Source organism: Streptomyces sp. ISL-1 (assembly GCF_018614585.1).
Classification (GTDB): domain Bacteria; phylum Actinomycetota; class Actinomycetes; order Streptomycetales; family Streptomycetaceae; genus Streptomyces; species Streptomyces maoxianensis.
The window spans coordinates 1-57,671 of the sequence record NZ_JAGGOI010000007.1; the positions used below are offsets into that span (position 1 = coordinate 1).

General features: G+C 69.2%; 47 protein-coding genes (1 of these 47 running past the window's edge). 31 read left to right on the forward strand and 16 right to left on the reverse strand.

The window, feature by feature from the left end; genetic code table 11:
• Window positions 1-127: 127 nt before the first annotated feature.
• The 4 genes from J7E87_RS05485 to J7E87_RS05500 form a co-directional block, all read right to left on the reverse strand.
• Window positions 128-1,048, reverse strand: a complete 921-nt coding sequence (locus tag J7E87_RS05485) for an amino acid ABC transporter permease (protein ID WP_215090495.1) — start codon at window positions 1,046-1,048, stop codon at window positions 128-130.
• Window positions 1,045-1,692 (reverse strand): amino acid ABC transporter permease, encoded by a 648-nt coding sequence (locus J7E87_RS05490; protein WP_215090497.1) that lies wholly within the window; start codon window positions 1,690-1,692, stop codon window positions 1,045-1,047. Before J7E87_RS05490 ends, J7E87_RS05485 begins: the two co-directional genes overlap by 4 nt.
• A gap of 113 nt (window positions 1,693-1,805) precedes the next feature.
• Window positions 1,806-2,723 carry a glutamate ABC transporter substrate-binding protein gene (locus J7E87_RS05495; protein ID WP_215090499.1) on the reverse strand — a complete coding sequence of 306 codons (918 nt, stop codon included), beginning with the start codon at window positions 2,721-2,723 and terminating at the stop codon, window positions 1,806-1,808.
• A gap of 34 nt (window positions 2,724-2,757) precedes the next feature.
• Complete coding sequence (locus tag J7E87_RS05500; RefSeq protein ID WP_215090501.1) at window positions 2,758-3,543, reverse strand: amino acid ABC transporter ATP-binding protein; 786 nt, start codon at window positions 3,541-3,543, stop codon at window positions 2,758-2,760.
• A 306-nt stretch (window positions 3,544-3,849) separates the two neighbouring features.
• Between J7E87_RS05500 and J7E87_RS05505 the strand changes: the two genes are divergently transcribed.
• Together J7E87_RS05505 and J7E87_RS05510 are read left to right on the forward strand one after the other, a co-directional pair.
• The gene (locus J7E87_RS05505) at window positions 3,850-4,557 is read left to right on the forward strand and encodes a response regulator transcription factor (protein WP_215090503.1); all 708 of its coding nucleotides are present in this window, start codon (window positions 3,850-3,852) and stop codon (window positions 4,555-4,557) included.
• A gap of 14 nt (window positions 4,558-4,571) precedes the next feature.
• On the forward strand, window positions 4,572-5,963 hold the full coding sequence (locus tag J7E87_RS05510; protein WP_215090505.1) for a HAMP domain-containing sensor histidine kinase: 1,392 nt from the start codon (window positions 4,572-4,574) through the stop codon (window positions 5,961-5,963).
• On the opposite strand, the gene J7E87_RS05515 is transcribed toward J7E87_RS05510, so the two are convergent.
• On the reverse strand, window positions 5,953-6,951 hold the full coding sequence (locus tag J7E87_RS05515) for a TAXI family TRAP transporter solute-binding subunit (protein WP_215090508.1): 999 nt from the start codon (window positions 6,949-6,951) through the stop codon (window positions 5,953-5,955). The two genes, J7E87_RS05510 and J7E87_RS05515, sit on opposite strands and share 11 nt — an antisense overlap.
• A gap of 130 nt (window positions 6,952-7,081) precedes the next feature.
• On the opposite strand from J7E87_RS05515, the gene miaB reads away from it, so the two are divergent.
• Window positions 7,082-8,572 (forward strand): tRNA (N6-isopentenyl adenosine(37)-C2)-methylthiotransferase MiaB, encoded by a 1,491-nt coding sequence (miaB, locus tag J7E87_RS05520; RefSeq protein ID WP_215090510.1) that lies wholly within the window; start codon window positions 7,082-7,084, stop codon window positions 8,570-8,572.
• A 90-nt stretch (window positions 8,573-8,662) separates the two neighbouring features.
• A complete protein-coding gene (locus tag J7E87_RS05525; RefSeq protein WP_215090512.1) occupies window positions 8,663-9,370 on the forward strand; it encodes a class III extradiol dioxygenase subunit B-like domain-containing protein in 708 nt (235 codons plus the stop codon).
• 123 nt (window positions 9,371-9,493) lie between these two features.
• Here the strand turns inward: J7E87_RS05525 and J7E87_RS05530 are convergent, their stop codons facing one another.
• Window positions 9,494-9,730 carry an antitoxin gene (locus tag J7E87_RS05530; protein WP_215090514.1) on the reverse strand — a complete coding sequence of 79 codons (237 nt, stop codon included), beginning with the start codon at window positions 9,728-9,730 and terminating at the stop codon, window positions 9,494-9,496.
• 20 nt (window positions 9,731-9,750) lie between these two features.
• Entirely contained in the window at window positions 9,751-10,017 is a 267-nt protein-coding gene (locus J7E87_RS05535) for a hypothetical protein (protein ID WP_215090516.1), read from the reverse strand.
• A gap of 182 nt (window positions 10,018-10,199) precedes the next feature.
• On the opposite strand from J7E87_RS05535, the gene miaA reads away from it, so the two are divergent.
• The 6 genes from miaA to hflX all read left to right on the forward strand — a co-directional run bounded on the left by miaA (window position 10,200) and on the right by hflX (window position 18,159).
• Window positions 10,200-11,138, forward strand: coding sequence for a tRNA (adenosine(37)-N6)-dimethylallyltransferase MiaA (miaA, locus tag J7E87_RS05540; protein ID WP_215090518.1), 939 nt, complete (start codon window positions 10,200-10,202; stop codon window positions 11,136-11,138).
• A 105-nt stretch (window positions 11,139-11,243) separates the two neighbouring features.
• On the forward strand, window positions 11,244-11,684 hold the full coding sequence (locus J7E87_RS05545) for a hypothetical protein (protein WP_215091243.1): 441 nt from the start codon (window positions 11,244-11,246) through the stop codon (window positions 11,682-11,684).
• A gap of 105 nt (window positions 11,685-11,789) precedes the next feature.
• Window positions 11,790-12,704: a diaminopimelate epimerase gene (gene dapF, locus J7E87_RS05550; protein ID WP_215090520.1), complete on the forward strand. Its 915-nt coding sequence runs from the start codon at window positions 11,790-11,792 to the stop codon at window positions 12,702-12,704.
• Window positions 12,705-12,844: 140 nt separating this feature from the next.
• On the forward strand, window positions 12,845-14,941 hold the full coding sequence (locus J7E87_RS05555; protein WP_215090521.1) for a bifunctional (p)ppGpp synthetase/guanosine-3',5'-bis(diphosphate) 3'-pyrophosphohydrolase: 2,097 nt from the start codon (window positions 12,845-12,847) through the stop codon (window positions 14,939-14,941).
• A gap of 66 nt (window positions 14,942-15,007) precedes the next feature.
• Window positions 15,008-16,468, forward strand: coding sequence for a M1 family metallopeptidase (locus J7E87_RS05560; protein ID WP_215090523.1), 1,461 nt, complete (start codon window positions 15,008-15,010; stop codon window positions 16,466-16,468).
• Between the two features lie 197 nt (window positions 16,469-16,665).
• A complete protein-coding gene (hflX, locus tag J7E87_RS05565) occupies window positions 16,666-18,159 on the forward strand; it encodes a GTPase HflX (RefSeq protein ID WP_215090525.1) in 1,494 nt (497 codons plus the stop codon).
• A gap of 101 nt (window positions 18,160-18,260) precedes the next feature.
• Here the strand turns inward: hflX and J7E87_RS05570 are convergent, their stop codons facing one another.
• The gene (locus J7E87_RS05570; protein WP_215090527.1) at window positions 18,261-19,430 is read right to left on the reverse strand and encodes a serine protease; all 1,170 of its coding nucleotides are present in this window, start codon (window positions 19,428-19,430) and stop codon (window positions 18,261-18,263) included.
• A gap of 226 nt (window positions 19,431-19,656) precedes the next feature.
• Window positions 19,657-20,832 (reverse strand): serine protease, encoded by a 1,176-nt coding sequence (locus tag J7E87_RS05575; RefSeq protein ID WP_215090529.1) that lies wholly within the window; start codon window positions 20,830-20,832, stop codon window positions 19,657-19,659.
• A 330-nt stretch (window positions 20,833-21,162) separates the two neighbouring features.
• Here J7E87_RS05575 and J7E87_RS05580 point away from each other — a divergent pair, with 330 nt between their 5' ends.
• Genes J7E87_RS05580 through J7E87_RS05600 form a run of 5 tightly spaced genes read left to right on the forward strand, consistent with a single transcriptional unit; the run spans window position 21,163 to window position 29,254 of the window.
• The gene (locus J7E87_RS05580; protein ID WP_215090531.1) at window positions 21,163-22,536 is read left to right on the forward strand and encodes a diaminobutyrate--2-oxoglutarate transaminase family protein; all 1,374 of its coding nucleotides are present in this window, start codon (window positions 21,163-21,165) and stop codon (window positions 22,534-22,536) included.
• Window positions 22,537-22,561: 25 nt separating this feature from the next.
• Window positions 22,562-24,463: an IucA/IucC family siderophore biosynthesis protein gene (locus J7E87_RS05585; RefSeq protein WP_215090533.1), complete on the forward strand. Its 1,902-nt coding sequence runs from the start codon at window positions 22,562-22,564 to the stop codon at window positions 24,461-24,463.
• Between the two features lie 41 nt (window positions 24,464-24,504).
• On the forward strand, window positions 24,505-25,242 hold the full coding sequence (locus J7E87_RS05590; RefSeq protein WP_215090535.1) for a GNAT family N-acetyltransferase: 738 nt from the start codon (window positions 24,505-24,507) through the stop codon (window positions 25,240-25,242).
• Between the two features lie 51 nt (window positions 25,243-25,293).
• On the forward strand, window positions 25,294-27,231 hold the full coding sequence (locus J7E87_RS05595; RefSeq protein WP_308312861.1) for an IucA/IucC family siderophore biosynthesis protein: 1,938 nt from the start codon (window positions 25,294-25,296) through the stop codon (window positions 27,229-27,231).
• Window positions 27,232-27,283: 52 nt separating this feature from the next.
• Window positions 27,284-29,254 carry an ATP-dependent DNA helicase gene (locus J7E87_RS05600; protein WP_215090537.1) on the forward strand — a complete coding sequence of 657 codons (1,971 nt, stop codon included), beginning with the start codon at window positions 27,284-27,286 and terminating at the stop codon, window positions 29,252-29,254.
• A 101-nt stretch (window positions 29,255-29,355) separates the two neighbouring features.
• On the opposite strand, the gene lexA is transcribed toward J7E87_RS05600, so the two are convergent.
• On the reverse strand, window positions 29,356-30,141 hold the full coding sequence (gene lexA, locus J7E87_RS05605; protein WP_215090539.1) for a transcriptional repressor LexA: 786 nt from the start codon (window positions 30,139-30,141) through the stop codon (window positions 29,356-29,358).
• Between the two features lie 559 nt (window positions 30,142-30,700).
• Between lexA and nrdR the strand changes: the two genes are divergently transcribed.
• Window positions 30,701-31,213 (forward strand): transcriptional regulator NrdR, encoded by a 513-nt coding sequence (gene nrdR / locus J7E87_RS05610; protein ID WP_215090541.1) that lies wholly within the window; start codon window positions 30,701-30,703, stop codon window positions 31,211-31,213.
• 171 nt (window positions 31,214-31,384) lie between these two features.
• Window positions 31,385-34,276, forward strand: coding sequence for a vitamin B12-dependent ribonucleotide reductase (locus tag J7E87_RS05615; RefSeq protein WP_215090543.1), 2,892 nt, complete (start codon window positions 31,385-31,387; stop codon window positions 34,274-34,276).
• A gap of 80 nt (window positions 34,277-34,356) precedes the next feature.
• Here the strand turns inward: J7E87_RS05615 and J7E87_RS05620 are convergent, their stop codons facing one another.
• Window positions 34,357-34,887 (reverse strand): TerD family protein, encoded by a 531-nt coding sequence (locus J7E87_RS05620; protein WP_215090545.1) that lies wholly within the window; start codon window positions 34,885-34,887, stop codon window positions 34,357-34,359.
• Between the two features lie 289 nt (window positions 34,888-35,176).
• Between J7E87_RS05620 and J7E87_RS05625 the strand changes: the two genes are divergently transcribed.
• From J7E87_RS05625 to J7E87_RS05645, 5 genes are all read left to right on the forward strand, one after another.
• The gene (locus J7E87_RS05625) at window positions 35,177-35,782 is read left to right on the forward strand and encodes a YdbC family protein (protein WP_215090548.1); all 606 of its coding nucleotides are present in this window, start codon (window positions 35,177-35,179) and stop codon (window positions 35,780-35,782) included.
• Window positions 35,783-36,032: 250 nt separating this feature from the next.
• Window positions 36,033-36,692, forward strand: a complete 660-nt coding sequence (locus tag J7E87_RS05630; protein ID WP_215090550.1) for a histidine phosphatase family protein — start codon at window positions 36,033-36,035, stop codon at window positions 36,690-36,692.
• A 12-nt stretch (window positions 36,693-36,704) separates the two neighbouring features.
• Window positions 36,705-37,613 carry an ADP-ribosylglycohydrolase family protein gene (locus J7E87_RS05635; protein WP_215090552.1) on the forward strand — a complete coding sequence of 303 codons (909 nt, stop codon included), beginning with the start codon at window positions 36,705-36,707 and terminating at the stop codon, window positions 37,611-37,613.
• Between the two features lie 171 nt (window positions 37,614-37,784).
• On the forward strand, window positions 37,785-38,486 hold the full coding sequence (locus J7E87_RS05640; RefSeq protein WP_215090554.1) for a ribonuclease HII: 702 nt from the start codon (window positions 37,785-37,787) through the stop codon (window positions 38,484-38,486).
• Between the two features lie 82 nt (window positions 38,487-38,568).
• On the forward strand, window positions 38,569-39,189 hold the full coding sequence (locus J7E87_RS05645) for a hypothetical protein (RefSeq protein ID WP_215090556.1): 621 nt from the start codon (window positions 38,569-38,571) through the stop codon (window positions 39,187-39,189).
• A 63-nt stretch (window positions 39,190-39,252) separates the two neighbouring features.
• Here J7E87_RS05645 and J7E87_RS05650 read toward each other — a convergent pair whose 3' ends face one another.
• Both J7E87_RS05650 and J7E87_RS05655 read right to left on the reverse strand, forming a co-directional pair.
• Complete coding sequence (locus J7E87_RS05650) at window positions 39,253-39,882, reverse strand: hypothetical protein (protein ID WP_215090558.1); 630 nt, start codon at window positions 39,880-39,882, stop codon at window positions 39,253-39,255.
• Window positions 39,883-40,109: 227 nt separating this feature from the next.
• Entirely contained in the window at window positions 40,110-42,290 is a 2,181-nt protein-coding gene (locus J7E87_RS05655) for a RecQ family ATP-dependent DNA helicase (protein WP_215090560.1), read from the reverse strand.
• 111 nt (window positions 42,291-42,401) lie between these two features.
• On the opposite strand from J7E87_RS05655, the gene J7E87_RS05660 reads away from it, so the two are divergent.
• The 6 genes from J7E87_RS05660 to J7E87_RS05685 all read left to right on the forward strand — a co-directional run bounded on the left by J7E87_RS05660 (window position 42,402) and on the right by J7E87_RS05685 (window position 51,188).
• Window positions 42,402-43,712 carry a DUF4192 domain-containing protein gene (locus J7E87_RS05660; protein ID WP_215090562.1) on the forward strand — a complete coding sequence of 437 codons (1,311 nt, stop codon included), beginning with the start codon at window positions 42,402-42,404 and terminating at the stop codon, window positions 43,710-43,712.
• A gap of 727 nt (window positions 43,713-44,439) precedes the next feature.
• A complete protein-coding gene (locus J7E87_RS05665; RefSeq protein WP_215090564.1) occupies window positions 44,440-45,204 on the forward strand; it encodes an NUDIX domain-containing protein in 765 nt (254 codons plus the stop codon).
• Window positions 45,205-45,421: 217 nt separating this feature from the next.
• Entirely contained in the window at window positions 45,422-47,236 is a 1,815-nt protein-coding gene (locus J7E87_RS05670; RefSeq protein WP_215090566.1) for an ATP-binding cassette domain-containing protein, read from the forward strand.
• Between the two features lie 159 nt (window positions 47,237-47,395).
• Window positions 47,396-48,283 carry a FadR/GntR family transcriptional regulator gene (locus J7E87_RS05675; protein WP_215090568.1) on the forward strand — a complete coding sequence of 296 codons (888 nt, stop codon included), beginning with the start codon at window positions 47,396-47,398 and terminating at the stop codon, window positions 48,281-48,283.
• Between the two features lie 338 nt (window positions 48,284-48,621).
• The gene (locus J7E87_RS05680) at window positions 48,622-50,178 is read left to right on the forward strand and encodes an RNA polymerase sigma factor (protein WP_215090570.1); all 1,557 of its coding nucleotides are present in this window, start codon (window positions 48,622-48,624) and stop codon (window positions 50,176-50,178) included.
• A gap of 188 nt (window positions 50,179-50,366) precedes the next feature.
• Window positions 50,367-51,188 carry a serine protease gene (locus J7E87_RS05685; RefSeq protein ID WP_215090572.1) on the forward strand — a complete coding sequence of 274 codons (822 nt, stop codon included), beginning with the start codon at window positions 50,367-50,369 and terminating at the stop codon, window positions 51,186-51,188.
• A 157-nt stretch (window positions 51,189-51,345) separates the two neighbouring features.
• Here the strand turns inward: J7E87_RS05685 and J7E87_RS05690 are convergent, their stop codons facing one another.
• A complete protein-coding gene (locus tag J7E87_RS05690) occupies window positions 51,346-51,576 on the reverse strand; it encodes a hypothetical protein (protein WP_215090574.1) in 231 nt (76 codons plus the stop codon).
• A 433-nt stretch (window positions 51,577-52,009) separates the two neighbouring features.
• On the opposite strand from J7E87_RS05690, the gene J7E87_RS05695 reads away from it, so the two are divergent.
• The 3 genes from J7E87_RS05695 (at window position 52,010) to J7E87_RS05705 (ending at window position 56,528) form a co-directional block, all read left to right on the forward strand.
• Entirely contained in the window at window positions 52,010-54,127 is a 2,118-nt protein-coding gene (locus tag J7E87_RS05695) for a type IIA DNA topoisomerase subunit B (protein ID WP_215090577.1), read from the forward strand.
• 260 nt (window positions 54,128-54,387) lie between these two features.
• Window positions 54,388-54,939: a DUF485 domain-containing protein gene (locus J7E87_RS05700; RefSeq protein ID WP_215090579.1), complete on the forward strand. Its 552-nt coding sequence runs from the start codon at window positions 54,388-54,390 to the stop codon at window positions 54,937-54,939.
• The gene (locus tag J7E87_RS05705; protein WP_215090581.1) at window positions 54,936-56,528 is read left to right on the forward strand and encodes a cation acetate symporter; all 1,593 of its coding nucleotides are present in this window, start codon (window positions 54,936-54,938) and stop codon (window positions 56,526-56,528) included. Before J7E87_RS05700 ends, J7E87_RS05705 begins: the two co-directional genes overlap by 4 nt.
• Before the next feature lie 61 nt (window positions 56,529-56,589).
• Here J7E87_RS05705 and J7E87_RS05710 read toward each other — a convergent pair whose 3' ends face one another.
• Together J7E87_RS05710 and J7E87_RS05715 are read right to left on the reverse strand one after the other, a co-directional pair.
• Window positions 56,590-57,270, reverse strand: coding sequence for a response regulator (locus J7E87_RS05710; protein ID WP_215090583.1), 681 nt, complete (start codon window positions 57,268-57,270; stop codon window positions 56,590-56,592).
• Window positions 57,267-57,671, reverse strand: the 3' portion of a protein-coding gene (locus J7E87_RS05715) for a sensor histidine kinase (protein WP_215090585.1). The gene runs 1,239 nt beyond the window's last position; 405 of the gene's 1,644 nt are visible here — the last part of the coding sequence; the start codon falls outside the window, past its right edge — the gene reads right to left on this strand; it ends in the stop codon at window positions 57,267-57,269. The genes J7E87_RS05710 and J7E87_RS05715 overlap by 4 nt, the downstream gene beginning before the upstream one ends.

Below are 57,671 nucleotides of genomic sequence, written 5' to 3' on the forward strand. Positions count from 1 at the left end.
ATGAAGAAGTCCGGCTGGAGTATTAGGAGCCCTGACCGGCGGGCCGGGATTTAGTTGCGGGTGACAGAAAGGAACGGCAGTGGATCAATGCCACTGCCGTTCCTTTCACTGCCGGAGGACGATGCTTTCAGGCTTTGTCTGGCCCCCCCGGCGCATCTTCCTGGCGCGGTCCGGCAGCCCCGCCCGGCGGAGCGAGCACGCCGGGTGCCTCCGCGGGCTCGGCCGCCGGCGCAACCACGATGCCGGTCTTGGCTCGGCGCCCCCGCTTCTCGATCCAGGTTGCGAGTGAGGAGAGCGCCAGACACATCAGCACGTAGATCGCACCGATCACGACGATCGTCGAGACGTAGGGGTACTGGCCGTTGACCAGGGTATTGCCGGCGATCAGGCGTGCCGTCTGCAGCAACTCCGGATAGAGGATGATGAAGCCGAGCGAGGTGTCCTTGAGGGTCACTACGAGTTGGCTGATGATGGTCGGCAGCATGGCTCGCACCGCCTGCGGCATCAGCACACTGGTCATCACCTGCGTCTTGCTCATACCCAGGGCGTACGCGGCCTCGCTCTGCCCCTTGGGTACGGAGTTGATACCGGCGCGTAGTACTTCGGCCTGGACGCAGCCGTTGTAGACAGAGAGTCCCAGAGCCAGAGCCCACATCGAGTAGTCGGAGAGGAAGCCGACCCAGATCGCGTAGATGGTGATGAGCAGCGGGATCGACCGAAAGAGTTCGATGAAGCCGGTGGCGAGCCAGCTGATCGGCTTGTGATTGGAGAGTCGGCCGACGGCCAGGATCACGCCGAGTACGATCGAACCCACTGCCGCGAGGCCAAATGCCTTAAGCGTGGCAACGATGCCGTCGAGAATGTTCTCGCGAATGCCCGAGTAGTTGAAGATGTCCCACATCTCGGCGGCCAGATGGCCCTTTTCGTTGAGGCGCAGGACGCTTACGAGAATCAATGCGAGGACGGCGAGGGAGCCGACCACGGCGTAGATCCGGTTGCGTAGGACGGCCTTGGGGCCCGGCGCGTCATAGAGAACGCTGGCACTCATCGGGCAACCTCCATGCGGCGCTCCAGCAGTCGGAAGGTGCCGCTGATGGAGAAGGTGATGATCAGGTACGCGCACGCTACCCAGATGAAGATGGGCACGATGTCGTAGCCCTGGTCGCTCAGGAGTTTCTGAACCCCAAAGAGCTCGGTGACGCTGAACGCGCCTGCGATGGCCGAGTTCTTGGTCAGCGCGATGAAGATGCTGCTCAACGGTGGCAGCACTGTGCGGGTGGCTTGCGGAAGGACGATGATCCGCAGGGTTTGGCTGAAGGTCATCCCGATCGAGCGGGCTGCCTCCGCCTGCCCAAGCGGCACCGTGTTGATGCCCGACCGCACTGCTTCGCAGACGAACGCCGAAGTGTAGAAGCCGAGCGCCAGCGAGCCGAGCACAAAGGGACTCATTCCCGGGAACAGGATCTCCGGGACGATGAACGCGGAGACCAGGAAGAGCAGTGTGAGCGGGGTGTTGCGCAGAAGCGCCACCCACGCCGTTCCGAGGAATCGCAGCGGCGGCACGGGCGAAACCCGGAAGCCGGCGATCAGAATGCCGAGAACCAAGGCGATGGCTGCGCTCACCGCGGTGAGCGAAACGGTTCCTACGAAGCCAGCGCGGAACTCCGGCAGGTGGTCGAGCAGTACGTTCATGAGGTCTCCGCGTCGGCGGTGAGCGGCAGGCGGGCAAGGGGGACTGGGCCCCGTACGCAGGCATCGAATATGGTGCGCACGGGGCGTGTCAGGCACCAGCGGTGCCGGGCAGATCAGTAGCGGTTGATCGCCGGCGGCTCGACGTAGGCGGAGCCGGAGAGGCCCAGAGTCGCCTCGTAGATCTTCTTGTACGTGCCGTCCTTGATGTGCGTCTCCAGCGACTTGTTGATCGCCTCACGCAGTACCTTGTCGTCCTTGTTCATGCCGACGCCGTAAGGCTCCTCGGTGAACGGCTTGCCGACCACCTTCAGCTTGCCCGGGTTCTGCGCGGCGTAGCCCTTGAGGATCGAGTCGTCCGTGGTTACGGCATCGACCTGCTTGTTGAGCAACTGCTGCACGCAGTCGGAGTACTTGGCGAGCTCGACGACCTGGGCGCCGTACTCAGGCTTCTTGATCTCCTGCAGCGGTGTGGAGCCGACGATTGAGCAGACCTTCTTGCCCTTCACCGACTCCTTGCCGGTGATTGCGCTCTCGTCCTTCCGGACCAAGAGGTCGGCGCCGGCCTTGTAGTAGGGCCCGGCGAAGCCCACAAGCTGCTTGCGCTTGTCGTTGATCGTGTACGTGCCGACGTAGTAGTCGACCTGGCCCTTGGAGATCGCGGTCTCGCGGACTCCCGAGTCGACCGTCTTGAACTCAATCTGGTTCTCCGAGAAGCCCAGATCGGCGGCGATCATCTTGGCGATCTCGATGTCGAAACCGGACCGCTTCTTGGTCGCCTGGTCCTCGAAGCCCAGGTACGGCTGGTCGGCCTTCGAACCAATGATGATTTTGCCGCGGGACTGGGCCTTCTTGAAGGTAGGCGAATCCAGGCTCACGTCCTTGGCTACGGTGTAGGTAGGAAGCTTGGGCGCGTTCGACTGGCCGGGCTGGGCGGACTGGTCGTCACCGGCCGAGCCCTCCTTGCCGCCACAGGCGGTTGCGGTCAGTGCGAGGACAGCGATGGCCACGGCGGCCGTCTTGCGGAGCTTCATGGAGAACATCCCTTGTGTCGTCAGTCGTCAGTCGTCAGTGGTGCAGGATCTTCGAAAGGAAGTCCTTGGCACGATCGCTGCGCGGGTTGTTGAAGAACTCGTCCGGCGTGGCTTCCTCGACGATCTTGCCGTCCGCCATGAAGACGACGCGGTTCGCGGCGGAGCGGGCGAAGCCCATCTCGTGGGTGACCACAACCATCGTCATCCCGTCGCGCGCCAACTGCTGCATGACCTCGAGGACCTCGTTGATCATCTCGGGGTCGAGCGCCGATGTGGGCTCGTCGAAGAGCATGACCTTCGGATCCATCGCCAACGCCCGCGCGATCGCTACGCGCTGCTGCTGGCCGCCGGAGAGCTGCGCCGGGTACTTCTCGGCCTGCGAGCCGACGCCGACCCGGTCGAGCAGAGTGCGCGCCTTCTGTTCGGCGGCCTTCTTGTCGGCCCTGCGGACCTTGACCTGGCCCAGCATCACGTTCTCCAGCACGGTCTTGTGTGCGAAGAGGTTGAACGACTGGAAGACCATGCCCACGTCGGCGCGCAGCCGGGCAAGCTCCCTGCCCTCCTGGGGCAGCGCCTTCCCGTCGATCGATATCGCGCCGGAGTCGATCGTCTCCAGGCGGTTGATCGTGCGGCACAGCGTGGACTTTCCGGACCCGGAGGGCCCGATGACGACCACGACCTCGCCACGGGCGATGGTCAGGTCGATGTCCTGGAGCACATGCAGCGCGCCGAAGTGCTTGTTGACGTTGCTCAGCACGACCAGGTCGCCCCCGGTGGGCACAGCGTCCTCGGCGCCCTTGGTCACTGAAACTCCGCTCATCGGCATCTCGCTCCGTCCTCCTCGGTTGGGAGGACCCTAGTCACGGGCTGCGACCAGCGTCATTACATCTGAGGGGAAATTGAGCATAACGATCTGGCCGCAACCGGACACTATGCGTGAACAGGGTGGTGATCGGCGTACCGGGTAGGTAACGGAACAGGCATGTAACGGGAAGCCTCTTGACTGTCCGGGCGGAAATCGGCCTTGATGCCCTGGTACATCGCACGAGGTATGTCTACGAGATTGCCTACGACTGGGGCAGCCCACGACCGGGGCATGCCGACGACCGCACGACCGAGGGGGGCCATGAGACTGCTGCTCGTCGAGGACGACAACCACGTCGCCGCCGCTCTGTCCGCGGTGCTCGCCAAGCACGGTTTCGAGGTGGTGCACGCCCGCAACGGCGAGGAGGCGCTCAAGGCGGTGCTGCCCGCCACGCACCCCGAGAAGCCGCCCTTCGGGGTCGTACTCCTTGACCTGGGGCTGCCCGACCAGGATGGCTACCAGGTGTGCGGCAAGATCCGGAAGCTCACGACGACACCCGTGATCATGGTGACCGCGCGGGCCGACGTACGCTCCCGGATACACGGGCTCAACCTCGGGGCGGACGACTATGTCGTCAAGCCGTACGACACCGGGGAGTTGCTGGCCCGCATCCACGCCGTGAGCCGGCGCAACGCCGGTGGTGACGACGCCGCCGGAGCCGCGTCCGAGCACGCGCTGCGGCTCGGCCCGGTCACCATCGAGCTGCCCACCCGGCGCGTCAGCGTCGACGGGGCTCCGGTCCAGCTGACCCGTAAGGAATTCGACCTGCTGGCGCTGCTCGCGCAGCGGCCGGGCGTCGTCTTCCGCCGGGAGCAGATCATCAGCGAGGTGTGGCGCACCAGTTGGGAAGGTACCGGCCGCACTCTGGAGGTGCATGTGGCGTCGCTGCGCTCCAAGCTGAAGATGCCTGCCCTGATCGAGACTGTGCGCGGCGTCGGCTACCGGCTCGTCGCCCCCGCCGGCACGTAAGGCTCGTCAACCCGGTGCGTGCCCGACTTCTCCCCCTGCTCATCGTCCTCATGGCGGGCGTGCTGCTCGCGCTCGGCTTCCCCCTGGCGGTGAGCGTCGCCGCCGCGCAGCAGCAGAGGGTCGTCGTCGACCGGATCGACGACACGGTTCGCTTCGCGGCACTCGCTCAGTTCGTCACGGAGAGCTCGGGCCTCGACAAGCGGCGCTCCACGCTTCAGGAGCAGCTCGACCGCTACCACGACACGTACGGCATCAGGGCCGGCGTTTACTACCGCGACGGTGACGCCATGGCGCGCGCCCCCGAGAGCTGGACGGTGCCGCAGAGCGGCGGGGGGCGCGAGGCTTTCCGGGAGGCCCTGACCGGGCGGCGCAGTCAGGACCCGCCACAGGTCTGGCCGTGGCAGCAGGGCGGCCGACTGGTCGTCGCCTCACCCGTCGTACGGGACGGGGACGTCGTCGCTGTCGTGTTCACCGATTCGCCCACGAGCCAGCTGCGCTCACGCGTACTGCGGAGCTGGCTGCTGATCGCGGCAGGCGAGTGCGCGGCGATGCTGCTCGCCGTCAGCGCCGCCTTCCGCCTCACGGGCTGGGTGCTGGGGCCCGTACGGATCCTGGACGCCGCCACCCACGACATCGCCACCGGGCAGATGAACTCGCGCGTCGCGGCGGGCGGCGGCCCGCCGGAACTCAGACGCCTGGCCCGCTCGTTCAACGAGATGGCGGACAACGTCGAAGAAGTGCTGGAACAGCAGCGGGCGTTTGTCGCCGACGCTTCCCACCAGCTGCGCAACCCGCTCGCCGCACTGCTGCTGCGTATCGAGCTCCTCGCCCTCGAACTCCCTGTGGGCAACGAGGAGATCGCCTCGGTACGCACCGAGGGCAAGCGCCTGGCCCAGGTCCTTGACGACCTGCTGGACCTGGCGCTGGCCGAGCATGCCGCCGCCGACCTCCGGCTTACCGACATCGGCGAACTGGCGGCCGAGCGCGTCGCCGCCTGGCGTGCACTCGCCGATGAGAAGGGGGTCCGGCTGACCGAGCACAGGGCCGCTGTCACTGCCTGGGCCGACCCGGTCGCGCTCTCCAGCGCCCTGGACGCGGTCATCGACAACGCCCTGAAGTTCACCCCGCAGGGCGAGGAGGTCACGGTCTCGGTCGCCTCGAACGGCGAGAGCTCCACCATCGTGATCACCGACGGTGGCCCGGGTCTGACCGATGAGGAACTGGCCCGTATCGGCGACCGCTTCTGGCGCAGCGGCCGCCACCAGAACGTCAAGGGCTCGGGCCTCGGGCTGTCCATCTCACGCGTCCTGCTGACCGCGGGCGGTGGCTCGATCGCATACGCCCACCACGAACCGCACGGTCTGCGGGTGACTGTCACCGTCCCGCGGACGTCCCCTACGGCTTGACCGAGCGGTAGTAGCGCTTTGCCCCTTCGTGCAGTGGCAGCGGGTCCGTGTAGACAGCGGTCCGCAGATCCACCAGCTGCGCCGGGTGCACGGTGTTGCCGATCCGGTCCCGGCTCTTGATCACCGTACGGGTGAAGCCCTCGGTCATCGCCGGATCCATCCGGTCGGTCGTGACCAGCAGATTCGCCACCGCCACCGTTGGCACGGGTACCCCGTTCTGCGCCTCCAGGTAGGCGTCGGCGGGCATCACGGCGGAGCGGTAGTAGCTGGTCGCGTCGCCGGTGGCGTGCAGCTTTTCGATGAGATCGGCCTCCAGCGGCACAAGCCGGATCTGGAAGCGATCGGACAGTTCCTCGACGGCCGCTGTGGGCAGGCCGCCCGACCAGAAGAACGCGTCGAGCTCGTGCGCCTCCAGCCGCCCCGGCACCGTGTCGATGCCGGCCGCGAGCGGTGTGATGTCCCGTTTCGGGTCGATTCCCGCGGCTTTCAGTAGCCGGTCGGCGATGAGCCGCACACCGGAACCCTCCTGCCCGATGCCCACCCGCTTGCCGCGCAGATCCCGCACCGACTCCACCGAGGAATCCCTGGGGACGACCAGTTGCACATAGTCGTCGTACAGCCGCGCGCATCCACGCAGCCGGTCGGCGCCGGGTTTCTTGTCCCGCTTGTACTTGGCGACCGCGTCGGCCGTGGCGAGGGTGAAGTCGGCTTCGCCGGCCGCCACCCGCGCGAGATTCTGCTGCGAGCCCTCGCTGGTCTTGAGATCTATGGTCACGTCCGGCAGATCGCGGGCGAGCGCCCCTTCCAGCAGTACGCCGTACCGCTGATAGACGCCGTTCTGCGATCCCGTGCTGAAGATCAGCGAACCGCTCGGCGACGAACTCCCGATCGGCAGCACCCACCACATCAGCAGCCCGAACAGGGCCAGTGCGACCGCCGAGCCCTGAAGGGCGCGGCGGCGGCTGACGCGGGATTGGGCCGGGAGCATGGCGCGATCCTGCCAGCTCACTCGTTGTAATGGCCAGGCCTTGCCGCACGAAAGGGCCACGAAGGGGCACGGAAGGGGCACAGAAGGGAGGGGCGGGGCGTCAGTGCGACCCCGTACCCTGGTTGGCGCGATGAGTGCGAAAACTTACGAGGTGCGCACCTACGGGTGCCAGATGAACGTCCACGACTCCGAGCGGCTGTCGGGCCTGCTGGAGGGCGCCGGTTATGTCCGCGCGCCCGAGGGTGCCGACGGTGACGCCGACGTCGTCGTCTTCAACACCTGCGCGGTCCGGGAGAACGCCGACAACAAGCTTTACGGCAATCTCGGCCGGCTCGCGCCGATGAAGACCAAGCGGCCCGGAATGCAGATCGCCGTCGGCGGCTGCCTGGCCCAGAAGGACCGCGACACCATCGTCTCGAGGGCGCCGTGGGTCGACGTCGTCTTCGGCACGCACAACATCGGCAAGCTGCCGGTGCTGCTGGAGCGCGCCCGTATCCAGGAAGAGGCGCAGGTCGAGATCGCGGAGTCGCTCGAGGCATTCCCCTCGACGCTGCCGACCCGCCGTGAGTCCGCGTACGCCGCGTGGGTGTCCATCTCGGTCGGCTGCAACAACACCTGCACCTTCTGTATCGTCCCGGCGCTGCGCGGCAAGGAGAAGGACCGCCGGCCCGGCGACATCCTGGCCGAGGTCGAGGCACTCGTCGCCGAGGGTGTCTGCGAGATCACGCTGCTCGGCCAGAACGTCAACGCATACGGCTCCGACATCGGCGACCGCGAGGCATTCAGCAAGCTCCTGCGCGCCTGCGGCAACGTCGAGGGCCTGGAGCGGGTCCGCTTCACCTCGCCGCACCCGCGGGACTTCACGGACGACGTGATCGCCGCGATGGCCCAGACGCCGAACGTCATGCCGCAGCTGCACATGCCGCTCCAGTCGGGCTCGGACCCGATCCTGAAGGCCATGCGCCGCTCCTACCGGCAGGAACGCTTCCTCGGGATCATCGAGAAGGTGCGCGCCGCGATTCCGCACGCCGCCATCTCCACCGACATCATCGTGGGCTTCCCCGGCGAGAGCGAGGAGGACTTCCAGCAGACCTTGCATGCGGTGCGCGAGGCCCGCTTCGCGAACGCGTTCACCTTCCAGTACTCCAAGCGCCCGGGCACCCCGGCGGCGGAGATGGACGGCCAGATCCCCAAGGAGGTCGTCCAGGAGCGCTATGTGCGCCTCGTCGCCCTCCAGGAGGAGATCTCCTGGGAGGAGAACAAGAAGCAGGTCGGCCGGACGCTGGAGGTCATGGTCGCCGAGGGCGAGGGCCGCAAGGACGGCGCCACGCACCGGTTGTCGGGGCGGGCCCCGGACAACCGTCTCGTCCACTTCACGAAGCCGGCAGAGGACGTGCGCCCGGGCGATGTGGTGACCGTCGAGATCACCTACGCCGCCCCGCACCACCTGCTGGCCGAGGGTGCCGCGAAGTCCGTACGACGCACCCGCGCCGGAGACGCGTGGGAGAAGCGCAATGCCGCCCAAGCCGCGAAGCCGGCCGGAGTGATGCTGGGACTGCCCAGAATCGGTGTGCCGGAGCCGCTGCCGGCGGCCGCGGCGCCGGGCTGTGGCTGCGACTGACGGACGGGCACCGCGGGGGGCACACGCACCCTGCCCCGGGCCCGGACCCGACCACTGACGACGGCCTGACCACGCATTAGGCTGGCGATCATGCTTGTCGCCGCCGCCGTGTGCCCCTGCCCGCCGCTGCTCGTGCCCGACGTCGCCGCGGGTGCCGCGCCCGAACTCGACGCGGCGCGCAGCGCTTGCGCCGACGCCCTCGGGGTGCTCGCCGCCGCCCGGCCCGATGTGCTGTTCGTGGTCGGCCCCGCCGAGCAGGACGGCCGCGGCCGTCACCTCGCGGGCGCGACCGGGTCCTTCCACGGCTTCGGTGTGGACGTCGACGTACGGCTCGGAGTGGGCGCGGACCAGGAGCGGTTGCTGCCGCCGTCCCTGGCAGTCGCCGCCTGGCTGCTCGGCCGCGCGCAGTGGGCGGATGCTCCGGTCGAGGGTCTCGGCGTCGGCGATTCTCTCGCCGGTGACCGCTGCCTGGCCGCCGGGCGGGAACTGGGCGCCCGGGCGGAGCGTGTCGCGCTGCTGGTGATGGGCGACGGCAGCGCGTGCCGCACGCTCAAGGCCCCTGGTTATCTGGACGAGCGGGCCGTCGACTTCGACCGGGAGGCGGCCCGGGCCCTGGATGCGGCCGATGTCGGTGCGCTCAAGGCGCTGGACGAGTCACTGGCGTACGAACTCAAGGTGGCGGGCCGGGCGCCCTGGCAGGTGCTCGCGGGAGCCGCCGAGGGGGCGGGCCTGGCCGGGCAACTGCTCTACGAGGACGCCCCGTACGGTGTCGGCTATTTCGTGGCCGCCTGGTCGTAGCCGATCCGGGACCGGCGGAACCGCGACCGTGGATCCTGTGCCGTCGCCGGATCGAGTGCCGGCGGGCCCACGACCGCGGAAAGCCGCGGAACGAGTTGTTCCGCGGCCTTCCGTCGGTGAATCTCAAGAAGCCGGCGGTGCGGTGCCGTCGTCCTTGTGGGCAACGCGGCCCAGGGCATCCTTGGCTTTGCCGGTGCCAGACTCGATCTTGCTGTGGTACTTGCCCTTGGTCTTTGCGTCGACCGTCTTCGCGGCCTTTTCCAGACCGTGCTCGATCTTGCCCTCGTGCTGATGCGCGAAGTCAGAGACCTTGTCCTTGGCCGGGGCGAGCTTGGCCTTCAACGTGTCCATGAAGCCCATGGGGCACCTTCCCTCGGGGACTATTTGCGGGCGCCCTCGCCGGCTTCGTTGTCCGCCGCCTCCTCGGCCGACTGCTGCTTCGGAATCTCCACGCCTTCGGCGGCCGCGGGTTCGGTGGCCTCGGCCTCTGCGGCTTCGGTGACCTCCTCCGCGGCGTTCTTCGACGCCTCGGCCTCGGAAGCGCGCTCAACAGGGGAGTCGGCCGTCAGAGTACTGGCGGCCGCCTCCTCGGTTGACGCCTCGGCAGTCGTCTTGGACTTACGACGAAACCGTGAAAAAACGCCCATATCTGCTCCATAGCCTACTCGTGCGGGCGAAGTTCCGCGTCGCCCGGAGCGTCCCATTGCGCCGTGCGGGGGCACCGGTCGAGAAACCGGCGTTCGGAACCTCGCAACAGGCAACGAACCCGCCCCTGTGTCGTCACTTCGCTCGTTCGGGGACACGTCCGCGAGTTTGCGAGACTGGGGCAGTGAGAAGCGCAGCTCCCGCCCCGCGGGTCATCGCAGTCGTCGGTCCCACCGCGGCCGGAAAGTCCGATCTGGGCGTCTTCCTCGCCCGGCGGTTGGGCGGCGAAGTCGTCAACGCCGACTCCATGCAGCTCTACCGAGGGATGGATATCGGTACCGCCAAGCTGACGACCGACGAGCGTGGAGGCATCCCGCACCAGCTGCTCGACATCTGGGACGTCACCGAGACCGCGAGCGTCGCCGAGTACCAGAAGCTGGCCAGAGCGGAGATCGACCGCCTTCTCGCCGAAGGCCGTACGCCCGTCCTCGTCGGCGGCTCCGGGCTGTACGTACGCGGCGCCATCGACGCACTCGAATTCCCCGGCACCGATCCAGCGATCCGCGCCCGCCTCGAGGAGGAGCTGACGGCGCGCGGCCCCGGCGCCCTGCATGCCCGGCTCGCCGCCGCCGACCCCGGCGCCGGCAAGGCGATCCTGCCCAGCAACGGCCGCCGCATCGTCCGGGCCCTCGAAGTCATCGAGATCACCGGTAAGCCCTTCACTGCCAACCTCCCCGGTCATGACGCCGTCTACGACACCGTTCAGATCGGCGTCGACGTCGGCCGCCCCGAGCTCGACGAACGCATCGCGCTGCGCGTGGACCGGATGTGGGAAGCGGGCCTCGTCGACGAAGTGCGCGCGCTGGAGGCGCAGGGTCTGCGCGAGGGGCGCACGGCATCGCGCGCACTCGGCTACCAGCAGGTCCTCACGGCGCTCGCGGGGGAGTGCACCGAACAGGAGGCGCGCGAGGAGACCGTGCGCGCCACCAAGCGCTTCGCGCGCCGCCAGGACTCATGGTTCCGCCGGGACCCGCGCGTGCACTGGCTGAGCGGCGCGTCCGAGCACCGGAGGGAACTTCCGCACCAAGCGCTGGCGTTGGTCGAACGAGCGGTTACAGCCTGATCACGTGATGGCATCGGGACGCTCCGCCCGCCATTTCGGCCCCCTGGAGCGTGCCATCATCGAGCATCGATCGACGTGGAGTCCGAGTTGGGAGGGCGCGTGGCGATGGAGGCCGGCCCTCGCGACAGAGAGCAGGAGAGGCGGGACGCAGCGGACAGCGCGCCCCGTCTGAGTCCCGACGGGCCCGACGAACAGGACCTGCTCGCGGTCGAGGTCGAGGTCGAACTGCGACCGCAGCGCAGGCTGCGGATCTGGCAGCTCGCCCCCATTGTGGCGCTCGCCGCGGTCGGCTCCCTGATGTTCGCTTTCCCGCTCGCCTTCGGCACCGGCGACGGCGGCGCGGTCGTCGCGATGCTGGGCCTGCTGATCAGCTGCTGCGCCGCGGGCTGGGGTGTCATGGCCGCGCGCCGCGTTGGCCACACCTGGCCGGGACTGCCGCCCCGCGGCTCCGGTGAGCGCGCCGACTGGCGAGTCATCGCCCTGTACGTCGGAGTGGGCGCGGTGCTCGTCGCGCTGGCCGTCTGGCGAGTGGCCCGGCTCCGCTGAGTGCCGGTCCAGTGACCAGGCTTCGCTGACTGTCGGCGAGCGGCCGGGCTCTGCCGAGTGCGGTTGAGCGCCCGGCACCGCCGAGTGTCCGAGGGCCCTCGTACGATGGACGGCGTGAGCACCTCGCAGACCGCACCGATCGCCTTCCTCAAGGGCCACGGGACCGAGAACGACTTCGTGATCGTCCCCGACCCGGACAACGCCGTCGACCTGCCCACCACTGCCGTCGCCAAGCTCTGCGACCGCCGGGCCGGCATCGGCGGCGACGGTCTGCTGCATGTCGTGCGGTCCGCCGACCACCCCGAGGCGCGGGCCATGGCCGACGAGGCCGAGTGGTTCATGGACTACCGCAACGCAGACGGATCGAACGCCGAGATGTGCGGCAATGGCGTGCGCGTCTTCGCCCGCTATCTTCAGCGCGCGGGCCTCGTCGAGGAGGGCGACCTCGCGGTGGCCACCCGCGGCGGCGTCAAGAAGGTGCACCTCGCCAAGGACGGTGACGTCACGGTCTCCATGGGCCGCGCGCGGTTCCCCGAGGAGGGCGTCATGGTCACCGTCGACGGCCGCAGCTGGCCCGCGCTGAACGTGAACATGGGCAATCCCCACGCGGTCGCCTTCGTCGAGGACCTGGATCACGCCGGGAACCTGCTCTCCGTGCCCCCCTTCAGCCCGGCGTCCGCATACCCGGATGGGGTGAACGTCGAGTTCGTCGTCGAACGCGGCGAGCGCCATGTCGCCATGCGCGTGCACGAGCGGGGCTCCGGTGAGACCCGCTCTTGCGGGACGGGAGCGTGCGCCGTGGCCGTCGCGGCGGCCCGCAGGGACGGCGCGGATCCTTCGGTCACCGGCGTCCCCGTCACGTACACCGTGGATCTGCCCGGCGGGCGTCTGGTGATCACGGAGCGGACGGACGGCGAGATCGAGATGACCGGCCCCGCCGTGATCGTCGCCGAGGGACACATCGATCCCGCCCTCCTGACCCAGGTCGTCCCGGTAAGTACCGAAACTGTGATCGCATAGAGCTTCGCTCGAATGGGTGATCCGTTTCACGCTGAGCGAGAGCCGGACTGCGCCACGTGGTGGGCTCGGTAGCATCAAGCACCGGCCCGGAGGGCATGCCTGTCCTTCCTACCGCCGGTCGAAGCTGCCGGAGGTGCCCCATGAGTGCAGAGGCCGCCAACCCTGGTGCCCACAGTCGCAGGCGTGGGCGTCCCAGGATCGACCTCCGCAGGCTGGGCCGTGCCGCGCTCCTCGGGCCCACAACCCGCGACCGGCTGCCCGACGCGATCGGGCACGTGGCCGAGGCGCATCGGGCACACCACCCGGAGGCCGACCTCGCCATCCTGCACAGGGCGTATGTCCTGGCCGAGTCCTCCCACCGCGGACAGTTCCGCAAGAGCGGCGAGGCCTACATCACGCATCCGCTCGCGGTGACGCTCATCCTCGCCGAACTAGGCGCGGAGACCACGACCTTGACGGCCTCACTCCTTCACGACACCGTCGAGGACACCGAGGTGACGCTCGATCAGGTACGGACGGAGTTCGGCGCCGAAGTCTGCTATCTCGTCGACGGCGTCACCAAACTGGAGAAGGTCGACTACGGCGCGGCAGCGGAGCCCGAAACCTTCCGCAAGATGCTCGTCGCCACCGGCAACGACGTCCGCGTGATGTCGATCAAACTCGCCGACCGCCTGCACAACATGCGCACCCTCGGCGTGATGCGCCCCGAGAAGCAGGTCCGCATCGCCAACGTCACCCGCGACGTGCTCATCCCCCTCGCCGAACGACTGGGTGTCCAGGCCCTCAAGACCGAGCTGGAGGACCTCGTCTTTGCGATCCTCCACCCCGAGGAGTACGAACGCACGCGTGCCCTCATCGCGGACAACGCGAGCGCCTGGGACGCCCTGGACGCCATCGCCGAGAAGTTCAGGGCAGTGCTGCGGGACGCCCGCATCGCGGCCGAAGTCCATATCAGGCCGCGCCACTTCGTCTCCGTGCACCGTTCGCGGCTCAAGCGCGGCGAGCTGCGCGGCACCGACTTCGGACGGCTGCTCGTGCTGGTCGGCGAGGACGCCGACTGCTATGGCGTGCTGGGCGAGCTGCACACCTGCTTCACCCCGGTGATCTCGGAGTTCAAGGACTTCATCGCCGCCCCCAAGTTCAACCTGTACCAGTCGCTGCACACCGCCGTCGCGGGGCCGGACGGCGCGGTCGCCGAAGTCCTCATCCGTACGCACCAGATGCACAAGGTCGCCGAAGCCGGAGTGATCGCCCTCGGCAATCCGTATGTGCCCCCGGAAGGTGCAGCGGGGCCAGAGCCGGCCGACGGCGAGCGCGCCGACCCCACAAGGCCTGGCTGGCTCTCCCGTCTCCTGGACTGGCAGCAGTCCACTCCCGACCCCGATACCTTCTGGACCTCCCTGCGCGCGGAACTGGCGCAGGACCGCGAGATCACCGTCTTCCGTGCCGACGGAGGCGCGCTCGGTCTGCCGGCCGGTGCGAGCTGTGTGGACGCCGCCTACGCGCAGTACGGCGAGGAGGCGCACGCCTGCATCGGCGCGCGCGTCAACGGCCGTCTGGCGACGCTCAGTACGGTGCTGAGCGACGGCGACACGGTGCATCTCCTGCTCGCTCAGGACGTCCAGGACACCGCTTCCGGACCGTCGCCCGACTGGCTCGACCATGCCCGCACGCCCGCCGCGCGCATCGCCATCACCACCTGGCTCACAGCACATCCGGAGGGCACGAACGTCGCGGCGGCCGCGCCCCGCAGACCCGCGCCCCTCACCGCCGACCGGCGCGCAGCCGCGAACGCCGTCGTCGACCTGCCGGACGCGACCGTGCGCCTCGCCGGCTGCTGTACGCCGGTGCCGCCCGACTCCGTCACCGGGTTCGCGGTACGCGGCGGCACCGTGACGGTCCACCGCGAGGAGTGCCCCGCCGTCGCCCGTATGAAGTCACTCGACCGCGAGCCCATCCCGGTGCGCTGGGGGGACGCCGCGGAGTGCCGAGTCACCCTGATCGCCGAATCCTTCGGCCGGCCGCGGCTGCTCGCCGACCTCACCGAGGCCATCGCCGTCGAGGGTGCCGCGATCGTGTCGGCGACCGTCGAGCCGCCGAGCCAGCAGCGCGTACGGCACACGTACACCCTTCAACTCCCGGACGCGGCAGGCCTTCCCGCCCTGATGCGCGCCATGCGCGATGTGCCGGGGGTGTACGACGTGAGCCGCGCCCAGCATCCGGCGGCCACCGCCTGACCTCGTTCGGGTGGGAACGGCGCGCGCCGTCACGGTCATCGCCGGGCGCGCTGATAGCCGTAGGGCATGCTGCTCACCTCTCGGCGCCTGCGTGCCGCCCTGCTGGCCGCCGCCTCGGCCACCCTCGTCGCCGCGACCCTGCCACCGGCCGCACCGCTCGGCATCGGCGACTCCCTCTTCCCGCACCTGGGCAATCCCGGCTACGACGTCCTCGCCTACGACATCGCCTTCACCTATCACGGCAGCAACACCAAGCCACTGGACGCCGTCACCAAGATCGAAGCCAGGGCGGCCCGGCGGCTGGAGCGCATCAACCTCGACTTCTCGCACGGCACCGTCCGTACGGTCCAGGTGAATGGCCGTCCCGCCGAGTTCACGACAGCCGGAGAGGATCTGGTCGTGGAGCCGGCCGCCGACGTCGAGCCGGGCTCGCGGATGCACATCACGGTGACCCACACGAGCGACCCGAACGGCCCGGCGAACGCGGGTGGCTGGGTGCGCACCGGCGACGGGCTGGCGATGGCGAACCAGGCCGACGCCGCGCACCGGGTCTTCCCGTGCAACGACCACCCCTCCGACAAGGCGTACTTCACCTTCCGGATCACTGCCCCCTCGGAGCTCACGGCGGTGGCCAACGGCGTCCGGACGGTGAAGGTCTGGACGGGCCCCACCACGACATGGGCGTACCGGACCAAGCACCCCATGGCCACCGAGCTCGCGCAGGTGTCGATCGGCCGCTCGGCCGTCCTCAAGCGCCAGGGGCCGGGCGGACTGGTCGTGCGCGACGTGGTGCCGGCCGCGGACCGCGAGGAGCTGGAACCCTGGCTGATGAAGACGCCCGAGCACCTGGAGTGGATGGAGAAGAAGGTCGGCCGCTACCCCTTCGAGACGTACGGAGTGCTGGTCGCCGACGCCGCCACGGGATTCGAGCTGGAGACGCAGACGCTTTCGCTGTTCGAGCGCTCGCTCTTCACCGGCGGCGAATTTCCCGAGTGGTACGTCGACGCGGTGATGGTGCACGAGCTGGCACATCAGTGGTTCGGTAACAGCGTCTCGCCCGGCACCTGGTCCGATCTGTGGCTGAACGAAGGACATGCCACCTGGTACGAGGCGACGTACGCCGAGGAGAAGTCGCAAAAACCGCTGGAGACGCGGATGCGCGAGGCATACAAGCGGTCCGACCAGTGGCGGGCGGACGCCGGGCCGCCCGCGGCGCCCAAGCCGCCGACGCCGGGGGAGAAGATCAGCCTCTTCCGGCCGGTGGTGTACGACGGCAGCGCGCTGGCCCTGTACGCGCTGCGGCAGACCATCGGGACGGACGCCTTCGCACAGCTCGAGCGGACCTGGGTGAGGGAACACCGCGACGGTACGGCGACGACCGCGGACTTCACCGCGCTGGCCTCGCGGATCGCGGGGCGTGACCTGACGGCGTTCTTCGCGCAGTGGCTGTACGCGGACCGGACGCCGCCGATGCCCGGGCACCCGGACTGGCGGAGCACCGCTCCCACGGCCCGCGAGGAGAGCTGAAGGCCCCGCGCAACCCGCTGAAACTGGGGTGACGGCCTTGGCAGGACCGTGCGACCATCAACGGGTCGGCGGCGCTGGCGGGGCCGGAACCCCTTCGGGGAATCATTCGGGGCCGTTACGCGTTGTGACTGACGTACCGGAGTTCGCTCCGGAACCTTCAGCCGTTTTCAGCGGTTCCCAATCGACGTAAGGATCCAATGACCTCCTCTTCATCCCCTTCCCAGGACGAGCAGAGCTTCGCGGAGACGCGCACCGAGAGCCTCCGGGCCGCCGATGCCCTGATGGAAGAGGACGTCGCCTGGAGCCACGAGATCGACACAGAGCGGGACGGCGATCAGTTCGACCGCTCGGAGCGCGCCGCGCTGCGGCGTGTGGCGGGGCTCTCCACCGAGCTCGAGGACGTCACCGAGGTCGAGTACCGGCAGCTGCGCCTCGAGCGTGTGGTGCTGGTCGGCGTATGGACCTCAGGGACGGTGCAGGACTCGGAGAATTCCCTCGCGGAGCTGGCGGCCCTCGCCGAGACGGCGGGCGCGCTGGTGCTTGACGGCGTCATCCAGCGCCGTGACAAGCCGGACCCGGCCACCTTCATCGGCTCGGGCAAGGCTCGGGAACTGCGCGACATCGTGCTCGAAACCGGCGCCGACACCGTCGTCTGCGACGGTGAGCTCGGCCCCGGCCAGCTCATCGCACTCGAAGACGTCGTCAAGGTGAAGGTGGTCGACCGGACCGCCCTGATCCTCGACATCTTCGCCCAGCACGCCAAGTCCCGAGAGGGCAAGGCACAGGTCGCGCTCGCGCAGATGCAGTACATGCTGCCGCGGCTGCGCGGCTGGGGTCAGTCGCTGTCCCGGCAGATGGGTGGCGGCGGCGGTGGCGGCATGGCCACCCGTGGCCCCGGTGAGACCAAGATCGAGACGGACCGGCGCCGGATCCGCGAGAAGATGGCGAAGATGCGCCGGGAGATCGCGGAGATGAAGACCGGCCGCGAGATCAAGCGTCAGGAGCGCCGGCGCAACAAGGTGCCTTCGGTCGCGATCGCCGGATACACCAACGCGGGAAAGTCGTCGCTGCTCAACCGCCTCACGGGCGCCGGCGTCCTGGTGGAGAACGCGCTGTTCGCCACCCTGGACCCGACCGTCCGCCGGGCCGAGACGCCGAGCGGCAGGCTCTACACCCTCGCCGACACCGTCGGGTTCGTACGGCATCTGCCGCACCACCTCGTCGAGGCGTTCCGCTCCACCATGGAAGAGGTCGGAGAATCCGATCTGATCCTGCATGTGGTGGACGGATCGCACCCGGCGCCGGAGGAGCAGCTGGCCGCCGTGCGCGAGGTGATCCGCGATGTCGGCGCGCTGGACGTGCCCGAGATCGTGGTGATCAACAAGGCGGACGCGGCCGATCCGCTCGTACTGCAGCGGCTGCTGCGCATCGAGCGGCACGCGATCGCGGTATCGGCGCGGACCGGCAAGGGCATCGATGAGCTGCTCGCGCTGATCGACGTCGAACTGCCGCGGCCCGAGGTCGAGATCGAGGTCCTCGTGCCCTACACCCACGGCGGTCTGGTCTCGCGGGTGCATGCCGAGGGCGAGGTTCTCTCCGAGGAGCACACCACCGAGGGCACGCTGCTCAAGGCGCGGGTGCACGAGGAGCTGGCCGCGGCGCTGGCGCCGTATGTACCGGCGACTCGCTGATCGCGCGCAGATCCGGTTCAACTGAACAAGATGGAAGGCCCGTCCCCCTGGAAAGCACCGCGGGGGGTACGGGCCTTTCGCCTTGTGGCTCGGCCCGCTGACTACCGGCCCGCGAACTTGTCGCTCATCGTCGTGTAGATCTGCTGCGCGCCCTCGCCCAGGCGCGGACCCGCCAGCCAGCCCGAAGTGACGGGGCCGATCGAGGTGTTGGAGACCAGCGCCAGCTTGCCGCCAGGCTGCTCGGCGAACCAGCCGCCACCGGATGAACCACCGGTCATGGTGCAGCCGATGCGCCACATCGTCGGCGTACCGGGTGCGATCGAGAGACGGCCGGGACGGTCGACGCACTTGTGCATGATCGCGCCGTTGTACGGCGGAGCGGCCGGGTAGCCCCAGGCGCCCATCGCGCTGATGCTCTTGGCCTCGGGCGCGTCGAAGTTGACGTCGAGGGCGACGCCCACCATCTCCTCCAGCGACTTGGTGCCCTTCTCCGGCTTCACATGCATCACGGCGTAGTCGTACGGAGCACCCGTGCCGCCGGTCGGGCCGCCCTGGGTGATCCACTCACCGGCGGTCGAGACCCAGTCGGCCCAGTACACGCCGTACGGGGCGATCTCCTGCGGCTGCGCGTTCTCCAGCGCGGCCGGGGACTTGCCCTTGTCGTTGTAGGCAGGGACGAAGGCGATGTTGCGGTACCAGCCGCCCGCCCGGCCCGAGTGGACGCAGTGGCCCGCGGTCCACACCATGTTGGACTTGCCCGGGTTCTTCGGGTCCTTGACGACCGTGGCCGAGCAGACCATCGAGCCCTCGGGGGAGTCGAAGAAGACCTTGCCGACCGGAGCGGCGTTCTGGTGGTACGGCTTCTTCTCCTCCTGGGCCCGGACCGGACGCGGCTCCGGGTCGGTGACGTTCTGGTCGCCTGAGATGTCGCCGGCCGCGAGCGTCTTCGTCGGCGCCTTGGCCGTCGTCATCCGCTCGGGCTTCCACAGGCCCTCGATCACCGGGTTGACGAAGTCCTTGGCCTCACGAAGCCACTTGTCCTTCTCCCAGTTCTTCCATTCGCCGTTCTTCCACTTGTCGAGGTCCACACCGTGCTTCTCGAGCTTGTCGGCCACGTCCGCGGGAATGCCGGCGCCCCCATCGCCCGCGGCAGGGCTGGAAGAAGCGGGCTTGTCGGCGGCCTTGTCCTCGCTCGGACCGCAGGCGGTGGCCGTCAGGGCGAGGGCCGCGGCCAGGCAGGTGGCAGGCAGCAATGGGCGTATGGATCGCATGAAACGATTCCCCCTGAAGTGCAACGACTTATGTCATGAACGCGTCACGCGGAACTCGGCCTTCCGGGGCCGCTCCTACTACGGCGTGAACCTATGTCCGTGCGTGGTCACCGAGTTGAGACAGGGCTTCACATGCACGGAGTCTCCACGAGGGGGGAAGGTGTGGGGCCTGCGGCCGACCGGCCTCAGGCCCCACCTTTCGTAAGCCACGTGGACTTGCCGGTGACTACCGGCCCGCGAACTTCTTGCTGACCGCGTCGTAGATGCCCTTGGCCTCGTCGCCCAGGCGCGGACCCGCCAGCCAGCCGGCTGTGACCGGGCCGATGGAGGTGTTCGACACCAGCGCCGGCTTGCCGTCCTGGCCCTTGGCGACCCAGCCGCCGCCGGAGGAACCGCCGGTCATGGTGCAGCCGATCCGGTACATCGTCGGCTCGTTGGCCTTGATGGACAGCCGGCCCGGCTTGTCCGAGCACTGGAAGAGCTTCTGGCCGTCGAACGGCGGCGCCGCCGGGTAGCCGGTGGCGGTCATGTTGTCGATCTTCGGAACGGCCGGCGCTTTGAAGTCCACAGGGAGCGCCGAACCGACCGTCTCCTCCAGCGACTTGCCCGTGCTGCCCTTCTCCGGGGTGACGTGGATCACGGCGAAGTCGAACGGAGCGCCCTGGCCGCCCGTCGCGGCGCCCTGGGAGATCCACTGCTCGGAGGTCTGGGCCCAGTCGCCCCACCACACGCCGTAAGGAGCGATTTCCTCCTTCGGCGCCTTCTCGAGCTCGGAGGTGGGCTTGGCACTGTCGTTGTACGACGGGACGAAGGCGATGTTGCGGTACCAGCCGCCGTTCTTGCCCGCGTGCACACAGTGGCCCGCCGTCCACACCATGTTGGACTTGCCGGGGTGGGCCGGGTCCTTCACGACGGTCGCGGAGCACACCATCGACCCCTCCGGGCCGTCGAAGAGGACCTTCCCCGCCTCGGCGGCGTTGGAGTGGTACGGAGCGTTCACGGCCTGCGCCTTGACCCGCGCGGGAGTCGGGTCCGTGACACCTTCGTCGCCCGAGATGTCGTTGTCGACGGGCTTCTCCGGCGGCTTCTTGGCATCGCGCATCCGGTCCGGGTCCCAGAGGTCCTCGATGATCGGGTTGACGAAGTCCTGGGCCTCACGCAGCCACGTGTCCCTGTCCCAGTTCTTCCACTCGCCGTTCTTCCACTTGTCCAGGTCGATCCCGTGCTCCTTGAGCCGGTCCTTGAGATCGTCCGGGATGGTGATTTTCTCGTCGGCGGACTGGCTGGCGGTCGCGCTCGGCTTGTCGCCCGCGTTGTCCTCGCTCGGACCGCAGGCGGTGGCAGCCAGCGCGAGCACGGCGGCGATGGAAGCCGCGGCCAGCGTCGGGCGAATGGGTCGCATGTCGTGATCCCCCTGGGACTTCGGTACTTCTGCGCTGTCTGATCTTGTTCGAACTGCCGGAACTGCCGGAACTCTACAGAGGCGTTGCTCGCCAAAATGCCGCTGTGCCCGGGCCGGAGTTCGGCCCCCACTATGCCGGTGCCGATGGGGACGGCGCGCACCAGGTCCGCGGTTCCCTCGCCGCAAGGATCTTCCGATTGCCCGTGATCCCCGGCTTCCGGCGTCGTTGGTACGTACGGGGTACACACGGTCAGCGTTCAGCCGCGCCCGGCGGCGCACGAACGTGCCACCGATGTGCAACGCAACTGTGACGCGGGAGGACCAACAGCCGTGGCCGTGACCGAACCTGCTCCGGCGCTGCCCGCCGCGCACGAGGGGATTCTGCGCCGCCAGTCGCTCCGCGAGTCCGCGGCCCGTACCTATGCGCGCTCGCTGCCCATCGTTCCCGTACGGGCCAGGGGGCTGACGATCGAGGGTGCGGACGGCAGGCGCTATCTCGACTGCCTCTCCGGGGCGGGGACCCTGGCGCTCGGGCACAACCACCCCGTAGTGCTGGAAGCGATCAAGAAGGTCATCGACTCGGGGGCGCCGCTGCACGTCCTCGACCTCGCGACCCCGGTCAAGGACGCTTTCACCACAGAGCTGTTCGCCACGCTGCCGCAGGAGTTCGCCGACGACGCACGGATCCAGTTCTGCGGGCCCGCCGGCACCGACGCGGTCGAGGCGGCCCTCAAACTCGTCCGCACGGCCACCGGCCGAAGCGGCCTGCTTTCGTTCACCGGTGCGTACCACGGGATGACGGCCGGCGCTCTCGACGCCTCGGGCGGCGCCGGCGATGTACGCGTGACCCGGCTGCCCTTCCCGCAGAACTACCGCTGCCCCTTCGGGATCGGCGGCGAGCGCGGCGCCGAACTCGGCGCCCGCTGGACCGAGAACCTTCTCGACGACCCCAAGGGCGGGGTGCCGACGCCGGCCGGGATGATCCTGGAACCGGTGCAGGGGGAGGGCGGAGTGATCCCCGCTCCCGACGCATGGTTGCGCAGGATGCGAGAGATCACCGCGGCCCGCTCCATCCCGCTGATCGCCGACGAGGTCCAGACCGGAGTCGGGCGGACCGGCACCTTCTGGGCGGTCGAGCACAGCGGAATCGTGCCCGATGTGATGGTGCTCTCCAAGGCGATCGGCGGCTCCCTTCCGCTTGCCGTGGTCGTCTACCGGTCCGAACTCGACGCTTGGCAGCCCGGTGCCCATGCGGGCACCTTCCGCGGCAACCAGCTCGCCATGGCAGCGGGCGCGGCCACCCTCGCGTTCGTAAGGGAGAACCGGCTCGCCGACCGCGCCGCGACCCTCGGCGCGCGCATGATGGGCCGCCTCCAGGCGCTGGCCGCTGCCCATTCCTGCATTGGGGACGTCCGCGGCCGTGGCCTGATGATCGGGATCGAACTCGTCGACGAGGAAGCCGCATCCCCCGACGCCCTCGTCCCGCCGCCCGCCCCCGCCCTCGCCGCTGCGGTACAGCAGGAGTGTCTGGACCGCGGGCTCATTGTCGAACTCGGCGGACGCCACTCCGGCGTAGTGCGGCTGCTCCCTCCTCTCACGCTCACCGACGAACAGGCTGTGGCAGTGCTCGACCGCTTTGCCGATGCGCTGGCCGCCGCCGAGCGTTCCCCGCAACGCCGTACCGACAGCGGGCAGTCCTACTGACCCGTACAAATCACAAGGAAGCTCCGTGAACCCCAACCCCGCACCCGATGCGCCCGAGGCCGACGGCCGTCCCACCGCCCAGCACCAAGCAAAGGGCCAAGTGCGCGGCCCCCTCACGATCGAGCCGGCGACAGTGCCGCGCCAGCAGGCGGGGGACCACGGTGAACAGCACACCCTCACCGTGGGTCCGCCCGCAGGCGCGAGGGCCGACGAGCTCCTCGACCACCCGGATCCATATCGCGCCGCGGACGCGGCGGCCGTCGAGAATCTGCTCCGCTGCTGGGTGCGGGAGAACAACCTCGACAAGCCCGAGGGACACACTCTGCGCATCCCGCTGCACGCCAGCGGCAGCGCGCTGCTCATCCCCGTCCGCTACTGGTCGGCCAGTGGATGGCACCGCTTCGGCCTCCCCGCCCTTGAAGGAGGGCTGCGCGATTCGCCTGGCGCCGACGCCGTCACCGTCGCGGCCCTCCTCGGCCGGGAAGCGGGCCAGAGCGAAGGAGCCGACCTGGTCGGCCGGGTCGCCGACTCCGTACGGCGCACCGCCGACTTCATCACCGACCGGCGCGCCCGCCCCGCCCCCGACCCCGAGGCGGACCTCTTTCTCACCGCCGAGCAGTCGCTCCTGCTCGGCCACCCGCTGCACCCGACACCCAAAAGCCGCGAAGGACTGTCCGAGGCCGAAGTCCGGCTCTACTCACCGGAGTTGCGAGGCTCCTTTCCAGCGCACTGGATGGCCGTGGACCGGACCGTCCTGGCCACCGAATCGGCCTGGACCGAACACGGCCGCACCCTGCCGGCCGAGCAACTCATCACGCGCCTCTGCGGGGACATCCAACTCCCCGACAACTCCGTTCCGTTGCCGCTGCACCCCTGGCAGGCTCGTGAACTGAAGCACCGCCCCGCCGTCGTCGCTCTCCTCGACGCCGGTCTCCTGCATGACCTCGGTCCTCACGGAGACCCCTGGCACCCCACCTCTTCGGTCCGCACCGTGCACCGTCCAGGCGCGCCGGCCATGCTCAAGCTCTCCCTCGGCGTACGCATCACCAACTCCCGCCGTGAGAACCTTCGCAAAGAACTTCACCGCGGCGTCGAGGTCCACCGCCTCCTCCGCACCGGCCTCGCCGAGCAGTGGCGGGCAGCCCACCGCGGCTTCGACATCGTGCGGGACCCCGCGTGGCTCGCCGTCGACACCACTGAGGGCGAGCCGGTTCCCGGACTCGACGTCGTGCTGCGCCACAACCCGTTCGGCTTCGGCGACGACGCCGTCTGCATCGCCGGACTGACGGCGCCCCGCCCCTGGCCGGGCCGTGCCGGGATGCACTCGCGCCTCGCGGACGTGGTGGGCCGACTCGCCGCCCGCACGGGCCGGCCCACCGGTGCCGTCGCCGCCGAGTGGTTCCTGCGCTACCTCGATCACGTCGTACGCCCGGTGCTCTGGCTGGACGCCACAGCGGGCATCGCCCTCGAAGCCCATCAGCAGAACACCCTGGTGATCCTCGACCCCGACGGCTGGCCCGTCGGCGGCCGCTACCGCGACAACCAGGGCTACTACTTCCGCGAATCCCGCCGCGCCGACCTGGAACGGCGCCTTCCCGGCATCGGCTCCGCAAGCGACACCTTCGTCTCCGACGACGTCACCGACGAGCGCTTCGCCTACTACCTAGGCATCAATAATGTCTTCGGCCTGATCGGAGCGTTCGGCGCCCAGCAGCTCGCCGACGAGCACGTACTCATCGCCGCTTTCCGGCGATTCCTCTCGGCGACCGCCGGCCTCGGCTCGCCACTGCCCGCGCAGCTCCTCGACGCCCCCACGCTTCGGTCCAAGGCCAATCTGCTCACCCGGCTCCGCGGCCTCGACGAGCTCATCGGCCCGGTCGACACCCAGTCCGTCTACGTCACGATCACCAACCCCCTTCATCCCTGAGGCAACACAACCCGACCGAACTGCGAGAGGAGAGCCCCGCTGTGACTCCCACCGATGCGAGCACCGACACCGGAGCCGGTCCCACCCCCCAACTCGGCGGGGGCGTCGAGGACACGCTGGATCTGCGGCTCCCCGAGGAGCTCCTCGCGCTGTTCGGGGGGGACGAGCAGTCCGGTGACCCCGGGGAGGGGGACACCAGTGGCAGCGGCTATCTGCTGGACAACCCCGCCGACTGGGGCTCCGCCACCACCTCCGCCGGGGCTTTCCATCTCGTCCCCGTACGCATCGAACGCGATCTGGCACTGATCAGCCGCTGGATGAACGACCCGGCAGTGGCCGCTTTCTGGGAACTGGCGGGACCCGACTCCGTCACCGCCTCCCATCTGCGCGCCCAGCTCGACGGCGACGGACGCAGCATCCCCTGCCTCGGCGTGCTCAGCGGCATCCCCATGAGCTACTTCGAGATCTACCGCGCCGATCTCGACCCCCTGGCGCGGCACTACCCGGGCCGTCCCCACGACACTGGTATCCACCTCCTGATCGGGGGGGTCCCCGATCGCGGCCGCGGTGTCGGTTCGACCCTTCTCAGAGCCGTCGCCGATCTCGTACTCGACAATCGGCCCCGATGCGCACGCGTCATCGCCGAACCCGACCTGCGCAACACCCCCTCCGTCTCCGCCTTCCTGAGCGCCGGCTTCCGCTTCTCCGCCGAAGTCGACCTCCCCGACAAACGAGCCGCCCTCATGGTCCGCGATCGCGCGCTTCGCAACCTGCTGTGAACGACTCACTTACACCGCTCGACCCGCATCGGTTCCACTCGAGGAGTCCACGTGCCGAAGTCCCCTGCCACCCTTGACTCCGAACAGTCGCCCTCCGTCCTCTCCACCCCGCCCGGGCTCAACCCACAGGCCTGGGACCGTGCGGCCGTGCGGCTCCTTGCCAAGATGCTCGGCGAGTTCGCCTACGAAGAGATCATCGAGCCGGTCCCGGTCGGGCCCCGAGAGGCGGACCCGCTCCGAGCCGGCATTCCGGCCACAGCTCCGGCTGCCCAACGGACCCCCCGGGCGGCCGCAGAACCGCTCCCGCCCACAGTCCCGGGCCCACCCACGGACGCCGGCTGTGGCGGCGAGCAGTACAGCCTCACGCTCGACGACGGCAGCAACCTGACTTTCCTGGCCCGGCGCGGAGCGTACGGAAGCTGGCGCGTCGATCCGGACTCCATCGACCACCAGGGCCGGGCCTTCACCGACCCTCTCGCCTTCCTCGCCCGCGCCCGCCGTCTCCTGGACCTCGATGGCGCCACCCTGGGCCACCTCGTCCGTGAGCTGACCGCCACCCTTGTCGCGGACACCGGACTCGGTCACCACTCGCCTTTCGCGCACGAACTCGCCGACCTCGGCTATGCCGAACTCGAAGGCCACCAGACCGGCCACCCGTGGCTCGTGCTCAACAAGGGCCGCATCGGGTTCTCCGCCACGGACACCGCCCGCTGGTCGCCCGAGGCCCGCAGGCCCGCCCGGCTTCCGTGGATCGCGGTCAGCCGCACCCTCGCCGCCTACCGAGGAGTCCCCGGACTCGCCGGACCCGACGACCTGTACGCCCGTGAACTCGACGGTCCCGTCCGCGACTCCTTCGCCGCCGCGCTGCGCGCCAGGGACCTCGACCCCGACACGTACCTCTTGCTCCCCGTACACCCCTGGCAGTGGGACGAAGTGCTTCTGCCGCTCTTCGCGCCCGCTGTCGCGCGGGGCGAGATCGTCCCGCTCCCCACGGACGGTGATCTAAGGCTGCCGCAGCAGTCCATCCGTACCTTCGTCAACGTGGACCGCGCCGACCGGCACACAGTGAAACTGCCGCTGTCCATCCTCAACACCCTTGTCTGGCGCGGTCTCCCCACCGAACGCACACTCGCCGCTCCCGCCGTCACTTCCTGGGTGCACGGCCTGCGCGACGCGGACCCCTTTCTGCGCGACGAATGCGGCGTGATCCTCCTCGGGGAAGTCGCATCCGTCACCGTCGAGCACCCCCTCTACGACCACCTCCCCGAGGTGCCGTACCAGTACAAAGAACTCCTCGGCGCGATCTGGCGCGAGCCGCTGGAGCCCCGCCTCGCCCCTGGCGAGCGGGCCCGCACCCTTGCCTCTCTGCTGCACGTCGACCCCCAGGGCCGCGCTTTCACCGCCGAGCTGGTCGCACGATCCTCACTCGCCCCCGCCGTCTGGCTCCAGCGGCTCTTCTCCGCGTTGCTGCCGCCGCTGCTGCGCTTCCTCTACCGCTACGGCACCGTCTTCTCCCCGCACGGCGAGAACGCCATCGTCGTCTTCGACGACCAGAACGTCCCGGTACGCCTGGCGATCAAGGACTTCGTCGACGATGTGAACATCAGCGCCCAGCCGCTGCCCGAGCACGACTCGATGCCTGACGAGGTACGAAAGACCCTCCTTACCGAGGAGCCCGCCTTCCTCACACAATTCATCCACTCGGGGCTCTTCGTCGGCGTCTTCCGCTTCCTCGCACCCCTGTGCCAGGAGCAACTGGGCGTCCCGGAGGAGCAGTTCTTCTCGCTCGTACGGGCGGAGATTCTGCGGCATCAGGCCCGTTTCCCGGAGCTCAAAGAACGCTACGAGACGTTCGACCTGCTCACAGCGCGTATCGAGCGCCTCTGCCTGAACCGCAACCGGCTGCATCTCGACGGCTACCGCGACCGCCCTGACCGCCCCCACGCCGCCGTCCACGGCACGGTCCCCAACCCGCTGAGCGCCTACTGATGAGACGAGGTGTGATCGCGTTGTCAGTGGTGCCCCGTAGGCTGGTCGGGCTATGACGAAGCCATCCCTCCCCGAGCTACTGCACGCCGCCGTCACCGCCGTCGGCGGGGTGGAACGGCCTGGCCAGGTCACCATGGCCGAGGCCGTGGCCGAGGCAGTCGACGACAATTCCCACCTGCTCGTCCAGGCCGGCACCGGCACCGGAAAGTCGCTCGGCTATCTGGTGCCCGCCCTGGCCCACGGGGAGAGGGTCGTCGTGGCGACGGCCACCCTGGCTCTTCAGCGACAGCTCGTGGAGCGTGATCTTCCGCGTACGGTCGATGCGCTGCACCCGCTGCTGCGGCGCCGGCCGGAGTTCGCGATGCTCAAGGGGCGTTCCAACTACCTCTGTCTGCACCGCCTGCGCGAGGGTGTGCCGCAGGAGGAGGAAGACGGCCTCTTCGACCAGTTCGAGGCCGCCGCGCCCACCAGCAAGCTCGGTCAGGATCTGCTGCGGATGCGCGACTGGTCGGACGAGACCGAGACCGGAGATCGCGACGACCTCACGCCCGGAGTCTCCGACCGGGCCTGGGCGCAGGTTTCCGTCTCTTCCCGGGAGTGCCTCGGGGCCACGAAATGCGCGTACGGTGCCGAATGCTTCGCAGAGGCGGCCCGTGAGCGCGCGAAGCTCGCGGATGTCGTCGTCACCAACCACGCGCTTCTCGCGATCGACGCGATCGAGGGCGCCCCGGTGCTTCCGCAGCACGAGGTGCTGATCGTCGACGAGGCGCATGAGCTGGTCTCCCGGGTCACCGGCGTTGCCACCGGCGAGCTCACCCCCGGCCAGGTCAACCGTGCCGTGCGCCGCGCCGCCAAGCTGGTCAACGAGAAGGCCGCAGATGCTCTCCAGACCGCCTCCGAGACCTTTGAGCGGCTGATGGAGCTCGCCCTTCCCGGCCGCCTCGAAGAAATCCCCGAGGATCTCGGATACGCGCTGATGGCACTGCGCGACGCCGCTCGCACGGTCATCTCCGCCCTCGGCAGCACTCGCGACAAGTCCGTCCAGGACGAGGACTCCGTCCGCAAGCAGGCCCTGGCCGCCGTCGAGAGCATCCACGATGTCGCCGAGCGCATCACCCAGGGGTCCGAGTACGACGTCGTCTGGTACGAGCGCCACGACCGCTTCGGCGCGTCACTGCGGGTGGCCCCGCTCTCCGTATCCGGTCTGCTGCGCGAGAAGCTCTTCGCCGAGCGCTCGGTGGTGCTGACCTCCGCCACGCTCAAGCTCGGCGGTGACTTCAACGGGGTGGGTGCTTCCCTCGGTCTGGCCCCCGAGGGCACCGCAAGCGAAGACGTTCCGCAGTGGAAGGGGCTCGACGTCGGCTCGCCCTTCGACTATCCGAAGCAAGGCATCCTCTATGTCGCCCGCCATCTGGCGACACCCGGCCGTGAAGGCTCCCGCGGCGACATGATGGACGAGCTCGCCGATCTGGTGGAGGCGGCCGGTGGCCGCACGCTGGGCCTCTTCTCCTCCATGCGAGCCGCCCAGGCGGCGGCCGAGGAGCTGCGCGGCAGGCTCGACAAGCCGATCCTGCTCCAGGGCGAGGAAACGCTGGGGGAGCTGATCAAGTCCTTCGCCGCCGACCCGGAGACCTGTCTGTTCGGCACGCTCTCGCTCTGGCAGGGCGTCGATGTGCCGGGAGCCAGCTGCCAGTTGGTGGTGATGGACCGGATTCCGTTCCCGCGCCCCGACGACCCGCTGATGAGCGCCCGCCAGAAGGCAGTGGAGGAGGCCGGCGGCAATGGATTCATGGCTGTCGCCGCGACCCATGCCGCCCTGCTGATGGCCCAGGGCGCGGGGCGTCTCGTGCGGGCCATGGGTGACCGCGGCGTCGTCGCGGTGCTCGATCCGCGGCTGGCGAACGCCCGCTACGGCAGCTATCTGCGCGCCTCGCTGCCCGACTTCTGGTACACCACGGACCGCAACCAAGTGCGTCGCTCGCTGGCCGCGATCGACGCCGTGGCCAAGGCGGACGGTAAGTAGGCAGGACGGAAAGTCTGCCCGGACGGACGGCAGTCCGGGCAGAGCAGGGCCCCGGGACCGGCGCAGTGGGTCCCGGGGCCCGGTCAGAGCCGGCGGGTGGGTCACACCCGCCGGAGCACCGCCACCACCTTGCCGAGGATGGTGGCCTCGTCGCCCGGAATGGGCTGGTAAGCCGCGTTGTGCGGGAGCAGCCACACATGGCCGCTCTCCCGCTTGAAACGCTTCACCGTGGCCTCGCCGTCCAGCATCGCTGCCACGATGTCGCCGTTCTCCGCGACGGGCTGGCGGCGCACGGTGACCCAGTCGCCGTCACAGATCGCAGCCTCGATCATCGAGTCGCCGACGACCTTCAGCACGAACAGCTCGCCGTCGCCGACAAGCTGGCGGGGGAGCGGGAACACGTCCTCGACCGACTCCTCGGCGAGGATCGGGCCACCGGCCGCGATCCGACCGACCAGAGGTACGTACGAGGCGGCGGGCTTGCCCGTCGTGTCGGTCGGCTGGGTGCTCGGCTGGTCGGAGCCACGCACCTCGTAGGCCCTGGGCCGGTGCGGGTCCCGGCGCAGGAAGCCCTTCCGTTCCAGCGCCATCAGCTGATGCGCGACGGAGGAGGTGCTGGACAGCCCGACCGCCTGGCCGATCTCGCGCATCGACGGCGGGTATCCCCGCCGCTGCACGGAGTCACGGATCACCTCGATGACGCGCCGCTGCCGATCCGTGAGACCGGAGCTGTCCGCCCTGATCCCTGGAGGTCGGCCGGGCAGCGAACGCGTGGGCTTGGGTCCCTCGGGACTCGTGGCTGCGTCATTCATGGCATGCACCGGCTCGAATCGGTTCTGGGAGCGGTCCTGGGCAGTGATGGTGGCACTGTCTGCGGTGGTGGTCACGTCGGCCCCTCTCGAATGGTCTCCCTAGCTGGACAACGGTAGTGGGTTTCGAAAGGTTGCGCCAAACACACGTTCGAGTGAAAAATCGCAGATTGTCTGACGCTGGTGCCTGCCTGGGTGTATGTGCGAACGCTCGGACCGTAAGGCAATTCAGGCCTCTACGGCAACGTTCACGGTCGGAGTGCGGTGGGCGGGGTGGCGCCGGCCGATTCCGGGGTGCTTGCCGGTCTTGGGGTGCTTCCCAGTCTTGCACCCGGCAGCCCCGAATCCGCGGAGCCGCGCCTCTCCCGTACGCTCGTGGCCGGTCCCGGGCCGCGCCCGTGTCGCTGCGTCACTCCTCGTACGCCGGTCGTATTGTGCCGTCGCCGCGCGACACGCGTTGAGGGTCGAACGTGCGACCAAAACCCCAGATCTAGTGGTTGGATTGTGTCAACCGCCCAGAAGTTGTGGTCCCCGGTCCTTCAAGACCGTGGCCATCGCCTATGCTTGGGACTGCTTCGAAGGGCCTCAACCGGCCTGACGAGCCATTCAGTCGTGCTGTGAAAGGGGGTTGGGAGCCATGCACTGCCCCTTCTGCAGGCACCCCGACAGCCGCGTCGTCGACAGTCGCACCACCGACGACGGAACGTCGATCCGGCGTCGTCGGCAGTGTCCTGACTGCTCCCGTCGCTTCACGACGGTGGAAACCGCCTCGCTGATGGTGATCAAGCGCAGCGGAGTGACGGAGCCCTTCAGCCGTACCAAGGTCATCTCCGGCGTGCGCAAGGCATGCCAGGGGCGGCCGGTCACCGAGGACGCCCTCGCCAAGCTCGGCCAGCGGGTCGAGGAAGCGGTGCGCGCCACCGGCAGCGCCGAGCTGACCACTCATGACGTGGGTCTGGCCATACTCGGCCCTCTGCAGGAACTCGACCTCGTCGCCTACCTGCGCTTCGCGTCCGTCTACCGGGCTTTCGACTCACTCGAAGACTTCGAGGCCGCCATCGCGGAGCTCCGCGAGCAACGGCCTCCCGCAAAACAACGCGGGACCGGCGAGACCCTAGAGGTCCCCGTGCCCGCCACCGCCGCCGACTGAGGAACACCGGCCGAGCGGCTTGGGCCCGCCCCATCGGCCCGCCGGTCGGCAGCAGGGCGGCAAAGGACCTGCTACGGACGCCGCGCGCGGCGACCGCGGCATCAGACACAGACTGTGCCCCGGGAAGAACTGGGCACTTCAGGGCGTTTTTGCCCATGTATGGGAGGCGGCATGACAGAGACGACGAGCGGCCCGGCACGAGGGTCCCGCGCCAAGGGATCGAAGCCGAGCAAGGGTCTGCGTATCGAGCGAATCCACACCACCCCCGGCGTGCATCCGTACGACGAGGTGGTCTGGGAGCGCCGTGACGTCGTCATGACCAATTGGCGCGACGGCTCGATCAACTTCGAGCAGCGTGGCGTCGAGTTCCCCGACTTCTGGTCGGTGAACGCGGTCAACATCGTCACCAGCAAGTACTTCCGCGGGGCCGTCGGCACTCCGCAGCGCGAGACCGGGCTGAAGCAGCTGATCGACCGGATCGTGAAGACGTACCGGAAGGCTGGCGAGGACTACAGCTACTTCGCCTCGCCCGCCGACGCCGAGATCTTCGAGCACGAGCTGGCCTACGCCCTCCTGCACCAGATCTTCAGCTTCAACTCGCCGGTCTGGTTCAACGTCGGCACGCCCCAGCCGCAGCAGGTCTCCGCCTGCTTCATCCTGGCCGTCGACGACTCCATGGAGTCGATTCTCGACTGGTACAAGGAAGAGGGCATGATCTTCAAGGGCGGCTCCGGCGCCGGCCTGAACCTCTCGCGGATCCGCTCCTCCAAGGAACTGCTCTCCTCCGGCGGCAACGCCTCCGGCCCGGTCTCCTTCATGCGGGGCGCCGACGCGTCCGCAGGAACGATCAAGTCGGGTGGCGCCACGCGCCGCGCGGCCAAGATGGTCATCCTCGACGTCGACCACCCTGACATCGAGAACTTCATCGAGACCAAGGTCAAGGAAGAGGAGAAGATCCGCGCCCTGCGTGACGCGGGCTTCGACATGGACCTGGGCGGCGACGACATCACGTCCGTCCAGTACCAGAACGCCAACAACTCGGTCCGTGTGAACGACGACTTCATGAAGGCCGTCGAGGCCGGCGGGAAGTTCGGCCTCCGCGCCCGGATGACTGGCGATGTCATCGAGGAGGTCGACGCCAAGTCGCTCTTCCGCAAGATGGCCGAGGCGGCCTGGGCCTGTGCCGACCCCGGCATCCAGTACGACGACACCATCAACAACTGGCACACCTGCCCTGAGTCCGGCCGGATCAACGGCTCGAACCCCTGCAGCGAGTACATGCACCTGGACAACACCTCGTGCAACCTCGCCTCGCTGAACCTGATGAAGTTCCTCAAGGACGACAGCAAGGGCAACCAGTCCTTCGAGGTCGAGCGCTTCGCCAAGGTCGTCGAGCTGGTCATCACCGCGATGGACATCTCCATCTGCTTCGCGGACTTCCCGACCCAGAAGATCGGCGAGAACACCCGCGCCTTCCGTCAGCTGGGCATTGGTTACGCCAACCTTGGCGCCCTGCTGATGGCCACGGGTCACGCGTACGACTCCGACGGCGGCCGTGCTCTGGCCGGCTCCATCACCTCGCTGATGACGAGTACGTCGTACAAGCGCTCCGCCGAGCTTGCCGCCGTCGTCGGCGCGTACGACGGTTACGCCCGCAACGCAGAGCCGCACCAGCGGGTCATGAAGCAGCACGCCGACGCCAACACCGCTGCCGTCCGCATGGACGACCTGGACTCGCCGATCTGGGCCGCCGCCACGGAGGCCTGGCAGGACGTGATCCGCCTCGGCGCCAAGAACGGCTTCCGCAACGCGCAGGCCTCGGTCATCGCGCCCACCGGCACCATCGGTCTCGCGATGTCCTGCGACACCACCGGCCTCGAGCCCGACCTCGCCCTGGTCAAGTTCAAGAAGCTGGTCGGCGGCGGCTCGATGCAGATCGTCAACGGCACGGTCCCGCAGGCCCTGCGCCGCCTGGGCTACCAGGAGGAGCAGATCGAGGCGATCGTCGCCCACATCGCCGACCACGGCATTGTGATCGACGCTCCCGGTCTGAAGACCGAGCACTACGAGGTCTTCGACTGTGCGATGGGTGAGCGTTCCATCTCCGCGATGGGCCATGTCCGCATGATGGCGGCCATCCAGCCGTGGATCTCCGGCGCGCTCTCCAAGACGGTCAACCTGCCGGAGACCGCCACTGTCGAGGACGTCGAAGAGGTCTACTTCGAGGCGTGGAAGATGGGCGTCAAGGCGCTCGCGATCTACCGCGACAACTGCAAGGTCGGCCAGCCCCTCTCCGCCAAGACCAAGGGGAAGGACAAGTTCGAGACCAGCGCAGTCACCGAGAAGACCGAGGAGACGATCCGGGCCGCGGTCGAGAAGGTCGTCGAGTACCGCCCCGTCCGCAAGCGCCTTCCGAAGGGCCGTCCCGGCATCACCACCTCCTTCACTGTGGGTGGCGCCGAGGGCTACATGACCGCCAACTCCTACCCGGACGACGGGCTCGGCGAGGTCTTCCTGAAGATGTCGAAGCAGGGTTCCACCCTCGCGGGCATGATGGACGCCTTCTCGATCGCCGTCTCTGTGGGTCTGCAGTACGGCGTCCCGCTGGAGACGTACGTCTCGAAGTTCACCAACATGCGCTTCGAGCCGGCCGGCATGACGGACGACCCGGACGTGCGGATGGCGCAGTCGATCGTCGACTACATCTTCCGCCGCCTGGCGCTCGACTTCCTGCCCTTCGAGACGCGCTCCGCGCTCGGCATCCACTCGGCCGACGAGCGTCAGCGTCACCTGGAGACCGGTTCGTACGTGCCGTCCGACGAGGATATGGACGTTGAGAGTCTGGCCCAGTCCGCGCCGCGTCACCAGGAATTGAAGGCCGTCGCCGCACCGACGGCGGAGGTTCCGGCTCCGAAGGAGGCGCACACCTCGGCGGAACTCGTCGAGATGCAGCTGGGCATCAGCGCGGACGCGCCGCTGTGCTTCTCCTGCGGGACGAAGATGCAGCGGGCCGGCTCCTGCTACATCTGCGAGGGCTGCGGCTCGACCAGCGGCTGCAGCTGATACCGCCTGATGGAGAGGGGCGCCGGCCATGGGCCGGCGCCCCTCTCTCGTTCTCTTCTACGTATCCGATGCGAGGCGGCTCAGTAAGTACTGTTGCCCATCAACGTGATGAACGACTGCGGATCGGCGTCGAATCCGCGGAGGCCCTCGCGGAATTCCCAGTCGCCTGCCTCGCCTCGGGTGAAGTCGCCGACGACTGCGGCGGTGGCTCCAGCCACTCCGGTGAAGTCGCTCTTCCCCAGCTCGGTGTGTCCCTCGAGAACCCGCACGAGGGGGTTCGCTATGTCGCCGAACACCTTTCGTCCGTCCCGCTGCTGGATGACCACTCCCACGACGACGCGCCCGAATGTGGCCGCCAGACGCTCGAACTCCAGCGTCATGACCTCGTCGGCACCGAAGCCCTGACCGTTCTTGCTGTCCCGGGTCAGGATGATGGTGCCGTCGGGCGACCGGCTGTCGAAGTGGACGACGTACACCGGTTCTCCGGTCGGGGCGTCCGCCTCGTACGTCGCGGCGACGATGTCGAGGTCGTGGGGCGACTCGCCCAGAGGGCTCGGATCCCACTTGAGTGTCACCTCGGCCTTCCGGATCCCCTTGTTCAGACTGCTCACCGGATTCCCCTTCGCCGTAACTGCCTGGTGTTTCACGTCGGTTGACCATGCTGCCACGCTCACTCTCCCGCGCCACGGGGTTCGCATCATCGGGACCAGGAGACGCTGCGCGGCTGCAGCGGGCCCAGACCGCATCCGCGAGCGGCGCATGGTCTCCGCGGTCGGGCCGGCGCCGGTATTGGAAGAGGTGTTCGGGATCGAACTGGACGTCGGGGATTCGGTCGAGCTGGTACGAGTGCACTCTGCCGGAGCGTGACCGGCGCCACGTTCCGCGCCGTACGATGGCGCGGTGCTGGTCAAGTGGATTCGCTGCACCGTGGTGGACCGTCGTGGGTTCGAACGGGGACAGCGGAAGTGGGCGGGGCTGCTGGGTGAGCCGGGATTCCGGGGCCAGGGCGGTGGGTGGAGCAAAGGGCGGCCGCATGTCGCCCATGTCTTCGCCTTTTGGGAGAGCCGGGCGTTCTACGACTCGTTCATGGCGCGCTCCCATGACCGGCTGGCGTCCGGGCAGTCGGGGACGTACAAGGACATACAGGTCAAGCTGTTCGACTACCGCTTCGATGTGAAGACGGGATTCGAGCCACGGTTCACGGGCGCCGACGTGGTGCGGGTCGCGCACTGCAGGGTGCGCGAGGACCGGGTCGAGCACTATGCGCTGATGCAGGAAAAGGTGTGGAACCCGGCGATGGCCGGGTCGCCCGGGATGGTGCGCGGGGTGTTCGGGGAGGCGCCGGGAAGCGAGTTCCTGGTGATGTCGATGTGGCATTCGGCGGCCGAGCACGGGAAGTACCGCAGGGAGCGGGTGGAGCGGCTGCTGCTGCGGGCGCAGACCGAGGCGGATGTCGCGGCGCTGGCCGGTGATGTGGTGCAGCTCGAACCGTCCTGGACGGTCTGAAGGCCCGGGCGCGTGCGGTGGACGCGCGGCTGGTCGTCCGCGCGATGCGCGGTCGACCGGCCGACGGTTGCTTCCTGCCACCGTGTCGGCCCGCCCGACCCTCCACTCCGCCACACCGACGGGCGGGCTGCTCGGCGCGTACTGGCTGACCGCCCGCCCCGTCGGCGGGCGAGCGCCTTCTGCCGCCGACCGCCGATGCCGCCGCCGCCCCGGATACGCGGCCGAGCCCGGGCCGATCTACTGTCGTGCCATGGCACGACCGCGACGCATCGTCCTCGTCCGGCACGGCGAGTCGGAGGGAAACACCGATGACACCGTGTACGAACGCGAGCCCGACCACGCTCTGCGGCTGACCAGCACCGGCTGGGCCCAGGCCGAGGAGACGGGCGCGCGGCTGCGTGAGCTTTTCGGACGTGAGCGCGTCAGCGTCTATGTATCGCCCTACCGCCGCACCCATGAGACCTTCCGCGCGTTCGACCTCGATCCGGAGCTGGTGCGCGTCAGGGAGGAGCCACGGCTGCGCGAGCAGGACTGGGGGAACTGGCAGGAGAGGGACGACGTACGGCTGCAGAAGGCGTACCGGGACGCCTACGGCCACTTCTTCTATCGCTTCGCCCAGGGCGAGTCGGGAGCGGATGTGTACGACCGTGTCGGAGCGTTCCTGGAGAGCCTGTACCGCAGCTTCGAGGCGCCGGATCACCCGCCGAACGTGCTCCTGGTGACGCATGGGCTGACCATGCGGCTGTTCTGCATGCGCTGGTTCCACTGGTCGGTCCCGGAGTTCGAGTCGCTGTCCAACCCGGGCAACGCCGAGACCCGCATGCTGCAGCTCGGCGAGGACGGCCGCTACACGCTTGACCGGCCGTTCGAGCGCTGGCGCACCCCCGAGCCGTACGGGGTCACCGGATAGAGTGGCAGGAAGATGACCGCTGACTCCTCTCGTGACCGGCGCTTCGAACGCGCCCTGGACAGCCTGCGCGGACTGTCCGTGGGAGACGCCCTGGGCTCCCAGTTCTTCGTTCCCTCGAACTATCCACTGCTGAAGCGGCGAGAGCTGCCGCCAGGCCCCTGGCAGTGGACCGACGACACCGAGATGGCCTGCTCGGTGCTTGCTGTGCTCGCGGCCCACGGCCGGGTTGACCAGGACGCACTCGCCAGGTCCTTCGCCGAGCACCACGACTTCGACCGTGGCTACGGACCCGCGGTAAACCGGATGCTCCGGCTGATCAGGGAGGGCGGCGACTGGCGCGAGCTGGCCGCAGGGCTCTTCCAGGGCCAGGGCTCGTGGGGCAACGGCTCCGCGATGCGTATCGCGCCGCTCGGCGCGTGGTACGCCTCCGATCCGGAGCAGGCCACCCACCAAGCCGAAATCTCTTCGTACACCACGCACCAGCACCGTGAGGCGGTGGTCGGCGCCATGGCGGTGGCGGCCGCCGCCGCGCTCGCCGCGAATCCGGCCGGGCAGCCGGGGCCCGCGGAGCTGCTGGACGGTGTCGTCGCGCTCGTACCGCGCAGCGCGGTGGGAGCGGGTCTGCGCCGGGCTCGGGACATGCTCGACTACGACGATGCGGGGACCGTCGCCGCCGTTCTCGGCAGCGGGCGGCGCACGAGTGCGCACGACACCGTGCCGTTCGCCCTGTGGTCCGCGGCCCGTTCGCTCGGCGACTTCGAGCGCGCGTTCTGGACGACCGCGCAGGTCGGGGGCGACGTGGACACCACGTGCGCGATTGCCTGCGGCGTGGTCGCCGCGGGCAAGTCGGGGCAGCCCCCGGCGGCCTGGCTGGAGCAGACCGAAACCCTCCCGGACTGGGGACCCAAGCGGGCCCACTGAGCCGCTGCCGCGGATCCCGCATGGTGCCGCTGCTCCGGCCCGGGCAACGGCTGACCGCGGGCGTGGAGCCGGTTCAGAGCCTGTTGGGCGCCGACGTGGAGATGTCGCGGAGCCCGGTCACGGGAACCCGGTGTCGCGGGCCGGGTCGGGCGGCGTAATCTTGCTGGCGCCATGCCGTACGAACCACCCACACACACAGTCGAGCGCTCGATCCGAGCCACTACCGGTGCCAAGATCATTGCCGGTGTCGACGAGGTCGGACGCGGGGCGTGGGCCGGTCCGGTCACTGTGTGCGCGGCCATCACCGGCCTGCGCAGACCGCCCGAAGGGCTCACCGACTCCAAGCTCATCGCCCCCAAGCGCCGTACGGAACTTGCCGTGCTGCTGGAGAAGTGGGTCACGGCGCATGCCCTGGGCCACGCCTCGCCGGGGGAGATCGATGAACTGGGGATGACCGCGGCCTTGCGGCTGGCCGCAGGCCGGGCACTGGACGCGCTTCCGATTCGTCCGGAGGTGGTCATCCTCGACGGCAAGCACGACTACCTGGGATCCCCCTGGAATGTCCGTACGGTCATCAAGGGGGACCAGTCCTGCGTCGCGGTCGCGGCCGCCTCGGTGATCGCCAAGGTGCACCGGGACGCGATGATGGCCGAACTACGCGGGGAATTCGCCGACTTCGCCTTCGACGACAACGCCGGCTACCCCTCGCCCGTGCACAAGGCGGCCCTCGAAGTGCTGGGGCCAACGCCCTACCACCGGCTCTCCTGGGCCTATCTCGACGCGCTGCCCCAGTGGCGGCACCTCAAGAAGGTCCGCATTTCCGCGGAGGCGGTCGCGCTGGAAAGCGGGGGCCAGCTCGGCTTCGAATTCTGAACCCGCCTTCCCATCAGGCCAGTCGTACTCATGTACCCACCCGCCGATGCCCTCTTCACCGGCATTTGATAGACATCCATCCATGCCTCTCATCCCCGAGGAGCCTCAGATTCACGAGAGTGCCCAGGGTCCCCGCGCCACGCAGGCCGCAGGCCGCACCGCGCCGACCCCCCGTCCCGTACCCGGTCCGCGCTCCGCGGCCTCGCCGCGTCCCGGACACCCGGGTCCCGGTCCCGCCAGGCCCGCGCCGCCAACACCGCGTACGCACCACTCTGCCGGGCAGTCGCAAGCTTCCCGGCCGGAAAAGCCCTCAACGCCGCAGATCCAACTGATCCCCGCCCCGGCGGACGGCGCGCTCGACGCCGCCGGCGAGGCGGTCGACCTGCTGCTCGACTCCGGCCGTGCTCCGGGCGACGTCCTGGTGCTCACCACCGGTGACCAGCACCCGTGGGCCGAGCACGAGCAGTCGTTCGGCGAGGCTGCCTACTGGGCCCAGCACGACGCCCGCGACGACGTCTTCTACGCGGACGCCGCTGCGGTGGGACGGGCCTCGGCCCGTCCCGTAGTGGTCGTCGCGGTCAACGGCGGCGCCGACGACGCAGCCGCCCGCACACTGCCCGCGGCCCTGGCGAAGGCGAACGCGCTGCTGATCGTTTGCGGCGATCCCGAGCGGATCAACACCGTGCTCGGCAGGGGCGTCTGAGCCGTCGCCGCACGGCAACTACCGGACGGCTGCCCCTTGGTGGGCAGCCGGAAGGTGGCGCCCTCAGCGTGCCGCCGTGCGCCGAAATGCTTCGGCCGCGCCACTCGCGGTGCGCAGCGGCACCGGTTCGATGTCGGTCGCGGTGTCGGCGAGGTCGCCCGGCAACGAGGTGGAGTCGGGCCGACGGCCACCTCGGCCGTCGCCCAGCACCTGCCATCCCCCGCGCGTCAGCGTGATGTACGCACCGCAGCGCAACCCGTGCAGGGTGCACGCGTCCCGCAGCCCCCACATCCACGCTCCGTCCTCTTCCGTCCAGCGCTCGTCGCCCTCGCGGCAGTAGAGCAGCACGGCGGTGCGCACGGGCGTGCGGCGGCGCAGGTCGTGCGGGATGACCCGACGCAGATGGGCCAGCAGTAGGTTGCGGAACTCCCAGCCGTCGACCGGCACGGATCGCCGGGGGAACGACGCGCTCGCAGCGAGCCGTTCCTCGTGGTCGAGAACGGCGACTACGGCGGTCGCCGGTTTCGGCCGGTGCCGGGTGTGCAAGCCGCTGACCACCTCGCGGGGGTTGCGCAACAGAGGTATGCCGGCCGCCGCCCACTCGGCGGGCTCGAGCATCCTGGCAAGCCGATTGACGGAGTTGGCCGACGTCGCCAGCGAAGTGGCTGCGGACGGAGCGAATCCGAAGGTCACGGTCCTCCCTTCGCATACGCGCCGACAGTGCGGGCAGGGTCGAGTGGGGCCCACCGCGGCACGGCCCTTCCGGACCGCGAACGGGCCACCTGGGGAGCGCTCCAATTCTCCCTGCCCCGTGAGCATGCGGCAACGAGCAATCTGGCGGCACAGCCGGGAATCGGCGGGTATGAGGCTCATATCCCTGCCATATCCCTGCCCAGCTGGGCCCCCGGCGACCCCTCATGTCACGTCTGAACCGCCAGGACCAGCGGAAACACGCCCCTCGCACCAGACCTGCGCAGCAGCCTTGCCGCTACCGCAAGTGTCCAACCACTGTCCGAAAGATCGTCCACCAGTAGGACAGGTCCGTCGGCCGAGACCAGTTCCTCGGCCAGCCTGGGTGGCACGATGAACGCCTCATGCAGGGCCCGCACCCGCTGCGCGCTATTGGTGCGCGAGATCCGAGTGTCCATGGCCTCAGGTGCGTACTCCACGGTTCCCAGCAAGGGCATCCGGCCGACCTCAGCGATCCGGGCGCCGAGGGACCCGACCAGTTCGGGCCTGCTACGCGAGGCGACAGTGACCACACCGACCGGCCGGGGCGGTGCGTCCGGCGCGCCGGACGCCCATCCGCCCGGACCCTTGGCCCAGTCGGCGAGCACGGTCACCACCGCCGTCACGACATCGTCCGGAACTCGACCGTCCGGAGCCTGTGCCGCGAGTATCGGGCGGAGCCTGTTGCCCCAGCCGATGTCGGACAGCCTGCCCAGCGCCCGGCCGGCGAAGGACTGTTCGCCTTCAGGGATTCGGCCCTTGAGACTGACGCCCACCGCTGCCAGCCCGGTCGGCCACATCTTGCGGGGCTCCACTTCCACACCCGGCCTGCCCAACTCTCCGCGCGCGGCATCCAGGGCCGCACCGGAGACCTTGTCGCTGAACCGGGCTCCGGAGCAGTTGTCGCAGCGCCCGCACGGAGCGGCTTCCTCGTCGTCCAGCTGCCGCCGCAGGAACTCCATCCGGCAACTCGTCGACCCCGCGTAATCGCGCATCGCCTGCTGCTCGGTCTCCCGCTGCCGCGCGACCCACGAATACCGCTCGGCGTCGTACGACCAGGGCCGGCCCGTGGTGGTCCAGCCACCCTTCACCCGGCGCACCGCACCGTCCACGTCCAGGACCTTGAGCATGGTTTCCAGCCGGGTACGCCGCAGCTCGACCAGCGGCTCCAGCGCGGGCAGGGAGAGCGGCCTGCCCGCCTGCGCCAGTACGTCGAGGGTGCGTCGCACCAGTTCCTCGGGCGGGAAGGCCACCGAGGCGAAGTACTGCCAGATCGCCTCGTCCTCCCGGCCCGGCAGCAACAGCACTTCCGCGTGCTTCACGCCACGGCCCGCGCGGCCTACCTGCTGGTAGTAGGCGATGGGGGAAGAGGGCGAGCCCAGGTGAACGACGAATCCGAGATCGGGTTTGTCGAAGCCCATGCCCAGCGCGGACGTGGCGACCAGGGCCTTGACACGGTTGGCCTGCAGATCTTCCTCGGCCTGCTGTCGGTCGGCGTTCTCGGTGCGGCCGGTGTACGAGGCCACGGTGTGGCCGCACTGCCGGAGATACGCGGTCACCTCCTCGGCCGCAGCGACGGTCAGGGTGTAGATAATCCCGGAGCCGGGCAGCTCACCGAGGTGATCGGCCAGCCAGGCCAGCCGAGTCGCGGCATCGGGGAGCTGGAGCACGCTCAGGCTGAGGCTCTCCCGGTCCAGCGCGCCACGCAGCACGAGGGCGTCCGTGCCCGCTCCCGTGCCCAGCTGTTCAGCGACGTCCGCGGTCACGCGCGCATTGGCCGTCGCTGTGGTGGCGAGCACCGGGACTCCCGCCGGCAGCTCCGCCAGCATCGTGCGCAGCCGTCGGTAGTCCGGCCGGAAGTCATGGCCCCAGTCGGAGATGCAGTGCGCCTCGTCCACCACCAGCAGTCCGGTGGCCGCGGCCAGCTTGGGAAGCACCTGGTCACGGAAATCGGGGTTGTTGAGCCGCTCGGGACTGACCAGCAGCACATCCACCTCGCCCGCGGCCACCTCGGCCTGGACGGTGTCCCAATCCTCAGTGTTGGAAGAATTGATGGTCCTGGCACGGATACCGGCCCGCGCCGCGGCCTCCACCTGGTTGCGCATGAGTGCGAGCAGAGGCGAGACGATCACGGTCGGGCCGCTGCCGCGCTCGCGCAGCAGCGAGGTCGCGACGAAATACACCGCGGACTTGCCCCAGCCGGTCCGCTGCACAACCAGCGCCCGGCGCTTGTCTGCGACAAGCGCCTCGATCGCCCGCCACTGGTCCTCGCGCAGCCGGGCGGTGCCCGTGGGGTCCGAGACGAGCCGGGCGAGTACGGAATCGGCTGAGGCCCTGAGGGCTGCGGGATCTGTGACGTCTGCGTTGGTCATGCCCCCCATGCAACCTGATACCGCCGACATTGCGCGAACGAGACCGTCATCCTGTGGATAACGTTATCCACAGGGGTCGCGGAGCCGGGGCCGCCGCGAGACGGTCGTGCCATGAACAAGCACCACGAACCCACCGGTCCGGCCGACGAGCAGCAGATCACCCTGCGCGGCCCGGCCGAACTGGCCGACGCCCTCCCGTACATGATGGGTTTCCATCCGAACGATTCGATTGTGCTCGTCGCGCTGCACGGCACCCGCGGGCGCTTCGGCGGGCGGCTGCGGCTGGGCATTCCGCGCTCACCCCGCGAATGGTCGCCCGTGGCCCAGCAGCTCGCGGAGTGCCTGATCGAAGGCAGCGAGCGCCGCGGCTCCCGCCCCGACGGCGTCGTCGTCTTCCTCTGTCAGGACCCGGCTGAAGGCGAGACCAGCCATCGGGTCATGGAGCGGCTGCGACCCCTCGCGCAACGGCTGAGGACCGCCTGTGGCACCTTCGATGTGCCCGTCTATGAGGCGATCTGCATTTCCGACGGCCGCTTCTGGTCCTACTGCTGTCCCGACTCGCGCTGCTGTCCGCCCGAAGGCGATGTCCTGGCTCTGCCCGGCACCTCGGTGATGGCTGCCGCCGCCGCGTACGCCGGCATCCAAGTACGCGGAACCCTGCGGCAGATGGAGGCGCGGCTCGAGCCGATGGCCACTGCTTCCGCGGCCGACCAGGAGAAGGCGCTGGACGCGGCGGGTGCCGCGCTGGTGCCCAGGATCCTGGACGGAGAGGGGCGTCAGCAGGTCGCCGCGGAGACCCTGGCGCTGGCCCGCCGACTGATGAAACGCATCGCGGAGACCCCTCGCCCCGGGGGCTGGGCCGAGACGGATGTCGCGGACGACCGGCTCATCACTCACGACGAGGCCGCCGCCGTGGTACTCGGCCTGCAGGACCGGGAGACCCGGGACCGGGCCGCGGAATGGATGGAGGGAGCGGAAGCGGATCCCGCGCTGCGGCTCTGGCGGGCGCTGTCCCGCCGTTGCGTCGGCCCCTATTCCGAGCATGCCGCCGCACCGCTCACGCTCGCCGGCTGGGTCGCCTGGTCAAGCGGCGACGAACCCGGTGCGAGAGTCGCTCTCGGACGTGCCCTGCTCGTCGACCCCGAGTATGTCTTCGCCCGCCTGCTGCACCAGGCCTGCAACGAAGGACTGGACCCCGAGGCTCTGCGCAGCTGTCTGCGTACGGAGCACGGCTCAGGGGCGTCCGCCGCTGCCCGCGAGAAAGGTGAGCGACCGCGCCGCCCGCGTTCTCAGCGGGTCCGTCCGCCGGCGGGGAAGAAGCGTCTGCCGCCTGCCGGGACACGTCCCGAAAAGTCAGTGGTGGGGAACCGCGGCAGAGGAAGCAGGCGCAGCGGGCAACGTGGCACCAGGAGCGGGCGATGACTGCCGTGACCGGGCGCCCATGCAGCCGTTCGCCGTTGTGGCGAAGTCGTACGACCCGTGCCGTGGTATTCGCAGCGGCTGTCCGGAGCGCACGAAAGCACAGCAGACCCCCCTGGCCATATCACTGCCCCTCGCCGGGTCCCGATCCGGGCCGGCGCCGCCCGGAGCCGGATGACCCGGTGATCTGCCGACGGTGCACGACATGCTCGTCTGCGCCGACGCTGCCGTGCTTTGCGATCTCTCCCGAGCATGGTCGGCTCAGCGGGAGGGGGCTCGAGCGTGTCCACGGTTAGGGTCGACGCCTGCTCTGCCGATGTCAGTTGCGGGTCGCGGGACGCGAACCGGCCGCGGTGCAGGCCGGATTGGTCTCCGCCGATCGGGCCAGATTCATCGCGGTGGTGCGAACACCCGCGACACGGACCCGATCCGATCGGCGTGGAGCGCTCGCGCGACGCCGACGGCACGGGACCGATCACATTGCGCAGCTCGGCGGACAGACCGCTCAGGCTCCCGGTGGAGATCGCGCTGGGCACCGGCCTCGCGGGCCCGGGCGCCGTCGCGTCAGGACGGCCCGGACCCGAACTCCGAGCCGACGTCGGCTCGGCCTGGCGATGGTGGAGCAGGCCGCCGACGGGGGGTGTGAGGGGGCGGGGGAGTGGGTGAAGAAGAGTTGCCGCAGGTGGCGAAGGGAGTGTTTATCGTCAGGCAGACGACTATGATCGCGGGCATGTCGCCCTACGACCCGTCGGCCTTTCCGCCCTTTGCTGTCACCGTCGACCTGGTCGTGCTCACCGTGCGTCGTCATGCGCTCTGCGCGCTGGTGGTACGCCGGGGAGAGCCGCCGTTCCAGGGTCGGTGGGCGCTGCCCGGCGGCTTCGTCAGGGGTGACGAAGATCTGGCGGCCGCGGCAGCGCGCGAACTGGCCGAGGAGACCGGGCTGTGCGCGCACGATCCGGCCTCCCCGGCACTGGGAAACGGCGCGCATCTCGAGCAGCTGGCCACGTACGGCGACCCCAAGCGGGACCCCCGTATGCGAGTCGTCAGCGTCGCCCATCTGGTGCTCGCGCCCGATCTTCCCGCGCCCCGAGCCGGCGGGGACGCGAACAGCGCGCGGTGGGCCCCTGTCGAGGATCTCCTCGGTCAGGAGAACGGGTTCGGCCGCGAGGGCGAGCAGCCGGCCCCGCTTGCCTTCGACCATGCGCGGATCCTGGCGGACGGCGTCGAGCGGGCCCGCTCCAAGATTGAGTACTCCTCGCTGGCCACCGCGTTCTGCCCACCTGAGTTCACGGTCGGCGAGCTGCGACGGGTGTACGAGGCCGTGTGGGGCGTCGCGCTCGACCCGCGCAATTTCCACCGCAAGGTCACCGGCACCCCTGGGTTCCTGGTGCCCGCGGGCGGCACGACCACCCGCCAGGGCGGCCGCCCGGCCCAGCTGTTCCGGGCGGGTGGCGCGACCTTGCTGAACCCGCCGATGCTGCGCCCGGAGGTCTGACCGAAGCCGGTCCGAGCTTGGTTGAAATCTCGGCCCCGCCTTCTGGCCCGGGCCCGGTCGAAGTCCCGTCCTCACGTCCCGAGAGGACTTCAGGCCCGACGCTGGTGAGGGCTGACACCCAGGGCCTTGGCTTTTGCGCGAAAAGTCAGAAATGTCGCGTTATCTTGCTGGGTATCCGCCCTGCCGCCGAGCGGTATCACCTTCCGCGAGAGAAGCGATGCTCCAGGCCATCGGACTGACCAGCAACCCCCGCCGAGACCGCCCGCCCGCCGTCGACGACCTCACATTTGAGGCCCCGCCCGGATGTGTCACAGCGCTTGTCGGAGCCGACGGGTCTGGCAAGACGACGGCGCTGCGGCTGATGCTCGAACTCGAGTCCGGCCGGGGCATTACCTACTTCCGCGGCACCCCCCTCCACCGCATCGCCCACCCCGCCCGCGAGGTGGGGGTGCTCCTCGGTGACGTGCCGGGCCATCCGGCACGGACCGCCCGGGGTCAGCTCCGTATGCTCTGCGCCGCCGCCGGAGTGCCTGCCTCCCGAGCCGAAGAGCTGCTCGAAGTCGTCGGTCTCGCCGGCCTCGGCGGTCGGCGCCTCGGCACGCTCTCGCTCGGCATGGACCGCAGGCTCGGGCTCGCCTCCGCGCTGCTGGGGCACCCGCAGACGCTCATCCTCGACGAGCCCGCGAAGGGGCTCTCCCCCCGCGAGAGCAGCTGGCTGTACGGACTGCTGCGCGCCCACGCCACGCGCGGCGGCACCGTTGTGTGCACCACCAGCGACCCCAAGGAGGCCGCGCGCCTCGCCGACCGCGTCGTCAGCCTCAATGCGGGCCGCCTCGTCGCCGACCAGGACGCAGCCGCGTTCTCCCGCACCAGGCTCCGCCCCCGCGTGGCAGTCCGTACCCCGCACGCCGTCCGCCTTGCCGCCGCCGTCACCCGCGAGGCGCGCGCCGCCCGGCGCTCCGTCGAGGTTGTCACCGAGGGCAGCAGCCAGCTCTCCGTCTACGGCAGCAGCTGCGCCGAGATCGGCGAAACCGCCTTCCGGCACGGCGTACTCGTCCACCGGCTCACCGACGAGGTCGGTGACACCGGCCCCGCCACCGCCCCCGCGCCGCCCCCCGCCCCGGCACCGGCCACCTCCTCGCCTGCCCCCGCCTCCCACGGCGAGGAGCCCTCTGGTCCGCCCGCCCCCCGAGCCACGCGACACCCAGCCCCACTCCCACCTCCAGCCCCACCCCCAGACCTGTCCCTGCCGCGTCCGGTACGCAGCCCCCTCAGGCCCCTGCGGTACGAACTACGCCGCCTCCTCGGAGTCCGTACCGCCCTCCTCGTCGCGGCAGCCGTGTTCGTCGCCTCCGCGGCCCTGTGTGTCCTGCTCGCCCGTTCCGGCTCCACCCCCCTCCCCGCCGCGCTCGCCGCCTGGCCCGAGTTCCTTCCGCTGCCGCCGGCTGCCTTCGGCGCCGGACTGCTCGGGGCGCTCTCCTTCGGCGAGGAGTTCCGCTATCCCGCGCTCGCCGCCGCCCGCGGCACCGTGCCCCGCCGCCTCGGTCTCCTGCTGGCCAAGCTCGCGGTGACCGCCATGGCCGCTCTGTTGCTCGCGTTCCTCACCGTCGCGGCCGATGTCCAGGCTCTCCGCCTCGTTTACGGAGGCGATTTGGCCCAGGTCCCGCAGAACTGGCCTGCGCTGGCATCCAGTTGGGGCGGGCTCGCGGTGGGCTGCGCCTGGGCGGGGCTCCTCGCCGCCGGAGTCTTCCGGGTCACGGCCGCCGGTGTGGCCGCCGTACTCGCCGTACCGGTCCTCATCGCCCCCCTCGTGCAGGCGACGCTCGTCGCCCCGTCAGTCCGTTCGATCGCCGGGCTCCCGGGCAGGCTGCGCGAGCTGGCCTGGTTGCAGCTGCCGTGGCAGGCGGACAACTGGCTCGCGGCCGGGGGGAGCCTCCTCGCCCAACCCGTCGGCGCGGCACTGGCGTTGTCGCTGTCGGCCCTGATCTGCACGTACCTGTTCACGGGCCTTCGTCGTAGCGCCCGATGGTGATCATGATCGACCGGGTCTCGGCGAACTGCTCGCAACTCCCTTGAGTACGCTCGCTTCCTTCCGATAAGGCGTCAATTGCGGGGCCGGCGCCGATCACCCTTTCGTGTGCTTTTCACCAAAGACCTCAAGGGCCGCTGAACCCAAGCCGACAAAGGATGCGTGAGTACCCTTGCGCACACCATGATGACCGCCGCCCGCCCCGCCGAGTCCGGCCTCGCCGGCCCGGGCGAACTCGACCGATACCCCTACGCGGAGTCGCCCGGCGCCGACCGCGTCGGCCCTCCCTCCTGGGACGGCCCCGACGCCGAGTTGGGTCGGGTCGGCCGCCGCGCAGCAGGCAGCCGCGGCCGCGGACTGCACGGCCAACTCGTCCAGCAGCTTGGTCAGATGATCGTCTCCGGAGACCTCGGAGCCGACCGCCCGCTCGTCCCCGAGGAGATCGGCCAGCGCTTCGAGGTCTCCCGTACCGTCGTGCGCGAATCGCTGCGCGTCCTCGAAGCCAAGGGGCTGGTCAGCGCCCGCCCCAACGTCGGTACCCGGGTCCGTCCGGTCAGCGACTGGAATCTGCTGGACCCCGACATCATCGAGTGGCGGGCCTTCGGTCCGCAGCGTGACGACCAGCGCCGGGAGCTGAGCGAGCTGCGCTGGACCATCGAGCCGCTCGCCGCCCGTCTTGCCGCAGGTCACGGACGTGAGGACGTCCAGCAACGGCTCGCTGACATGGTGGAGATCATGAGTCATGCCCTCGCCCAGGGCGACGGGATCACGTTCTCGCGGGCCGACTCGGAGTTCCATTCCCTGCTGATCCAGCTCGCGGGCAACCGGATGCTGGAGCACCTCTCCGGCATCGTCTCCTCGGCCCTCCAGGTCTCCGGCGGCCCGGTCACTGGCTGTGACCGCCCGACCGAGGTTGCCCTGACCCACCACGCGCGGATCGTCGACACCCTCGCCACCGGCGACTCGCACGGCGCGGAGTCGGCCATGCGTCAACTGCTCACCATCCACCCTGAGGTGGAGCGAGTCGTGCCCGCGCCGCGCGAGCACTGACCGCGGGGGCGCGGTCAGGAGTATGGAGGCGTACGCATCGCGTGTCGCCGGATTCCACGGGGGTCCGGCGGCACGATTGTGTGGTGAACGCCCCATTTGGTCGTTTCGTCGTAAATGAGGTGTGACTCGGGCCACGTGGATTGGGCGTAACACTCCTCGAAACAGTGCGATGACCTAAGAGGTGATAGCCGAAGAGGGAATACAGCCGCCGATCTGGGCGCTGTGCGAATCCAAGGCTCAGCCCGCGCCACAGGCACATCCGCAGCCTGGTGGTCGTCGGCTCCGGCCCCATCATGGGCGGGGCCGGAAGCCGTTTCCATCGTTCCGAGAGGTTGTTCGTGTCGGCCAGCACATCCCGTACGCTCCCGCCGGAGATCGCCGAGTCCGAGTCTGTGATGGCGCTCATCGAGCGGGGAAAGGCTGATGGGCAGATCGCCGGCGATGACGTGCGTCGGGCCTTCGAGGCTGACCAGATTCCGCCAACCCAGTGGAAGAATGTTCTGCGCAGCCTCAACCAGATCCTCGAGGAAGAGGGTGTGACGCTGATGGTCAGTGCCGCGGAGTCGCCGAAGCGCGCCCGCAAGAGCGTCGCAGCGAAGAGCCCGGCAAAGCGCACCGCCACCAAGACTGTCGCGGCCAAGACCGCAACGGCGAAGACCGTCGCGGCCACCGCGGCGTCGACGGACGAGACCGTCGACGTCACGGCCGACGAGGTCGAGGCAACCGCGCCTGTCAAGAAGGCCGCCGCCAAGAAGACGACAGCCAAGAAGACGGCGGCGAAGAAGACCGTCGCCAAGAAAACCGTGGCCAAGAAGGCCACGGGCAAGAAGGACGCCGACGAGGCCACCGAGGGCGAAGAGCAGCTCGATGAGGTCCAGCCCGGTGGCAAGGGCGAGGAGGAAGAGGCCGAGGGCGAGAACAAGGGCTTCGTTCTCTCCGACGACGACGAGGACGACGCGCCTGCACAGCAGGTCGCCGTCGCCGGCGCCACCGCCGACCCGGTCAAGGACTACCTCAAGCAGATCGGCAAGGTGCCCCTCCTCAACGCAGAGCAGGAGGTGGAGCTCGCCAAGCGCATCGAGGCAGGTCTGTTCGCCGAGGACAAGCTGGCGAACTCCGACAAGCTCGCGCCGAAGCTCAAGCGCGAACTGGAGATCATCGCCGAGGACGGCCGCCGCGCCAAGAACCACCTGCTGGAGGCCAACCTCCGCCTGGTCGTTTCGCTGGCCAAGCGCTACACCGGCCGCGGCATGCTCTTCCTGGACCTGATCCAGGAGGGCAACCTCGGTCTGATCCGCGCGGTCGAGAAGTTCGACTACACCAAGGGCTACAAGTTCTCCACGTATGCCACCTGGTGGATCCGTCAGGCGATCACCCGCGCCATGGCCGACCAGGCCCGCACCATCCGTATCCCGGTGCACATGGTCGAGGTCATCAACAAGCTCGCGCGCGTGCAGCGCCAGATGCTCCAGGACCTGGGCCGTGAGCCCACCCCGGAGGAGCTGGCCAAGGAGCTCGACATGACCCCTGAGAAGGTCATCGAGGTCCAGAAGTACGGCCGTGAGCCGATCTCGCTTCACACCCCCCTCGGTGAGGACGGCGACAGCGAGTTCGGTGACCTGATCGAGGACTCCGAGGCGGTCGTCCCGGCCGACGCGGTCAGCTTCACGCTGCTCCAGGAGCAGCTGCACTCGGTGCTCGACACCCTGTCGGAGCGTGAGGCGGGCGTGGTCTCGATGCGCTTCGGTCTGACTGACGGCCAGCCGAAGACCCTGGACGAGATCGGCAAGGTCTACGGCGTTACGCGTGAGCGCATCCGGCAGATCGAGTCCAAGACCATGTCGAAGCTGCGTCACCCGTCGCGTTCGCAGGTTCTGCGCGACTACCTCGACTAGGTCGCGGTCGTACATCCAGGTCGCGGTCGTACATCGATCGAAGGGCCCGCATCCCGTCAGGGGAGCGGGCCCTTCGTCGTGCGTCTCGCGTGGGCTCGCGTGTGCGCATCGTATGTGCCCGGGTGCGCGCTGTGGCCTGTTGGCTGACTCTGAGTGGACTCGTTTCACGCTGAGTCAGGAGGCCTTTTATGCGTCGTTTCCTCGCCCGAGCCCTGACCGGGGCGCTGGCCCTGATCACCGCCGCGGCAGTGGCGCCATTGACATCGCCTGTACCCGCCGCCGCCGATGGAGTGGTCGTGGGCGGCTATCCGGCACGTGTCTCCGACAGCCCATGGGTGGTCGCGCTGACCAGCCGTGACCGGTTCGGGGGTACGCGCGCCGGTCAGTTCTGCGGAGGTGTCGTGGTGGCGCCGACGCAGGTGCTGACCGCCGCCCACTGCCTGAGCCGGACAGTCCTCGGCCAGGAGGCGAGCGCCCTCCGCGACCTGCGTGTCCTCTCCGGTCGCTCGGAGCTGGTCGGCGTGGGAGGTCAGGAGATCGCGGTGAGCGGCACCTGGGTCGCGCCGGATTACGACCCGGCGACGAACAACCGGGACGTGGCGATGCTGACGCTCGCCACGGCTTTGCCCGCCTCCCAGGTGATCGGTCTGGCGGGCCCCGGAGACCCGGCGTACCAGCCGGGTACGACCGCGACCGTCTACGGCTGGGGCGACACGAAGGGGAACGGCAGCTATGCCTCCTCGCTCCACGCCGCGCAGGTGACGGTCCTGTCGGACCAGGTCTGCGGACAGGCCTATCCGGGCGGCCAGAGTGCGCGCTACGTCCCGTCCACGATGCTCTGCGCAGGAGACGCCAAGGGTGGGCGCGACGCCTGCCAGGGGGACAGTGGAGGGCCGCTGGTGGCGAACGGGAGGCTCATCGGCCTCGTCTCGTGGGGCAGCGGCTGCGGGGAGGCGAAGAGTCCGGGGGTCTATACGCGGATCTCGGCCGTCGTGCGGTCGCAGCCGTGAAAGTGGAGGCCTGAGGCCCCCGGCCTGATGTCTGAGGCCTGAGGACCGCCACCGAGGTCACGGTATGAGAGCGGGCGGCCGCCCCTTGTATTCAGGGGTGGCCGCCCGTCGGCCGGTCCTGGAGACCGGCCCTTGGCTCGTCGGGGGATGCGAGGTATCAGTGTTCCTCTTCACCGACAGCGGCCGGTACGGCCGTGAGTCGGTCGGTCTCATCCTGTATTTCCGCGGCGATCTTCTTGAGTTCCGGCTCGAACTTGCGCCCGTGGTGGGCACAGAAGAGCAACTCACCGCCGCTGGTCAGGACGACACGCAGGTACGCCTGGGCGCCGCAGCGGTCGCAGCGATCAGCGGCCGTCAGGTGGCTCGCGGGGGTCAGAACAGTAGTCACGTCGCCTCTTCTCTAGCTCGACGAGCTGTCGTACCAGGGTCAACATCCAACCAGCCCGAAAACGTTCCCGCTCGAGCCTTTTCCTCGAAACTTCTTATCGAGGTAACTGTCTGTTGCCGGTTGGCGGCGAATGAGCCGTATTGCTTCGCTCTACGGATTTCGCGTTGCTTGTCTCGTTTGGCCCTCCCGGCTGGGTTGCCGGTTGTTCATGAGGACGTGCCCGGAGCCTAAATGGTTCATGCCTCGAAGGGAACGTGATGTGCACGTCACTCCATCGAGGGATCGAACATGTATACGAGACTGGACTAGCATGACAAGTCACTAGGGTGGCGTTACATCGGCTCTACCAGGCCTCGGTACCCTCTGACCGGCGACCGACGCCGAGCCTTTACCCCACTGGGCCACATCTGAAATTCAGCGAGGAGCGAACCGCGTGACCGCCGAAACGTCCGTGCCGTCCACAGCGGTACTGACCGCAGACCGTGACGGTTCCAACTACACCGCGCGGCACCTGCTCGTACTCGAGGGGCTCGAGGCGGTCCGCAAGCGCCCCGGGATGTACATCGGGTCCACCGACAGCCGCGGCCTGATGCACTGCCTCTGGGAGATCATCGACAACTCCGTCGACGAGGCCCTCGGGGCGCACTGCGACCACATCGAGGTGATCCTGCACGAAGACGGATCCGTCGAGGTCAAGGACAACGGCCGGGGCATCCCCGTCGATGTCGAGCCGAAGACCGGCCTTTCCGGCGTCGAGGTCGTGATGACCAAGCTGCACGCCGGCGGCAAGTTCGGCGGCGGTTCGTACGCCGCGTCCGGCGGTCTGCACGGCGTGGGCGCCTCCGTCGTCAACGCCCTCTCCGCCCGCCTCGACGTCGAGGTGGACCGCAACGGCGCCACGCATCTGATCAGCTTCCGGCGCGGGGTCCCCGGTATCTTCACCGAGTCGGGCCCGGACGCCCCCTTCGACCCGGCGAACGGGCTGCTCAAGGGCAAGCGGGTGCCCAGGACCCGTACCGGCACTCGCGTGCGGTACTGGGCGGACCGGCAGATCTTCCTCAAGGACGCCAAGCTCTCTTTGGAGCACCTCCACCAGCGCGCCCGCCAGACAGCCTTCCTGGTGCCCGGCCTGACCATCGTGGTGCGCGACGAGCGGGACCTGGAGGGCGAGGGCAAGAGCGAGGAGATCTTCCGTTTCGACGGCGGCATCAGCGAGTTCTGCGAATACCTCGCCCAGGACAAGGCCGTCTGCGACGTGGTGCGGCTGACCGGGCAGGGCACCTTCAAGGAGACCGTCCCGGTCCTCGACGACCGCGGCCATATGACACCCACCGAGGTCACCCGGGAGCTCGGCGTCGACATCGCCCTGCGCTGGGGCACGGGATACGACACCAACGTCAAGTCCTACGTGAACATCATCGCCACCCCCAAGGGCGGCACCCATGTGAGCGGCTTCGAGCGCTCCATCACCAAGACGGTCAACGAGGTGCTGCGCTCCGCCAAGCTGCTGCGCGTCGCCGAGGACGACATCGTCAAGGACGACGCCCTGGAGGGCCTCACCGCGGTCGTCACGGTCCGGCTGGCGGAGCCGCAGTTCGAGGGCCAGACCAAGGAGGTACTGGGCACCTCGGCGGCCAACAGGATCGTGGCCAATGTCGTCGCCAAGGAGCTCAAGGCGTTTTTGACCTCCACCAAGCGCGATGCCAAGGCGCAGGCCCGCGCGGTGCTGGAGAAGGCCGTGGCCGCCGCCCGTACGCGTATCGCGGCACGCCAGCACAAGGACGCGCAGCGCAGGAAGACGGCCCTGGAGTCCTCCTCGCTGCCCGCCAAGCTCGCCGATTGCCGCAGCGACGACGTGGAGCGCAGCGAGCTCTTCATCGTCGAGGGGGACTCCGCTCTGGGCACCGCCAAGCTCGCACGGAACAGCGAGTTCCAGGCGCTTCTGCCGATCCGCGGAAAGATCCTCAACGTCCAGAAGTCGTCCATCTCGGACATGCTCAAGAACGCCGAGTGCGGCGCGATCATCCAGGTCATAGGAGCCGGTTCGGGCCGGACCTTCGACATCGACGCGGCGCGCTACGGCAAGATCGTCCTGCTGGTCGACGCCGATGTCGACGGCGCCCACATCCGCTGTCTGCTGCTTACGCTCTTCCAGCGCTATATGCGGCCGATGGTCGAGGCGGGCCGGGTCTTCGCCGCCGTGCCACCGCTGCACCGGGTGGAACTTGTCCAGCCCAAGAAGGGCCAGGACAAGTACGTGTACACGTACTCCGACAACGAGCTGCGCCAGACGCTGCTGGAGTTCCAGCGCAAGGGGATCCGCTTCAAGGACGCCATCCAGCGCTACAAGGGCCTCGGTGAGATGGACGCCGACCAGCTCGCGGAGACCACGATGGACCCGCGCCACCGCACTCTGCGCCGGATCAACATCGGCGACCTGGAGTCCTCCGAGCAGGTCTTCGACCTGCTCATGGGCAATGAGGTCGCACCCCGCAAGGAGTTCATCACCAGCTCCGCCGCGACGCTGGACCGCTCGCGGATCGACGCCTGACGAAGGCTTCGCCCACCCAGGGGTGGAGCCGTCGGCTCCACCCCTGAACCGATCCCGGCAACAACCTCCTCGCCAAGGCGGGCCTTCACGACCGCGCACAGACCGTGCGGTACGCCTGCCGGTATGGCCTCGCGAAGCCACCCGGACCGGCCATCACCTGATGGGGTGAAGACCGGAGGGAGATGCGTCCGGGATCTTCCCGCTCTGTCCATCCTTGTGCATGCGGCCGAATCGGTCCGCCGACAAGGAGAGTTGAATCGGTGGAGAAGCAGGAAGGGCGGGACGCCGCGGGGGTACGGCTGGACGACCCGTGGTACGACGCGCTGGCCTCCGGCTGGGGCGAGCTGGACGGCACGGGCGCCCCCGCGCCCGTCCTGCCGCCGCAGTCCGTGGACCGGCGGAGCGCCGGGCCGTGCACGGCCGACATCTACCTCGAAGTGCAGCGCAGCGCGGCCTTCCAGGAAGTGCGCGGCCGCTACCGCGGGTTCGTCGTCCCCGCCGCCCTCGCCTTTCTCACTTGGTACTTGGCGTATGTCGTCGCGGCCACCACGGCTCCCGGGCTGATGGCCCGGCCGGTTGCGGGCGCGGTGAATGTGGCGATGGTCGCCGGGCTCGGACAGTTCCTCACCACCTTCCTGCTGACCTGGGCGTATGCCCGCCATGCACGAGTGCGCCGGGACCGCGCCGCGCTCGATCTGCGCTGGGCCGTGTTCGATCAGACCAGGGCGCAGGAGCAGACGAAAGCACAGGCGGAGGCAACGGCCCGGGAGCAGGCGGGAACGCAGGGGATGACGCGAGGGAACGAGCGATGAGCGGGGACCACCAGACTCTGGCGCTGCTGCTCTTCAGCGCGTTCATCGCGCTCACCCTCGCCATCACGACCTGGGTGAGCCGCAACAGGCGCGGTTCGGCGGAGGAGTTCTACGCGGGCGGGCGGCTTTTCTCCCCCATGGAGAATGGGTTCGCGATCGCCGGGGACTACATGTCCGCCGCCTCGTTCCTCGGTATCTCCGGGCTCATCGCCCTCTACGGCTACGACGGAATGCTTTACTCCGTCGGCTTCCTGGTCGCCTGGCTGGTCGTCCTGCTCCTCGTCGCCGAACTCGTCCGCAACTGCGGCCGGTTCACTCTCGCCGATGTCGTCGCCTCAAGGATGAGCGAGCGCCCGGTCCGCATCGCCGCGGGAACTTCCTCGGTCGCCGTGTCCGTTCTCTATCTGGTGGCGCAGATGGTGGGGGCCGGCAGCCTCGTCGCGCTGCTGCTGGGCGGTACGAGCGAAGCCGCGCGCTCGTGGACCGTCATCGGCGTGGGTGCACTGATGGTGATCTATGTGTCGTTGGGAGGGATGCGAGCCACCACCTGGATCCAGATCGTGAAGGCCGTACTGCTGATGGCGGGTGCGATCGCGATGACCGTGCTCGTACTGGCACGTTTCCAGGGCGACTTCAACCAGCTGCTGAACTCCGCCGCCGAACGCAGCGGCCACGGCAAGGACTTCCTCTCGCCCGGTCTCAAGTACGGCGGGAACTGGACCGCGCGCCTCGACTTCATCAGCCTCGGCCTGGCACTCGTCCTGGGCACGGCGGGATTGCCGCACATCCTGTCCCGCTTCTACACCGTGCCGACCGCGCGGGCCGCCCGGCGCTCGGTCGTCTGGTCGATCGGCCTCATCGGCAGCTTCTATCTCATGACGATCGTGCTCGGGTTCGGCGCGGCCGCGGTGGTGGGCTCCGACGCGGTACGAGCGTCGAACGCCGCTGGGAACACGGCGGTTCCGCTGCTCTCCCTCAGCCTGGGCGGGGGCGCGGGATCGACCGGTGGCACGGTTCTCTTCGCGGTGGTCGCGGCCGTGGCCTTCGCCACGATCCTCGCCGTCGTCGCCGGGATCACCCTCGCCTCCTCGGCCTCGGTCGCCCACGATCTGTACGCCTCACTCAAGCGCCGCAATTCCAAGCAGCGCAGCGAGGTCGCGGTCGCCCGGGTCGCCGCGGTCGGCGTCGGGGCGGCCGCCATCGCGCTCGGTCTGCTGGCCCGCGATCTGAACGTCGCGTTCCTGGTGGGTCTGGCGTTCGCGGTCGCTGCCTCCGCCAATCTGCCCGTACTGCTTTACTCGCTGTTCTGGCGGAACTTCACCACGCGCGGGGCGGTGTGGTCGGTGTACGGCGGACTGATTCCGGCGGTGCTGCTTGTGGTGTTCTCGCCGGTCGTGACGGGCAGCCCGGAGGCGCTCTTCCCAGGGGTCGACATCCATGTCTTCCCGTTGCAGAACCCGGGGCTGGTCTCCATCCCGCTCGGCTTCCTTGCCGGGTGGATCGGCACCCTGACCTCCGCCGAACCGCCGGACGCGGCGAAGCACGCGGAGACGGAGGTACGGGCGCTTACGGGTGCGGGCGCGGTCTGACGCCGGTGGCGCGGTCCGGACCGGAGCCGTCGCCGAAGGCCGCCCGCGGACGGGCCGGTGATCAGGGGCTCGCCGACCAGAGGTACCGGTGTTCCGGGCGGCCCGTCTCGCCGTACTTCAGGCTCAGTTGTACGCGGCTCGTCCGCTCCAGCAGCTTCAGATAGCGCTGCGCCGTCTGCCGGCTCACCCCCGCGCGCTCCGCGATCTCCTGGGTGGACAGCGGTCCTTCGGCGGCCAGCAGCACCTGGCGAACCAGCTCGGCGGTGGTCGGCGAGTGGCCCTTGGGCAGATCCGGGGCGATCGAGCCGGCCGACAGTGCCCCGAAGATCCGGTCCACCTCGGCCTGTTCCGCCTCGCCGCCGCCCTCCAGGGTGCGGCGGAGCGAGGCGTATGCCTCCAGCTTGGCGCGCAGGCCCGCGAAGTTGAACGGTTTCACCAGGTACTGGAGCGCGCCATGACGCATCGCCGCCTGGACGGTGGCCACATCCCGGGCAGCGGTCACCATGATCACATCGGTCTGGTGGCCGAGCGTGCGCAGCTCCCGTACGACCGCGAGCCCGTTCCCGTCCGGTAGATAGTGGTCGAGCAGGACCAGATCCACCGGACTGTCGGCGATCCGGGCGAGCGCCTCGGCCGCCGAGTATGCCTTCGCGGAGACCCGGAAGCCGGGCACCTTGGACACATAGGCCGCGTTGATCTCCGCGACCCGGATGTCGTCGTCCACCACCAGTACGTCGATCATCGTGCCTCCACCGCCGTGGCCAGCCCCGGCTCGGTCAGCGCTTCGGGGAGTACGACGGTGAACTCGGCGCCTCCGCCCGGCGCCTCGCGCACCCGCGCGCTGCCGCCCTGCCGTTCCGCGAGCCTGCGCACCAGCGCAAGGCCGAGTCCGCGCTTGCCATGCGCCGGGAGCTCCTTGGTGGACCAGCCCTCGGTGAAGATCAACTCCCGCTGTTCGGACGCGATTCCGGGGCCGCTGTCCGCGATCCGCAGGACGGCCGTACGGCCCTCGGCCCGCAGCTCGACCTCTATTCGCGGGTCCGGCGAACCGGCGGCCGCGTCCAGCGCGTTGTCGACGAGGTTGCCGACGACCGTGACCAGACCGCGCGGGTCGACCAGCCGGTCGGGCAGCAGCGTCCCCGG

Coding starts and splice junctions, on each gene's coding strand:
- hflX (WP_215090525.1), top strand. CDS start 16,666: ATGACCTCCTCTTCATCCCCTTCCCAGGACGAGCAGAGCTTCGCGGAG.
- J7E87_RS05505 (WP_215090503.1), top strand. CDS start 3,850: ATGAGACTGCTGCTCGTCGAGGACGACAACCACGTCGCCGCCGCTCTG.
- J7E87_RS05545 (WP_215091243.1), top strand. CDS start 11,244: ATGGAGGCCGGCCCTCGCGACAGAGAGCAGGAGAGGCGGGACGCAGCG.
- J7E87_RS05660 (WP_215090562.1), top strand. CDS start 42,402: ATGAACAAGCACCACGAACCCACCGGTCCGGCCGACGAGCAGCAGATC.
- J7E87_RS05570 (WP_215090527.1), bottom strand. CDS start 19,430: ATGCGATCCATACGCCCATTGCTGCCTGCCACCTGCCTGGCCGCGGCC.
- J7E87_RS05670 (WP_215090566.1), top strand. CDS start 45,422: ATGCTCCAGGCCATCGGACTGACCAGCAACCCCCGCCGAGACCGCCCG.
- J7E87_RS05530 (WP_215090514.1), bottom strand. CDS start 9,730: ATGGGCTTCATGGACACGTTGAAGGCCAAGCTCGCCCCGGCCAAGGAC.
- J7E87_RS05525 (WP_215090512.1), top strand. CDS start 8,663: ATGCTTGTCGCCGCCGCCGTGTGCCCCTGCCCGCCGCTGCTCGTGCCC.
- J7E87_RS05705 (WP_215090581.1), top strand. CDS start 54,936: ATGAGCGGGGACCACCAGACTCTGGCGCTGCTGCTCTTCAGCGCGTTC.
- J7E87_RS05615 (WP_215090543.1), top strand. CDS start 31,385: ATGACAGAGACGACGAGCGGCCCGGCACGAGGGTCCCGCGCCAAGGGA.
- J7E87_RS05640 (WP_215090554.1), top strand. CDS start 37,785: ATGCCGTACGAACCACCCACACACACAGTCGAGCGCTCGATCCGAGCC.
- J7E87_RS05630 (WP_215090550.1), top strand. CDS start 36,033: ATGGCACGACCGCGACGCATCGTCCTCGTCCGGCACGGCGAGTCGGAG.
- J7E87_RS05635 (WP_215090552.1), top strand. CDS start 36,705: ATGACCGCTGACTCCTCTCGTGACCGGCGCTTCGAACGCGCCCTGGAC.
- J7E87_RS05500 (WP_215090501.1), bottom strand. CDS start 3,543: ATGAGCGGAGTTTCAGTGACCAAGGGCGCCGAGGACGCTGTGCCCACC.
- J7E87_RS05645 (WP_215090556.1), top strand. CDS start 38,569: ATGCCTCTCATCCCCGAGGAGCCTCAGATTCACGAGAGTGCCCAGGGT.
- J7E87_RS05575 (WP_215090529.1), bottom strand. CDS start 20,832: ATGCGACCCATTCGCCCGACGCTGGCCGCGGCTTCCATCGCCGCCGTG.
- J7E87_RS05495 (WP_215090499.1), bottom strand. CDS start 2,723: ATGAAGCTCCGCAAGACGGCCGCCGTGGCCATCGCTGTCCTCGCACTG.
- J7E87_RS05555 (WP_215090521.1), top strand. CDS start 12,845: ATGAGTGCAGAGGCCGCCAACCCTGGTGCCCACAGTCGCAGGCGTGGG.
- dapF (WP_215090520.1), top strand. CDS start 11,790: ATGGACGGCGTGAGCACCTCGCAGACCGCACCGATCGCCTTCCTCAAG.
- miaB (WP_215090510.1), top strand. CDS start 7,082: ATGAGTGCGAAAACTTACGAGGTGCGCACCTACGGGTGCCAGATGAAC.
- J7E87_RS05560 (WP_215090523.1), top strand. CDS start 15,008: ATGCTGCTCACCTCTCGGCGCCTGCGTGCCGCCCTGCTGGCCGCCGCC.
- J7E87_RS05665 (WP_215090564.1), top strand. CDS start 44,440: ATGTCGCCCTACGACCCGTCGGCCTTTCCGCCCTTTGCTGTCACCGTC.
- J7E87_RS05490 (WP_215090497.1), bottom strand. CDS start 1,692: ATGAACGTACTGCTCGACCACCTGCCGGAGTTCCGCGCTGGCTTCGTA.
- nrdR (WP_215090541.1), top strand. CDS start 30,701: ATGCACTGCCCCTTCTGCAGGCACCCCGACAGCCGCGTCGTCGACAGT.
- J7E87_RS05655 (WP_215090560.1), bottom strand. CDS start 42,290: ATGACCAACGCAGACGTCACAGATCCCGCAGCCCTCAGGGCCTCAGCC.
- J7E87_RS05685 (WP_215090572.1), top strand. CDS start 50,367: ATGCGTCGTTTCCTCGCCCGAGCCCTGACCGGGGCGCTGGCCCTGATC.
- J7E87_RS05535 (WP_215090516.1), bottom strand. CDS start 10,017: ATGGGCGTTTTTTCACGGTTTCGTCGTAAGTCCAAGACGACTGCCGAG.
- J7E87_RS05710 (WP_215090583.1), bottom strand. CDS start 57,270: ATGATCGACGTACTGGTGGTGGACGACGACATCCGGGTCGCGGAGATC.
- J7E87_RS05485 (WP_215090495.1), bottom strand. CDS start 1,048: ATGAGTGCCAGCGTTCTCTATGACGCGCCGGGCCCCAAGGCCGTCCTA.
- J7E87_RS05600 (WP_215090537.1), top strand. CDS start 27,284: ATGACGAAGCCATCCCTCCCCGAGCTACTGCACGCCGCCGTCACCGCC.
- J7E87_RS05515 (WP_215090508.1), bottom strand. CDS start 6,951: ATGCTCCCGGCCCAATCCCGCGTCAGCCGCCGCCGCGCCCTTCAGGGC.